Here is a 57,671-nt window from a genome sequence, read left to right on the forward strand (position 1 = left end):
GGTCTCGTTGCCGTCGTGCTGGCCGCGCTGTTCGCGGGCATCTGGTGGCAGCGCGCACGCGCGAAACGCGCGCGGAGGCAGCCCACGACGCATGCCCCCACGCACACGCCGCCGGGTGGCGATCACGACAATGTCTGACGGACCCGACGCCGCGGAGAGGGAAAATGCGGAGAGGGAAAATCAGGAACACGCCCTGCGACGCGGGTTCCATCTCCAGGCCTTCGAAGACGCACTGCAGATCGAGGAAGGCGCGTCGCCGCGCACGGTCGAAGCGTATCGCCGTGACGTGATCCGCTGCGCGGCCTACATGCGGGCGCAGGGCATTGGTCAGGCGCGGGACATCACACCGGCCGCGTTGCGGGAATTCGTCTATCACCTGAAAGATCTCGGGCTTGCCGGCAGTTCCATTCGTCGCAACATCTCGGCGTTGCGCACATGGTTCCGCGTGATGGTGGCCGAGGGATTGGTGACCGTCGATCCCACGGAGCGACTGGATACGCCGCAGCGGTGGCGGACACTGCCCGAAGTGCTCACGGTGGACGAAGTGACGCGTCTGCTCGCCGCCCCGGGACTCGATGAACGTCTGGCGTTCCGTGATCGTGCGATGCTCGAACTCGCGTACGGGGCGGGGCTGCGTGTGTCGGAGTGGATCGGCCTCGAGGTGAAGGACGTGCTGCTCGAGGAAAGTCTGGTGCGGGTGCTGGGCAAGGGGAGCAAGGAGCGTCTGGTACCGATCGGCCGCAATGCCATCGGCGCCGTGGCCGTGTATCTGCGCGAGCTGCGGCCCGTGCTGGAGCGTGGTGCGGGCAAGGGCATCCTGTTTCTGAACGGGCGCGGCGTGCCGCTCACCCGCATGGGCGCGTGGAAGATCCTGCGCAAATACGTGGAGATGGCGGGCATCGAAAAGCAGGTCTCTCCGCACACCCTGCGTCATTCGTTCGCCACCCATCTCCTCGAAGGCGGGGCCGACCTGCGGGCGGTGCAGGAGATGCTGGGTCACGCCGATATCGCGACCACGCAGATCTACACGCATGTGGATCGTGAGTATCTGCGCAGTGTGCACCGGCAGTTTCATCCGCGGTCCTGACAGCGGCCCCTGCGTCGCACCACCTTTCCCTAGGGGACTTCAGCGCGCGCCTGAGCGTCCAACGCTCCATAACCGCAGCGCTGGGTCACATCCCCATCGCGATAGGACTTGAAGTCGACGGCGATGCTATCGACATGTGTGCGGGCTTTGGCGTAGACTTTGGCGCAGTCCTCCGCGCCAGGCGCCCCATTGAATGGCGCCAGGGCGAGCTTGGTACTCAACGCCACGAGGGCGCCGAGCATGGCGATGCTCATCACTCTGCCTGCGATGCCTTCAGACATGACGCCTCCTGGTAGGATCGAGCGAATCCCGTCCCATCAAACTCGCGCCGACAGACGATGGTCACAAGTCGAGGTGGTGCGGCTTGTCAGACTGATCAGATCGCCGCCTTCACACCTGCGACCGCCTGTGCTGTGGGCTGAAAACGTACGCCGGGCCGGATCCCACTCAGTGACCCTTTTGATGATTCCGTTGTACTGCTGTATGAAGCCCCGACAACAGTGTCGCGACCCCTCACACCTGGAAGGACTGGCCGGCTCCGCCTGGACGATGCGTCGCCCCGTCTGACCTGAACTCCGATCCAGTCGGCGCATGGATCGATCCGGAACGTATATGCCGATATCGCATCTGATGGTCGCTAACGCGCTCAAACCGCAACTGGCTATCGCCCTGTGCATATCTCTCGTGCTGCTGGCCTCCTGCAGTGACGACCGGATTTTCGTATGCACGACAGAACTCACCGTGCGGGTCGAAAGCAGCCGACAAACCTTGCGCGTGGGGGAGACCACCACGGCCAGAGCGTCAGCCACCACGTGCGGAGGCACCAGGTCGGTCTCTTACGTGTGGCGATATGCGAGCAGTGACTCCGCGGTCGCCCGGGTGGACTCCGTGACGGGTGTCATACAGGGCGTGGCGCCCGGAAGCACAACGATCCGCGCGGAGGTCGATGCCTTTCCCCGAGGCTTCCTCCCAATCACCGTCACGCCATGAAGTACGGGAAGCAAAGTCGGGCCGGCGCAGGACAGGCCATCATGCGGAAACACCGGGGCGTACTCTCTCGCACTCCCATCGACTTCTTCCCGGGAATCCCGAGTATCTTTCAGTACGCACACCGTCCGCTGCGCCCGTATTTCCGACCGCAATCGCCCCCGTCATGCTGCTCGTCATCGACAACTACGATTCGTTCACCTACAACCTCGTGCAGTATTTCGGCGAGCTCGGTGAACAGCTCGAAGTGCATCGCAACGATGCGCTCACGGTGGAGCAGGTGGGGGATATGCGCCCCGACGCCATCGTGGTGTCCCCCGGGCCCTGTTCACCGCGGGAAGCGGGCATCTCGGTGGACGTGATCCGGCGATACGGCGGCGAAATCCCACTGCTGGGTGTGTGTCTCGGGCATCAGGCCATCGGCGAGGCCTACGGCGGTGACGTGGTGCGCGCCTCGCGGGTGATGCACGGCAAGATGTCGCAGATCGTGCACGACGGCACCGGATTGTTCGAGAACGTACCGTCGCCCTTCGGCGTGATGCGTTATCACTCGCTGGTGGTGAAGCGCGAGACGCTGCCAGACGAACTGCTGGTCACCGCCGTTGCCGCCGACGATCCCACCGAGATCCACGCCCTCCAGCATCGCACGCATCCGGTGTGGGGCGTGCAGTTTCATCCGGAGTCGATCCTTACGGAACACGGACGGACGCTGCTCATGAATTTTCTCGCGATGGCGAGAGGAGCGGTCGCGGGATAAAAGTTGCGACGTCGGGGACGAACAGCCAAGTTCGGGGCAGTAGGTCCCGGGACGCGTGCCTCGTCACCCGAAACCCGGTTGTTCACCCCCAAACCCAGAACACGGAACTCCAAACGCGCCTGGCTGTTCACCCCCAAACCCACCCGCCCCGAAACCCATGCCCCTCTTTCGTAAGCTCACGACTGCTGCGCTCGTCGCCCTTCTGCCCGTTGCCGCCCAAGCCCAGCTCCGTCCCAGCATCGACGTCGAAACGTTCGTGCAGTGGCCGAACATCAACGAGCGCTATATCAACCCCGGCATGCTGCACGCCGGTCTGGGCATCACCACACCGCTCGTCCGGGGAGAGTCCCTCTCCTGGGTGGCCAGTCTCCGGGTGATGGGAATGGTTTCTGGAAGTGGCGAGAATGCCGACTGTCTCGTGCTTCCTGGAAAGACCGGCTGCTGGGGCCACATGGACGTCACCCCGCGCGGAGCGTTGCTGACGGGCGGTGCCTATCGAAACGGCCCGGTGGTTCTGCAGGCGCAGGGCGGCGTCGCGCGGTTCGAGCGTGAATGGGGCGGAGCCAAGAACGCGCCGCAGGCGCGGGTCGATGCGGCGTTCATGTTTCATCGTCACATCGGGCTGACCTTGTCGGCCACGAGAGCCTGGCTTGGCGATCACCTGGATCAATCGCTGCAGATGTCGTCGGCAGGCCTGGGGCTTCGCTGGACTCCGTGAGGGGCGGCCAGGGCCGCCGTTCCGGGTTCCGAGGAGCCGGGTTTGGAGATGAACAACCGGGTTTCGGGTCGCGCGGCCAGTGACCCGTGACCCGGCTGTTCACCCCTAAACCCTGAACACAGAACCCACTACTCCTTCTTCGGAAACACCAACGACAGCACCACGCTCCCCAGCAGCACCACGGCCACCACGCCGAGCGACAGGCCGATGCCAAGCGGTCGGATCTCCGACAGCAGCATCTTCACCCCGACGAACGACAGCACCACGGCGAGCCCGTACTTGAGCAGGTGGAACTTCGTGATCACGTTGGCGAGCACGAAGTACATCGATCGCAGGCCGAGAATGGCGAACACGTTGGACGTGTACACGAGGAACGGATTCCGCGTCACGCCGAAGATGGCCGGAATGGAATCCACGGCGAACACGATGTCCGTGGTCTCCACCAGCACCAGCACCACGAACAGCGGCGTGGCCACCAGCCGCGCCGCGCCGCCCGGCTTGATCGGCTCGCGCACGAAAAAATGCTCACCGTGAAAACGCGTGGTGATCGGAATCACCCGCCGCACGAACCGGATCACCGGATTGGCTTCCGGTGAGATCTCCTCGTTGCTCCCCATGGCCATCCGGATGCCGGTGATCACGAGGAAGACGCCGAAGATGTAGATCACCCAATGGAACTGGGCGATCAGCACGGCGCCCGCGCCGATCATGGCGCCGCGCATCAGGAGCGCCCCCAGAATGCCCCAGAACAACACCCGATGCTGCAATTCGGGTGGAATCCGGAAGTAGCCGAAGACCAGGATGAACACGAACAGGTTGTCCACCGACAGGGCCTGTTCCACCAGATAGCCGGCGTAGAACTCCAGCATCGACTGGCGCCCCATCTCGTGGCCGATCCAGAGCCCGAACCCGATCGCCAGCGAGATCCAGACCACGCTCCAGCCGAGCGCCTCCTTCACCGACACCGCATGCGCCTTGCGGTTGAACACCCCGAGATCGAGTGCCAGGAGCACCAGCACCAGGGCGTTGAAGCCTATCCACCACGACGTTGTCGGCATGCCTGCGGGAAGGAAGGTGACAAGTCCGCCTCCGTTTGCCTTCGGGAGTCGAACGGCGTATCTTACTTGGCGTGAAATTTGCTGCAACTCCGCCCCGATCCATGGGCGCGCCCCGTCGTTTTCACGACCGGACGCGCCTCGGCTTGCGACTCCGTCAATGCGTGTCCCAATGCCTGTCCTCGCGGTGATTCCGGCGCGCCTGGGCGCGACCAGACTGCCCCGCAAGCCGCTGCGCCTCCTGGGAGGCGAGCCGATCGTGGTCCGGGTCTACCAGCGCGTCGTGCACCTCGGCGTGGCCGACCACTGCGTCGTCGCCACCGACCACCCCGAAGTCCATGAGGCCTGCACGCGCCGCGGGATTCCGGTGGTGATGACCCGTGACGATCACCCCAGCGGCACCGACCGGGTCGCCGAAGTCGCGACCCGTCCGGAATTTTCCAGTTTCGACGTGCTCCTCAATGTGCAAGGTGACGAGCCATTTGTCTCCGGGGAGGCCCTCGCCGGCGCGGTGCAGGTGGTCACCTCCGGGCTGGCCCCCATCGGCACCGCCGCGGTTCCCATCCCCCTCGAGGCGCAGGCTCGCCCCGACGTGGTGAAGGTGGTCTGCGCCGACGATCGTCGCGCTCTCTATTTTTCACGGGCGCCGATCCCCTGGCTCCGGGACCCCTCGGAGATGGCGATCCTGGCGCCCCTCGTCCGTCAGCATGTGGGGGTCTACGCCTACGCGCGGTATGCGCTGCAGCAGTGGGTGACCTGGCCTCCGCATGCCCTCGAGCTCATCGAACGGCTCGAGCAACTCCGTCCGCTCGCCCATGGGCTCCCGATCGGTGTGGTCACCGTTCAGGCCACCGAGGGCGGCATCGATACCGAGGACGACCTCGTGCGTGCCAACACGCACTGGGACGTCCTGCATGCTGCACCGGCTGTCCCTGCGAACACTCCGTCGGCTCATCGCACCGCATGATGCGGATCTGATGCGTCGACGTTCACGTTTTTCCGCGAGAACCCCCTGATGTCCACCACCCTCACCCCATCGGGTCAGGCCACTGCACCGAAGTACATCTTCGTGACCGGCGGCGTCGTCTCGTCTCTGGGCAAGGGGATCGCCGCCGCCTCGCTGGGTCGTCTGCTCGTCGAACGCGGCTTCCGCGTGACCATGATGAAGCTCGACCCGTACCTCAATGTCGACCCCGGCACCATGTCGCCGTTCCAGCACGGCGAGGTGTTCGTCACCGACGACGGCGCGGAAACCGACCTCGATCTCGGACACTACGAACGGTTTCTCGACCGTCCGCTGTCGCAGGCCAACAACATCACCACGGGACGCATCTACTCGAACGTGATCACCAAGGAACGCCGCGGCGAATACCTCGGCTCCACGGTGCAAGTCATTCCGCACATCACCGACGAGATCAAGAACGCCGTCAAGCGCATCGCGCCCGGCAACGATGTGGTGCTCGTGGAGATCGGAGGCACGGTGGGCGATATCGAATCGCTGCCGTTCCTCGAAGCCATCCGCCAGTTCCGTCGCGAAGTGGGCAAGGAGAACGCCCTCTTCGTGCATCTCACGCTGGTGCCGTACATCGCGGCCGCCGGTGAAGTGAAGACGAAGCCCACGCAGCACTCCGTGCGCGAGCTGATGGAAATCGGTATCCAGCCCGACTTCCTCATCTGCCGCAGCGAGAAGCCGCTGCAGGACGACGTCAAACGCAAGATCGGACTGTTCTGCAACGTCGACTTTGGCGCCGTCATCGAAAGCCCCGACGTACCCACCATCTACGAAATCCCGCTGGCTTTCGAACAGCAGGGATTTGCCGAACGGGTGATGGAGCGGCTCCGGCTCACCGCGCCCACGCCGGATCTCTCGGCGTGGCGCAGCATGGTGCAACGCGTGATCCATCCGCGCGAGCGCGTACGCATCTGCGTGGTGGGCAAGTACACCGACTACATCGACAGCTACAAGAGCGTGCAGGAAGCGCTCATTCACGGCGGCATCGCGAACGATGTCGGCGTGGAACTCGCCTGGACCTCCAGCGACAACTTCACCTCGCCGGAGAAGGCGCGTGAGATCCTGTCGCAGTATCACGGCCTGCTCGTGCCGGGCGGTTTTGGTGTGCGTGGCGTGGATGGCATGATCGAAGCCATCCGGGCCGCACGGGAAATGCAGTTGCCGTTCTTCGGTATCTGCCTCGGCATGCAGGTGGCCATCATCGAGTTCTCGCGGCACGTGCTCGGTCTCGACGACAGTCACTCGAGCGAGTTCGCTCCCGAGTGCAGCAATCCGGTGGTCTCACTCATGGACTCGCAGCGGGAAGTCACCGACAAGGGTGGCACCATGCGTCTCGGTGCGTATCCGTGCCGGCTGCAGCGGGGGTCGCGCGCCGCGGAGATCTACGGCCAGCCCGAAGTGAGTGAACGCCACCGTCATCGCTACGAAGTCTCCAATCGCTATCGCGAGAAGTTCATCGAGCACGGCCTGCGACTCAGCGGCCTCTCGCCCGACGAAACGCTCGTGGAGATGATCGAGCTTCCGTCGCACCCGTGGTTCATCGGATGTCAGTTCCACCCCGAGCTGCAGTCACGTCCGTTGCGTCCGCATCCGCTGTTTGCCGGCTTCATCGCCGCGGCGGAGCGTCGGCGGCGTGAAGAGCAGGGAGGGCACGACCGCGATCCGCAGACGGCTCCGGTCTCGGCCCCTGCGCTGGCCCACGTCAATCAGTGACCGGTCGATCCATGTCTCCGCTGTTCCCCGACGATCGCCTGTTTCTCATCGCCGGCCCCTGTCAGCTCGAAGACGACACGCTCAATCTGCGCGTTGGTGAGATGCTCGCCCGGCTCGCCGAGCATGTCCCGGGTGGCATCATCTACAAGGCGAGCTTCGACAAGGCCAACCGCTCCAATGTCGACGGCGTGCGCGGGCCCGGTCTCGAAGCCGGGCTGGCCGCGCTCGATCGTGTGCGTGCGGCCACGGGGCTGCCCATTCTCACCGATGTGCACGAAGCCTCGCAGTGTGCGGCCGCGGCACAGGTGGTGGACGTGTTGCAGATCCCCGCGTTTCTCTGCCGACAGACCGATCTGCTGCTCGCGGCCGGCGCCACCGGCAAAGCGGTGAACGTGAAGAAGGGTCAGTGGATGCATCCCGAAGGCATGCGGGGCGCGGTGCGGAAAGTCGAAGCCGGCGCCGCGCTCGCCGGACGTGAAAGTGGTGCACTGGCCGTCACCGAACGCGGCACCTTTTTCGGATACGGCGATCTGGTGGTGGACATGCGCACGTTCACGCGCATGCGCGAAGCCACCGGGGTGCCGGTCATTTTCGACGCCACGCACAGTGTGCAGCGCCCGGGGCAGGGCGCCGGCGGCACGAGTGGGGGCGCGCGGGAATTCATTCCGCCACTCACCTTCGCGGCCGTCGCCGCGGGCGCACAGGGACTCTTTCTCGAGACGCACCCCGATCCCGATCACGCGCCCAGCGATGGACCGAACATGATCCCGCTGGACAAGCTCGCCGATCTCATCGCGCGCACGGTGGACATCTGGGATCGCGTGCGCGCATGATGGACGGGAAGACCGACGTTGTGACGGACGACGCAACCGCCGATGTCCTGCCACCACTCGTGGTGCACCCGCCGCGCATCGATCCCGCGCTGGCGCGTCGCATCCGGCTGGTCTGCTTCGATGTGGATGGAGTGCTCACCGACGGCGGGGTCTACCTCGGTGCTTCCACCAACGACATCCGGACGCCGTTCGAACTGAAGCGCTACGACATCCAGGACGGCCTGGGCACGGTGCTGCTGCGTTCGTGCGGACTCGAACTCGCGATCATCACGGGACGGGTGTCGGACAGCGTGGCGCAACGGGCGCGCGAGTTGCGCATCGACATCTGCGTGCAGGACCCGCATGCCCGGAAACTGCCGGCGCTGCAGGCCCTCTGCGCCGAACGTGGTTTCGCGTTGGATGAAATCGCCTTCGTGGGTGACGATCTCCCCGATCTCGCAGTGATGCGCGTGGTGGGGCTGCCCGTGGCCGTGGGCAACGCCGTACCCGAAGTCCGTCGCGTGGCGCGGTTGCAGCTCACCCGTCATGGTGGACATGGCGCCGTGCGGGAGTTCACCGAAGCGCTGCTCGACGCGCGTGGCGAGTGGATCGATGCCGTCGAACGTTATGTCCGGAGTCGCAGCGAGCCTGTGAATTCCGCTTCCCCAACCGGCACGAGTGCATGAGCGCTGCATCGGATAGCACGACGGTCCCCCCACCGACGATCGCATCGAGGACCGCACCAACGTCCACATCGCCAGCTGCATCGATCGATGCGGCGCAGATCCTCGCGTGGGGCCGTCGTGTGCTGTCGCTCGAAGCCGACGCGCTGCGCACGTCGGAAACCGCGCTGGACGACACGTTCGTCCAGGCCGTGACGCTGCTGGCGGCCTGTCGCGGTCGGGTGATCGTGGCCGGTGTGGGCAAGTCGGGACTCGTCGGCCGCAAGATGGCCGCGACGTTCACGTCCACCGGCACACCGGCGATGTTCCTGCATCCGGTGGAGAGTGTGCATGGCGATCTCGGCATCGTCGGACCGGACGATGTGGCCATCCTCATCTCCAAGAGTGGCGAGAGTGAGGAGCTGCTGGGGCTCATCGAAGCGCTGGCCCGTCTGGGTGTGCACATGATCGCGATGACCGCGGTGCCGGGTTCCCGCCTCGCGCGGCACGCCGATGTCACGCTCGATCTCCTCGTGAAGGAAGAGGCCTGCCCGCACGATCTCGCGCCCACCACCAGCACCACGGTCACGCTGGCGCTGGGTGATGCGCTGGCGGTGGCCCTGCTGCAGCACAAAGGATTCCGCGCCGAGGACTTCGCCCGCTTTCATCCGGGCGGGGCACTGGGGCGCCGATTGCTCACCCGGGTGAGCGATGTGATGGAAACGGGCAATCTGCCCGTGCTCGATCGGCATGCTACCATGCGGGAAGCCGTGGTCCTGCTGGCCGGCCGCCGTGGACTGGCGGTCGTGGTGGAACAGGAACGCGTGTGCGGGGTCGTCACGGCAGGTGATCTCACACGCCTGCTGGAGCGACAGGAGCCGCGGGAACCGCAGGCGGATGTGCTGGCATTGCCGGTGACATCGGTGATGACCGCCACACCACGACTGGCGATGGATCATGAACTGGGGAGTGCGGTAGTGCATCGTATGGAGACATACGGCATCATGGCGATGCCGGTCATCGACGCCGCAGAACGTCTGGTGGGCGTGGTGCATCTGCACGATCTCATGCGGGCGGGTGCGGCGTGAGGCTGCGCACCCTGCTGCTGAGTGTCGTCGGCACGGCCATGCTGCTCGGCGCGGCCTGCCCACGAAAGGGCAAGACGGTTCCCAAGGCTGCACCGGCCAAGTCGGCCCTCCCCGATTCGGCCGATCAGATCGCCTTCGGCGCGCGGGTCATTCTCACCGACAAGGGCGTCAACAAGGGCGAACTGCTTGCCGACACCTCGCTCACCTACGACGACGGCACCCGCCTCGAACTGCGTCGCATCAATCTCACGTTCTACAACTCGCTCGGTCAGAAGGACGGCACCATGACGGCGCGGGCGGGCACGTACAACATGCGCCTGTCGCGCATCGAAGCCCGCGGTGATGTCGTGGTGGTGCGGGATGACGGCAAACGCCTGACCTCGCAGCAGGTCGTCTTCGACCAGGTGCGCAATCAGTTCTTCACCGATTCGGCGTTCGTGCTGAACGAACCCAACAAGGTGTTCACCGGTGTGGGTTTCGAGTCCGATCCCCGCCTGACGAACTTCCGGTGCCTCAAGGAGTGTAAGGGCACCGCACCGGTGCAGGTACCCACGCGGTGAAGCAATCCGCTCTGGTGGCTGCGTCGGTACGTCTGACCATCGTGGCCTTGCTCACGCTGGCCGCCGGTTGCGGTGTACTTGGACGGGGCAGCTCCCGCACGCCCACCACGCCCAAACCGGCGCCGGGGCAGACACCGCCGGGAGGGGTCGCGGTCATGCCGTCTCCCGCACGGCCCGACTCCGCTCGTACTGATGCGGCCCGTCCGGATTCGACGCCGCGCACGCCACCGGCCCGCACCGATTCCGCACTCCGCGTCGACTCGGCGCAGCGTGCGGACAGCGTCGCCCGGGCCACCGCCGAAGCCGCCCGTGTGCAGGCCATTCGTGACAGCACCGCCCGCGCCGATTCCATTGCCCGCGCTGCCGAAGCGAAGAAGAAGGCGCGCCCCGCCACGCGGCCCTGTGTGCTCGACTTTGCCGACTCGCCACCGGAAACACGATTGCTCTACAGCCGCGTGACCGATTCGATCTCCAACACCTTCATCGGTGGTGGATTCGTGGGACGCTGTCAGGGGGAGAACAACCGGATCCGCGCCGACAGTGCGGAGCAGTTCCAGGCGCCGGGCATCGTGAATCTGTATGGCAACGTGACGTACGAAGAACCGGGCAAGGTGCAGATCACCGCGTCGCACGCCACGTACTTCACGCGTGAAGGCCGTCTCTACGCCGATGGCAACGTGACGGCCACGCAGATCGGCACCGGCAGCAGCTTCTCCGGACCGAACATCGAGTACTATCGCGCCATGCCCGACCGGCCGGTCTCGCGCATGATCGCGCCGTCGCGCTCCACGGCCCGGGTGATCGAGAAGGACAGTCTCGGACGCATTGGTCCGCCCACCGTCATCGTGGCCAATCGTTTCGAAGATGCCGGCGATTCGCTGCTCATGGCATGGGGCGATGTCACCATCGACCGCGAGCAACTCAACGGCCGGGCGGACTCCTCGTCGTTCGACAAGATCGGCGAAAAGGCGCGGCTCGTGCGCGGCGCGCGCATCACCAACCGCGACACGGCCCAACGCTTCGTGCTGGTGGGCGACACCATCGACATGTACAGCACCAACCGGGAACTCGATCGGGTGGTGGCCATGCACAAGGCCTCCGCCACCAACGACGACATGGTGCTGGAATCCGAACGCATCGACATGCGTCTCGAAGACAAGGTGCTGAAGGAAGCCTTCGCATTTGGCGGCGGGCGGGCCAAGGCCCACACCTCGCAGCAGGATGTGGAAGCGGATTCGCTGCGCATCCTGCTCGCCGAGAAACGGGTGCGGGAGGTCCACGCCGTGGGCGGCGCCGTGGCCATCGGCACGCCAGACAGCCTGCGCATCAAGACCACCGAGAAGGACATCCTGCGCGGCGACCGGGTCTTTGCCTATTTCGACAGCACGCCACCTGTCGGAACCGATACGGTGCGCAAGACCCGCATCCAGGAAATCCGGGCCCTGGGCAATGCCAGTTCGCTGTTCCACATGGCCAACAGCAAAGGACGCAATGCGCCCCCCGGCATCAACTATGTGCGGGGCGCGCGGATCTTCGTCCATTTCGACACCGGTGCCGTGCGCACCGTGCGAGTAGATTCAGCAGCATCGGGTCTGTATCTCGAACCCGAGCCCGACAGTCTATCGGACAGCACCCGAAGGGCGCCGGCCTCCGGTCGCCGGTCGGGTGCGCCTCCCGACACCGCGGCGAAGGCGCCTCCCCGGCGACCTCCTCCGGGGCCGGGCAGACGCGATCCGATCGACACCCCTGTGCTTCCCGTTGCCTCCCGTTCGTTCCTGCCGCAGCGCCTCACCGATCCCCAGCGATATCCATGAGCGATTCACACTCCCCATCACCGTTCGCTCCGCCAGCCGACATCGCGTCGCTGGTGGACCGGGCCGTGCTTGGCGATCGCTCGCTGGCCGTTGCGCTCGAGGCGATCATCGAAGGTGCATCGGCGGAAGGCACGACCCCGCTGCATCACGTGGCCACGCGCTTCATCGAACGCCATGCGGAAACGCATCACGCCGAAGCCCAGCGTCTGGCTCCCGATGAAGTCCGGCAGCATCTGGCGTCGTCAGTGCTGCCACGCCTGGCAGGCGCGCAGGTCATCGAGCCGTGGGAACGAGGCACCGATCCAGAGGCGCACATCCGCATCCGGCCGGCCGTCTGGGTGGAACTGGCGCCCCGCCGCGAGGAGGTTGCGCGCCGGCTGCATCAGACCGGCGAACATCGGCGTCCCGTTCCGGCACCGGTCGCTCCGGTACACACGCCGCTGGCCAACGGATCGGTGCTCAGCGCCGAGGGGCTGGTGAAGATGTACCGCGGCCGCAAGGTGGTGAACGACGTCGCGTTGCGGGTGGCGCAGGGGGAGATTGTCGGTCTCCTGGGCCCCAACGGCGCCGGCAAGACCACCACGTTCTACATGCTGGTAGGCCTCATCGCCCCGCAGCTCGGCCGTATTCATCTCGACGGGAAAGACATCACCCGGATGCCCATGTATCAGCGGGCCCGTCAGGGGATCGGTTACCTCTCCCAGGAACCCTCCATCTTCCGCAAGCTCACCGTGGAAGAGAACATTCTGGCAATCCTGGAGACACTGCCTCTGTCCGGTGAGGACCGTACGAAACGCCTCGAATCGCTGCTCGATGAACTGAAAATCAAGCATCTCCGGAAGAGCCGTGCCTACCAGTTGTCGGGCGGTGAACGGCGGCGCCTCGAGATCACGCGCGCGCTCGTCACCGAACCCAAGTTCATGATGCTCGACGAACCGTTTGCCGGCGTCGATCCCATCGCGGTGCACGACATCCAGTCCATCGTGGCCGATCTGCGTACGCGAGGCATCGGGGTGCTGATCTCCGACCACAATGTCGAACAGACGCTCGATATCGTCGACCGCGCTTACATCATGTTCGAAGGCCAGGTGAAAGTCTCCGGCACTGTGCGGGAACTCGTCTTCGATGAAGCGGTGGCCAAGGACTATCTCGGTCCCACGCTGTCGGCGCGTCTGCGCTCGCGTTTCCTCGAAAGCGAATCGGCACGCCGGGTGGAGAGCAGGGAGGAGGCGCTCACCGCATGAGGACCGGCCTGCAGCAGACCACCGGACTCCGCCAGGAGCTCAAGGTCAATCCACGCCTCTACCAGGCGATGGATCTGCTGTACATGCCGCTGCTGGATCTGCAGCAGCACCTCAAGCAGGAGTTGCTCACCAATCCCTTCCTCGAACTCGTCGAACCCGAGGACGACGACGACGACGTGCCCGAAGCCGAGGAAGCCGCCGAACCGCAGGACCTCACCGAACCAGAAGCGCCCGCCGAACCGGAGCCGGAAAAGACCGGTGACGACGACGTGGACTGGGAAGCGGTGTTGCTCGACGGGTTCGAAACGGGCGGACAGCGCGAGGAACACGAACAGCGGGAATGGTACGAGCCCGTCACGGTCGATGCGCGTGATCTCGCGGACCATCTCACCGAACAGCTGTCGCTGCTCGATCTCTCGCCGCGCCAGGCGTTTCTCGCCGAGGAGTTCGTCGGCAACATCAACGACGACGGCTATCTCGCCTGCTCGCTCGAGGAAATCCGCACGAGCATCAACGACATGCTGCGGCGTGAGGCGGACGAACGGGAGATCGAAGACGTGCCCGGGTTCACCGAGGAAGAGATCGAAGGCATGCTCCAGATCATCCAGGAGCTCGATCCCCCCGGTGTGGGCGCGCGCACGCTGCAGGAGTGTCTGCTGTTGCAGCTCCGCGCCGCCGGTCAGCGCGAGTCGTTGCAGGGTCGCCTCGTGTCCGACGCGTTCGACGAACTGATCGCACGGCGCTGGGGCGAGATGGCCAAACGGTTCGGCATCAGCGCGCAGGCCGTGCAGGCGGCGGCCGACGAAATCGCCAAGCTCGATCCCAAACCCGGCCTCCGCTTCAGCGCGGGCAGCGACAACTACATCATCCCCGATCTCGTCGTCGAGAAGATCGATGGGCAGTATCACATCTTCCTCAACGACGGCAACCTGCCGCGCCTCAAGCTCTCGCGCACCTATCAGGAAATCGCGCGCGACAAGAAGCGGTTCGATACCGAAAGCAAGGACTTCATCGCCAGCAAGCTCAACTCCGCCAACTGGATGATCCAGGCCATCGAACAGCGGCGGCAGACCATGCTCAAGGTGATGCACTACATCGTCGACCGGCAGCGCGATTTCTTCGAGCGCGGCGTGCAGGGACTCAAGCCGCTCACGCTCCGTGAGGTGGCCGAGGCGGTGGGCATGCACGAATCCACGGTCAGTCGCGTGACCAACGAGAAGTTCGTGCAGACACCGCGTGGTGTGCTGCCGCTCAAGTTCTTCTTCTCCTCGGGGCTGTCCACCGCCGACGGCGACGATGTGTCCGCGCGTGGCATCAAGGATCAGATCGAGAAGCTCGTCTCGGGTGAAGATCCGAAGAGTCCGCTCACCGATCAGGCGATCGTCGAGATCCTGCTGGAGACCGGTGTGCAGATCGCGCGCCGCACGGTGGCCAAGTACCGTGATCAGTTGGGTGTGTTGCCGGCGCGCATGCGCAAGCGCGTCTGATGGGTTCGATGCGTCGCATCGGACGACCGCCTGTGGATGTCAGCGTGCTCGTGCCGGCCAAGGATGAAGCCGGCAATCTCGCGTTGTTCATCGAACTGTGCGACGCGATGATCCGCACGCAGACCGCGCGGTATGAAGTCATCGTCGTCGATGACGGATCCACCGATGGAAGCTGGGATCTGCTGCAGGAACTCCAGACGCGGTATCCGTTCCTGCATCCGGTGCGGCACCGCGCGCAGCGGGGCATCGCCGAGGCGTTGCGAACCGGATACCTGCATGCCGCGGGGCAGGTGCTCGTGTTCTATCCCGCCGATCTGCAGTTCAAGCCCGAGGATATCCCCAGCCTCGTGAATCCCATTCTGGCCGGTGAATCCGACATGGTCACCGGCTTCAAGCAGGGCAAGTACGAGAAGGCGTTCGTGTCGCGCATCTACAACGGATTGAGTCGTTCGCTCTTTCACATTCCGGTGCGCGATCTCAACAACGTGAAGGCGTACACGCGCGACATCATGGCCGCGCTGCCCATGCGTCCCGATTTCCATCGCTACATGATCGTGATGGCCGCGGCGCAGGGATTCACCGTCACCGAAGTGCCCATCCCGCTGTACGCGCGGCACTCGGGGCGTTCCAAGTTCGGTCTGTCGCGCATTCCGGTGGGCGTGCTCGACATGGTGGCCGTGTGGTTCGAACTGCGTTTCGGACAGAAGCCGCTGCTCGCCTTCGGTATGCTGGGGGCCGCACTCTTTGCGCTCGGGGTGTTGGCCGGACTGGGTGCGCTGGTGTGGCTGGTCATCACGGGGCACGGACAGCGCTGGGTATGGACCGTCATTCAGACCTGTCTCATTCTCGGTTCCGTGTTCTTCGCCACCGGACTGCTCGGTGAGCAGATCGCACAGCAGCGCGCGGAGCTGCGCGAATTGCGCCGTGAGCTCGACGACATGGGGACGGATCTGAACGGGCACAGGGCGGATGCGCGTCCGGATACCGCGCCGCACGTGAATGCGTCCCCGGATACGCCGTCGGTTCGCGGCGCATCGCTGCCATCCTGAATCCCCACACAGCGGTGTCCGCATCGCCGCGCATCCTCTTCGTCACTCACAACGTGCCACGCCATGCCGGTGACGCGGCCGGCTCGTTCGTGCTGCGACTGGCGGTCGCCCTGCAGGATCAGGGGGCGCGGGTCGACATTGTGGCGCCGGGCGGCCCCGGACTCGCCGAACAGGATCGCATCGAGGACGTCGCGATCACACGCGTGCGGTATGCCGACGACGCGCGCATGACGCTGGCGTACGAAGGCAACATGGCGGAGATCGTACGGACGTCGTGGAGTGGGAAACGCGCGCTGATGCAATTGCTGCTGGCGATGCGGCGCGCCACCGCACATGCCATCGAAACCGCGCGTCACGAAGGCGCTCCATACGAGATCGTGCACGCGCACTGGTGGTTCCCCTCGGCGCTGGCGATCTGGCATCTGCGCGCACGGCGTGCGAGCAGTCGCGTAAGCGGCATCCCGCTGGTGATCACCATGCACGGCTCCGATGTTCGTCTCGCTGCCGCCACACCCGCCGCACATCCCGTCATGCGACGGGTGCTCGGTGAGGCCGCCGTGCGTACCGCGGTGTCGTCCTGGCTGGCCGATACGGCGCAGCGCATCGTGCAGAGCCCGTCGCGACCGAAGAAGTTGATGCCCGTGCTCGTGTCCCCGATGCCGGTGGACATGCGTCTCTTTCGTGACGCCCCGTCGCCCGCCACCGAACGCCGGGACATTCTCTTCGTTGGACGGCTGAATGCCCAGAAAGGCATTGCCGACCTGATCGAAGCCCTGGCGCGTCCAGCACTCGCGGACGCGCCAACTCCCGTGGCATTGCACATCGTGGGTGATGGACCCGATCGCGCGGCTCTCGAAGCCCGCGCGCAGGCACTGGGGATCACCTCGCGCCTCGTCTGGCATCGTATACTCACACAGTCCGCGCTGGTCCCGCTGTACCGACAGGCGCAGGTGGTGGCCATGCCATCGCGCGGGGAAGGACTTGGCCTGGTGGCCGTCGAAGCCCAGCTGTGCGCCACGCCGGTGGTGGCGTACGCCGATGGTGGTCTGCTCGATGTGGTGCGCCCCGATTTTGGGGGCACCCTCATCACGCCGGGTGACATCGATGCCCTCGCCGACGGTCTGGCGCGCGTGCTCGCCGATCCGGAGCGCGCGCAGCGACAGGGCCTGCAGGCGCGGGCGGACATGCTCGACCGCTTCACGCCCGAAGCCGTGGCCACACGGTATCTCGAGCACTATCGCGACGCGATGGCCGAGGGGGATACCCGGTGAACCCGATGGGGAATTCCATCGGGCGCTGGTTGCGTCATCCCGGGGTGCGCGCCGTCCTGCTCACGATCACGTTCGCCTACATCGCCTGGGCGCTCGCCGGACAGTGGAGCGAGATGCGCGCGTCGGCCGCCAGTCTCTCCGTGGACTGGCGATGGATCGCGCTGGCGACGGGCATCGTGCTCCTGACCTACGCCGCCCTCATCCAGAGCTGGCGCCTGCTGCTGGCCGGCTGGGGTGGTGTCTTGCCCTATGGTTCGGCCGTGCGCATCTGGACCATCGCCAACCTGGGCCGCTGGATCCCGGGCAAAGTCTGGAGTGTCGGCGCCCTTGGTGTGCTGGCCGCGGAAGAAGGTGTCTCCGGTACCGCGGCAGCGGGCGCGGCACTGCTGGGTACCGCGCTCAACATCGGCGCCGGCTTCGCGGTGGTGGTGCTCTGTGGTGCCGGGGGACTCGATACCCTGGGGGCGGGCATGGAGACCATCGCCCGGATACTCGCCGTCCTGTTCGGGGTCGGCGTGGTCGCGCTGCCGTGGATCCTCTCGCCGTTGCTCGATCGCCTGGCGCGATGGCGCGGACTCCCGCCGGTGGACAGTCATGTCGGCGCGCGCACGCTCTGGCTGGCCACCGCGATCAACATGGTTTCCTGGATCGGGTATGGCTTGGCATTTGCTGCATTCGCCCGAGGGGTCACCCCTGCCGTCAGTAGCAATCCCGCGGTGTTCATCGCAGTTTTCTCGGCTTCCTATCTCATCGGTTACCTGGTGCTCTTCTCGCCGGGTGGCCTGGGATTCCGGGAGGTGGCGCTCGTGGCTCTGCTGGTGGCATTTGGTGCCGCCAGCAAAGGAGACGCGGTGATCCTCAGCGTCACCTCACGGGTATGGTTGACCATCCTTGAAGTGCTCCCCGGGGTCATCAGTCTCCTGGTGCTGTCTCCCGCGCAACGCGCCGGGCTCAGGCGCACCGGATGACCGTCGCCTGACCACCGCTGCCCGATCTTCCACAGGATTCATGGCCCGAACCGACGCCACACCACCCACCGGCGCTCCGCGACATCCATTTGCCGTTGCCGCGGCCGTCAGTGCCATCGCCACGCTGCTGCTGGCGTGGCCCGCGCTGGGTGGCGCCTTCCTGGTCAATTCGAATTCCGACCAGTACATCGCCGGCTACTCCTTCCGCGAGTTCGCCGCCCGTTCACTGCGCGACGGCCACGGATTCCCGCTCTGGAATCCGTTCCAGTTCGGTGGCATGCCGTATGTGGCCGCCATGCACGGCGACATCTTCTATCCCACCTTCCTGCTGCGCCTGTTCCTCCCGACTGACGTCGCGATGACATGGGGATTCATCATCCACATGGTGCTGGCCGGGATCTTCACGTTCGGGTTCCTCCGGGCAGCGGGTGTGCGTTTCCACGCCGCCACGATCGGTGCGGTGGCCTACCTGCTCAGCGGGGCCCTGGCGTCGTATGCCTCGCCGGGCCACGACGGCAAACTGTTCGTCAGCACGCTGCTGCCGGCGGCGCTCTGGGCGCTCACGCTGGGTATGCGGGACGGCCGGCGCGGCGCGTGGGGCGCGCTCGCCGTCATCGTGGGACTCGCCGTGCTCTCGCCCCACCCCCAACTGCTGCAATACCTGCTGCTCACCAGCGGGGCCTACGCCCTCTGGTTGGCCCTGCGTCCCCAGGCGGTCGTCACCGACCAGGGCCCGGTGCCGGCCACGGGCCGCTCGCCGCTCCCCCGTCTCGCGCTCGCGCTCGGCGCCGTCGTCCTCGGCGGCATCATGGGTGCCATCCAGTATCTGCCGGTGCGCGAATACGTGGCCTGGTCGCCTCGCGCCGGCGGCAAGGGATACGACTACGCCACCAGCTTCTCGTTCCCGCTGGAAGAAACCATCAACATGTACCTCCCCCAGTTCTCCGGGATTCTGGACAACTACTGGGGACGGAACGGCATCCACTTCCATAGTGAGTATGTGGGCGCCAGCGTGCTGGTCCTGGCGCTGTTTGCCTTTGGCGGCGGACTGATCAACCGGCACCGCGCCCACGCCTGGTTCTGGCTGGGAACGCTGGTGGTCTCGCTGTTCTGGGCCTGGGGCGGCAACACTCCGTTCTATCATCTCGTGTACGCCGTCGTGCCGGGCTCGAAATTCTTCCGCGCGCCCAGCAACATCCTGTACGTGAGCGCGTTTTCCTTCGCCGTGCTGGCCGCGTTCGGCGCCGAACGGGTGTTGGCAGGGAAGGGGACCGTGCGGTATGCCATCGGCTGGACCGTGTTTGCCCTGGCCGTTGCCCTGCTCGCCTCCGCCGGTGGCCTCACCAACCTCGCCATGTCGCTCTTGGGTGAGGCCCGCGGGGATCTGATCGAAGCCAACCACACCAATGTGGTGCTCGGCGCCTGGCGGTCGGCGGCGGCCGTGATCGCCACGCTGGCGCTCATGCTGGCCATCGCCCGCAACAAGCTGTCGCCCTCGCTGAGTGGATGGTTGCTCGCCGCGCTGGTCGCGCTCGACCTCTGGAGCATCGAACGCCGTTACTGGCAGTTCTCGGCGCCGGCCAGTCAGCTCTATGCGGAAGACGACATCATCCGCTACCTCCAGAAGCTGGATCAGCCGGGCCGGGTGATCGCGCTGCCGCTGGGCGACAACATGGCGCCGCACGATCCTTTCCTGATGGGCGATGCCCTCATGCACCACGGCATCCGCGGGGTTCTGGGATACCACGGTAACGAGCTCGGCCGTTTCCAGGAGCTGTACGCCAAAAACGAAGGCTATCAATCGGTGGCCAATCCCAACTTCTGGTCACTCACCAACGCCCGGTTCTTCTATACGAACGCCCCCGGGCTGCCCTTCCAGGGATCCCGGCTCGTGGCCGGACCGGTGCGAAACGCGGCGGGCACGATGACCTATCTGTACGAGCTGCCGGGTGATCATCCCGCGGCCTGGGTCACGCCCATGAAGGTCAAGCTCGACGATCCCACCACCAAGGCCACGCTGCTCAATCCCAACTTCGACGTGCGCCGCGTGGCGATTTTCGACAGCGCGGCCGCGGTCGACGTGCAGCCGGTGAACTCGCCGCTCCCCGAACCGGTGACATTCGGCGTGCAGGTCGATCGCTACGAGGCCGGCGCCATCGACCTCACACTCGAGGGACCGGCACCCGCGGGCAGCGCCCTCATCGTCTCCGAGAATTTCTATCCGGGGTGGAAAGCCACCGTCGACGGTCAGCCGGCCACGACCAGCCGAGCCGACTTCACGTTGATCGGCGTGGAGCTGCCGTCTGGAGCGAAGAAGGTGCAACTGCGGTTCGACAGCACTCCATATCACACCGGTCAAATCCTTACATTGCTAGCACTTGGCATCGGTTTGTTGTGGTGGATCATCGGTGCCGTGTATGATCGACGAGGGCAGGCATGACACGAATGAAGACCCCGGCACGGGGGGCGCTGCGTGGTGAGGAACGTGGCGTCGTGATCGTACCGACCTACAATGAAAGCGAGAACGTCACCCGCATCGTGCCACGCATCCTGGATCAGGATCCGCGGCTGGAGGTGCTGGTGGTGGACGACAATTCGCCCGACGGGACCGGCGAGCTGGCGGATGAGCTCGCCGCAGAGAATCCCCGGGTGCACGTGTTGCACCGTCCGGGGAAAGAAGGGCTGGGGAGGGCCTATCTCGCGGGATTCGCCTGGGCCCTGGCGCGCGACTATGCGTTCGTCTTCGAGATGGACGCCGACTTTTCGCACGATCCGATGCATCTGCCGGAGTTTCTGGCGGCCATCCGGGACGCCGACCTGGTGCTGGGTTCGCGATATCGGGACGGGAAGGTGACCGTGGTGAACTGGCCGATGACACGCCTGATGCTGTCCTACGGCGCGAACATCTATGCCCGGGCGGTCACCGGCCTCCGGCTGGGTGATGGCACGGGCGGCTTCAAGTGCTTCCGCCGCGAAGTGCTGCAGGCCATTCCACTCGATCAGGTTCGCTCCAACGGATATGCCTTCCAGATCGAGATGAGTTTCCGGGCCTGGAAGAAGGGGTTCCGGATCGCCGAGATCCCCATCGTGTTCCATGACCGGACGGAAGGGGAGTCGAAGATGTCCAAGCGCATCGTACGGGAAGCCATCTGGATGGTGTGGCGCCTGCGTTGGTGGGCGATCACGGGGTGGGTCTGAACGACCATGAGGCAGGTATGACCGACTCCGGCGCGGCCGACACGGCCGGCCCGACCACCGGATCGACCGCATCCTTGCGCGGATTGCCGTTCGTGAAGATGACCGGCTCGGGCAACGACTTCGTGTTTTTCGACGGGAGATCGGTACCGATCGAGCTTGTCACACAACCTGAGGCGATCAAATCTATCTGCAACAGGTACAATGGCATAGGAGCGGACGGCATCGTCGTTCTCGAGCCGCTCTCCGGTGACGCTGACGTCCATATTCACTACTACAACAGTGATGGTACCGCAGCCGATCTCTGCGGGAACGCCACGTTGTGTTCCACTGCGTTGAGCGTGGAGCTGGGTCTTGCCCAGGCCAGTGGCATGCGTCTGTCCACCGGAGCCGGGCTCATCAATAGCCGACTCGAGCATCTTCCGGCCATCGCCTTGCAGCCGGTGACCGACATCCGTCCGGATATGCCGATCGACCTGGCGGCGGTGGGTGACGCGGCGACCGGCAGTCGCGCGGGCAGCCGCATCGGATTCGCGGTGGCGGGCATTCCGCACCTGGTGATCCTGTGCGAGGACGCCGACGCCATCGACGTGGCTGGCCTCGGGCCCGCGCTGCGCCGCCACCCGGCCAGCGGCCCGGCGGGCGCCAATGTGAACTGGGTTTCCGCCCGACCCGATGGCAGCTGGCGCTACCGCACGTTCGAGCGCGGGGTGGAAGGCGAGACGCTGGCCTGCGGAACCGGTGCGGTGGCCACGGCGGTGCTCCTGGCCACGTGGGGTTTGGCCGACCGGACCGTCGTCATCCGGACCAGCTCCGGCCGGGACGTGGAGGTGCTGCTGGCGCCGCTTCCCGGCGATTCGGAAGGTGCCCGCAGCGGCTTCGCGCCGACATTGCGGGGAGAGGGTCGGATCGTGTTTCGCGGGAAAATCGCCGACATCTGAGGTCATCGGAGAGTACCGAAGGGTACCGGCGAGAGCGCCATGACAGCCTCATACGACGATTGGCAGGCGGTCAGACGCGGCCACGACGAGCGTGCATCAAGGCTTTGAAAGCCTTTCAGAAGGCGCCAAGGCCACCCGTTCAGGCATCCCCAGAGCCCGTTCAGAGCCCGCACTGAGCCGGCCCAGAACCCGTTCACAATCCCGGAAAGAACCGGGCCGGAAGAGCGAAGACGTGATCCCAGAACACGGTGGTCACGTCTTTGATTTTCCACACCAAATGCAAGGTATCACAGTACTCAAAAATCACGTGGAAAATGTGGACAGGTGGAGAGTTTTGACGGCCCATGAGACCCAGGGGAGCGACCAGTTCAACAGAAGTATTGCAAGTTGTTGCTGTTGAACGACTTGATCTTTCCATCCACACCTGAGGTGGATTTCCACTTGGGGATTTCCCACAGTTATCCACCATGAATAGTTTACATAACATATATTATATGCATAAATGCAGATCGCCTACGAACGATAACTGTACCAATACTGGCTGCATGGAGACCTGAAAATGTCGACTTCCCCGCAAACAGAAAGAGGCGATCCGGAAAACCCGGATCGCCTCCAAAATGTGACCGCCAATTGCTGGTACGTCTCCGACCGTCCTGCCCGCTACGGCATTACTTCTTGGCCGCGAGTTCGCCCAGGCGGATGTTCGCTTCCTGCTGGACCGGCTCACCGTCCAACTGCGCCAGCGACTCCCACAGCGTTTTGGCTTCGTCGTTCTTACCCGCCGCCATCAGGCTCCGGGCCTGCGACGCCTCGTAGGCGTGCTTCTCGGCCGGGAACGGCGTGGCAGCGGCCGCCTTCGCGTAGTGGTCGGCCGCCTTGCTCATGTCACCCTTCATCTCGTAGCCGCCGGCAATCAGCGACTCCATGCTCGCCTTGAACTCCGTGGTCGAGCTCCCCAGCGCCTTCTCCAGCACCTTGATCCCGTCGTCGTACTTCTTCTGCTCGTAATGCACCTGAGCCAGGAGAATCGCCGCCTGCTGGCCGGACGAGGTGCTGGCATACCGGTCCGTCACCTTCTCCAGCGCCTTCTGGGCGTCGTCGAACTTGCCCTGGGCGAAGGGAGCCTGCGCCTCGTACAGCGCAGCCGACGCCTTCTCACGCTTGGTTTCGGCCGTGCTCCGGTACACGAAGACCGCCGCCGCCACCACCGCCGCCGCACCAACGGCATACACGATGGGCTTGGCATTGGCCTGGAGCCAGTGCGCGACGTTCTCCATGGGATCGTCGCTGATGTGCGCTGTGGATGAGGAGCGGGTCGCCTGGGCCATGCGAATGCCAACGGTGAAAGGAACGGAAACCGACGGAGCTGGATCACATCCCCAGCTCGTATGATGCAAAACCGGGATAGTCTGGGAAGATAGCTGAATCCCGGGCCGCAAGACAGGTTGATTGCCAACGCCAACGAGTGCCGACATCGGGAGATCGCGGGTCCGGCTCCGGAGGAGCAACAGCCGATGGGGCCCTACCCCGCCGCGCCATCGAACGCATCACGGATGCGGCTGCCATCCCTCCCGCCGGGAGGCAGTCCCATCCCACGGCCAACTGTCGTGGTCCTACAAGGCCGCCTTCAGATAGGGCGCCGTCAGGCTGACCGTTGCTTCGGCGACTTCGCGTGGAACGCCGCTGGCGATGATCCGACCACCCTCCTCGCCAGCCCCAGGCCCCAGATCGATGACCCAATCCACCTGGGCGATCGCGCGCATGTCATGCTCGACGACCACGACCGTATTGCCGACATCGACAAGGCCCTGCAGGTGCCGCATCAGCCGATCCGCGTCGGACGGGTGGAGGCCCGACGTCGGCTCGTCGAGAATGTAGATGGTGTTACCACGCTGCGCGCGCTGCAGCTCGGTCGCGAGCTTGATCCGCTGCGCCTCGCCGCCCGACAACTCCGTCGCCGGCTGACCGAGCCGGAGATAGCCGAGGCCGATCTCCCGTAACACATCGAGTGAGCGCATGACGGGCGCCTCTCCGGCGAAGACGTCGCACGCCTCGTCCACCGTCAGTTCGAGCACCTGGGCGATGGTGCGACCGTTCCATTCGACCTCGAGCGTTTGCGGGTTATAGCGGCTGCCATGACAGGTCGAGCAGGGCGCGTACACACTGGGCAGGAACAGGAGCTCCACCATGACAGAACCCTCGCCCTCGCATACCGGGCAGCGCCCTTCCGCGACATTGAACGAGAACCTGCCGGCGCTGTAACGGCGCCGCCGAGCCAGGGGTGTGTCGGCGAAGATCTTGCGCACATGATCGAACAGGCCGCTGTAGGTGGCGAGGTTCGAGCGCGGGGTGCGGCCGATCGGCTTCTGGTCGACCCGCACGATCCGCCGGATATGATCCATGCCATCGACGATGCGGCCTTGGGTCGCCTCCTGCGCGACGTCCAGCAGCGGATCGACGTCATCCTCTTCGACCGCGGGGGCGCCGCCGAGATGCTCCGTGACAAGCTCCGGCAGCGCCTGGCTTACCAGGCTGGATTTGCCCGATCCCGAGACGCCGGTGACGGCCGTGAAGCAGCCGATCGGGAACGCGACATCGAGGCCATGCAGATTGTTGCGAGTCACACCTTCGAGGCGAAGCCATGATTGGGCTTCGCGTGGCGTCCGGTCGTTGGCCGCGGGCTCTGCGAAGAGATAGCGGCGCGTCATCGATTCCTCGACGTCGGCGAGACCCGCGATCGGGCCGCTGTAGATGACCCTGCCGCCTTTCTCGCCGGCGCCCGGTCCGACATCGACCAGCCATTCGGCATGACGGATCACGTCGAGGTCATGCTCGACGACGAACAGCGAATTGCCCGCCGCCTTCAGCCGTTCGAGGATCGAGAGCAAGGCTTCGCCGTCGGCCGGGTGCAAGCCCGCCGAGGGCTCGTCGAGCACATACACCACGCCGAAGAGCTGCGACGACAACTGGGTGGCAAGACGCAGGCGCTGAAGCTCCCCGGACGAAAGTGTGGGTGTGCTCCGGTCGAGCGAGATATAGCCGAGACCGAGATCGATCAGCGGATCGAGCCGTTCGAGCAGTTCCGACGCCAGGCGCTGCGCCGCGACCCGCTTCTCATCGGAGAGATTGGGTGTCCGGCGCACGTCGGGCGCGCTCTTGTGGGCAGAACCGCCGGCCGCCACCCGGCGTTCGACCGCCGCATCGCGGGCCGCTTTGCCCAGAACATGACCTTTCGCGGTCGCCGCGGCATCGCCATTCCCGCCATACTCGCCGTGCGCGACCGGCGTCAGAAGGTCTCGCAGGTTCAGCAAGGAGAGGTCGCCGAACGCGGCGATGTCGAGCCCGGCGAATTTCACGGACAGCGCCTCGCACTTCAGCCGCTTGCCGTGACAGGTGGGGCAAGCGCGGCCGATGATATATTGCGAGACGCGCTTCTTCATCAGCGCGCTCTTGGTGTTGGCAAAAGTCTCCAGCACATAGCGGCGCGCGCCGGTGAAGGTGCCCTGGTAGCTCGGTTCCATGCGGCGCTTGAGGGCAACGCGGGTCTGTTTGGGCGTCAGGCCCGCATAGACAGGTACCGTCGGTGTTTCGTCGGTGAAGAGGATCCAGTCGCGATCCTTCTTCGGCAGGTCGCGCCACGGCGTATCGACATCATAGCCGAGCGAGACGAGGATATCGCGCAGATTCTGGCCATGCCACGCTGGCGGCCAGGCGGCGATCGCCCGTTCGCGAATGGTGAGGCTGTCGTCGGGCACCATCGTCTCTTCGGTCGCGTCGTAAACGCGGCCGATCCCGTGACAGGTCGGACAGGCCCCGGCCACCGTGTTGGGCGAAAAATCCTCCGCGAAGAGCATCGGCTGGTTGCGCGGATATTCGCCGACGCGCGAATAGAGCATCCGCACGAGACTGGAGAGCGTGGTGATGCTGCCGACCGAGGAGCGCGCGTTGGACGACCCACGCTGCTGTTGCAGGGCGACCGCCGGCGGCAGCCCGTCGATCGCATCGACCTCCGGCACGCCCGCCTGGTCGATCAAACGGCGGGCATAAGGCGCAACCGATTCCAGATAGCGGCGCTGGGCCTCCGCGTAGAGGGTGCCGAAGGCAAGGCTCGACTTGCCCGAGCCGGATATGCCGGTGAACACCACAAAAGCATCGCGGGGCACGTCGACATCGACATTCTTGAGGTTGTTTTGCCGCGCGCCACGGACCCGTACGCAAGATGGCGCAGCCTGTCTGGAGCGGGTTGCTGTGGCAGCGATATCCCTCGTCTTCATTTCAATAGTCCCGCACCATCCGCTCCACCGCCGGAGATAACTGGAGTCGTCATGCGGAATCTCCTTGGGGTAAAGCGTCGGTGCGGCACCCCCCGGTATGCGTCACCCTGATGAACACCTAGGGAGTCTGAATCAATATACTCCTGAATACTCCTGACCTATCGAATTCTGCTGGCCGACTCTGGTGTGCGTCGGGGATGCTTGTCGGCAGACGGAGGACGTCAGCGTCTGCAAAGACCTGCCGTTCGACGCGTCACAGGGGAACATCAGGAATGTCCCCACACACTGACATTCAGGGGCCTGACGAGCGTCGAGATCCGCCACGAACGCTACGCCAATTCCGCATCTCGCCGCCGCTGGCCACCGTCGCTGCGATTGGGAAGTGGTGCCCCCGAGAGGATTCGAACCTCCGACCAACAGTTTAGGAAACTGCTGCTCTATCCAACTGAGCTACGGGGGCGAACGACTTCACCACGGTACGCCGCGTTCACAATGTAGCACCTGCCGCCGGGCCATCGCGCCCGCCGGACATGGGACACTCCACGTCCGGTTGGCGAACGGCATGCCGCCCAATCTATTGTGCGACCGATTTCATTGCACCACGCCGACCCGAACCGGCTGCGCCTGGAAACCCCGATGACCGTTGCCCAGCGCGCCGGCAGTGGGAGCGCCCCGATTGCCGCTCGTCCGACCTCGAGATTCTCCAGTGTCATTCATGCCACGATGAACGATCCACCACGGCCGCGCCCCGTCCGTTCAGTACCTCAGCAGAGACCGTACCGTCCTGCCAGACAATGCGTCCCGTCCGTGCAGAAATCCGAGTTCGAGGACCACCGACACGGCGACCACCTCACCTCCGAGGCGTTCCACGAGACGACAGGTCGCGGCAGCCGTGCCTCCGGTGGCGAGCACGTCGTCCACGACCGCGACGCGAGGCGGCTCACCATGACCGCCATGAAACACGTCCACGTGCATCTCGAGCACGTCCTCGCGATACTCGAGCGCGTAGGCTTCGCGTTCAGTGGTCCACGGCAGCTTGCCAGGCTTCCGGGCCGGTGCAAAGGGCACACCCAGCCTCATGGCGATGGGAACGCCGAAAAGAAATCCTCGGCTCTCCACTCCCACCACGTGCGTGACTCCCAACTCCGCCAGCGACGAAGCCATGGCGGTAACGGCTTCGGAAAGCAACGCCGGCTGCGCAAGGATCGGCGTGATGTCCTTGAACAGGATCCCGGGTGCCGGGAAATCGGGGACATCACGAACGGTGCGGGCGAGACGGTCGGCGAGGGTCATGCGGCCAACTTACCATGTGCGTCCACTCCACGCGTCTCGACGGCGGTCGATTGGCGACCCGCGCCGTCCGCCTCACGTGCCCGGAGAGCGCTCAGCGCTCCACCACAAAAGGCGCCGGCAACACACGCGTATCCAGGACGGAGGGTGACTCCGTGACCACCCGGTCCACCCGGCTGCCGTCGGGTCCTCGCGCGATGGCCTCCTCCAATGCCTGTATGGCCTCGGCACTGCCGGCAAATTCCGTGAGGACGTCACCATTCGGTTCGTTGCGAACCCAGCCGCGCACTCCGTGCGCCCTCGCCACCTGCCGTACGAACCACCGGAACCCCACGCCCTGCACCCGACCGGTCACGCGCAGGCGACGCACGCCCCACGATCCCTGCTCTTCCGCGGACTCCGGCACGGTTCCGACGTCTCAGCCGAGCTTCACACCCAGCAGCGCGGCCAACGCGGCCACCAGGGCAGCCGCATCACCCATGCGGGGTTCGTATCCCGGCAACGGCAGTTCTCCCGTTCTGACCCGACGCGCCAGCAGCTCCAGCGCATGGGCCGCCGCCTCCGCGCTGCCATCCCGGTCGGCAGCCTGGGCACCCAATGCCGCCGGCTGACTCCGCGGTGTGAACAGCGGCTGCCGGACCGGCATGATGTCCACCATGTCGTCATCGCTCCACACCGGCAGTGGTTCCGGCGTGTGGGGTTCGGCGAACAGCGCTGCCGGTTCGGTGGACGGCGGCGGCGCGAACGCCTCGAGCCGGTGCGCCAGCAGGTCGAGTTCGGAGGCGGCTTCTTCGAGCGGCCACTCGTCGACCGGCGCGGACGGTGCATTCATTGCCTCGACCGCGGGGCTCGGCCCCACCGCATCGCTCGCGCCGGGCTCCTCGCTCCGCCCTACCACATCACTCGGCTCCCCCGCATCGGTCAGCTCCTGCAGACCTTCGGACTCGATACCGACCTCGGCGAAGGCCGCGAATGTCGCGGCTTCCGCTTCGACACCCACATCGACGGCGGAATCAGCCTCGACATCAGCCTCGATATCAGCCGTGACATCGCTTGCAAAATCCCTTGTGAAATCGCCCGCAAAATCGGCTGCGAAGCTGGTGTCAAAATTGGCGTCCAAATCGGCGTCGAAATCGACGATCGACTCCGCTTCCGCCGTCTCCCTCACTGCTTCCGCCAGATCCGGAATCGCGTCCATCGAAGCCGCCGGCGTGGTAGCCAGGAACGCATCGATCCATGGCAACGAATCGTCGGGCGCGTCACCGGCGGCCTCGACGACCGTCTCATCGGCCACCTCACCAGTCGCCTCTTCCACCGCCGCGTCGACGACATCTGCGTCAACGACTCCGCGCCCGGCGGCACTCTCCAGCTCCGCCACCGCCAATACCTCCGGCACCTCCATCACCGGTTCCCGTCGCACCCGCCAGGCGGCCGGCACATACGGGCCAGGCCCCCGTCCACGCCCGCTCGCCGACGGCGGCCCGCCGTGGGCAACCGGCGTGGCATACGGCGGCAATCCCGCGCGCTCGAACGACGGCGCGTGGTCCCCTGTTTCGGGCATCAGCGAATGGTGCGGGAGGGACATGGCAAACTCGGCAGTGGCACGAGATGACGCGGAATGAAGCGGAATGACGCGAGGCAACACGGAGCGGGACCGGAGTGCCGGTCAGCCCGGCCATCCTCCCGCCCCAATCAAGGGGACGAAGCGGACCGGGGTGATGTCACGCCGCTCCAGTCGGCCGCCCCGTTTGGTGAACACGGTCAGCATCTGCTCTTCCTTGCTTCCGATCGGAATCAGCAGCCGGCCGCCCTCCGCCAACTGTTCTTCCAGCGCCGGCGGCACATGCGGCGCCCCCGCGCTCACCACGATCGCGTCGTACGGGGCATACTCCCGCCAGCCCAGTGTGCCGTCACCCAGCGACAACGACACGTTGCGCACCCCGGCCTGCTGCAGAATGGGACGCGCCCGATCGAGCAGTTCGCGATACCGCTCCACCGAAAACACCTGCGCCGCCAGTTCGGAAAGCAGCGCCGTCTGATATCCCGAGCCGGTGCCGATCTCGAGCGCCCGTTCGGTGCCGGTGAGCAGCAACTGCTCCACCGACCGCGCATGCACCCAGGGTTGCGAGATGGTCTGCCCATTCCCGATGGGCAGCGCCGAATCTTCGTACGCCCGATGCCGCACCGTGGACGGCACGAACAGGTGACGCGGAATCGTATCCACGGCACGAAGCAGGGCGAGATCCTTGATCCCCTTGTCCTGCAGCGCTTCCACGAGACGACGACGCGCCCCGCGGAATTCGGGCTCTATGGCTCCCGCCACCATTCGGTCGCCGAGTTGAGCACATCCCGATGCGTGAGATCGAGGTGCAAGGGAGTGACGGAGATGTATCCGTCGTGCACGGCGCGGAAATCCGAATCGGGCGCCCCGCTCCACTCCACCGAACCGCCGCCGATCCAGAGGATGTCGCGGCCCCACGGATCCTTCATCCGCGCAATGGAATCGCTGAACACCCGGCGTCCGAGGCGTGTGAGACGCACCCCGCGGATGTCGTCACCGGGAACGGCCGGCAGATTCACGTTGAGCAGCGTATGCGGCGGAAACGCGGGCAGCGTCGTGAGATGATGCAGCAACGCGCGGATGGCGCCCACCTGCGTGTCCAGCAACGCATCCGCACGCAGCACATTGCCGCCGAACGACAACGCGATGGACGGAATGCCGAGCGCCAGCCCTTCCATGGCCGCGGCCACCGTGCCGCTGTACAGCACGTCCTCGCCCATGTTGGGGCCGTGATTGATGCCGCTCAGCACGAAGTCGGGACGCACGTCGAGCAGCGCTTCGCAGGCCAGCATCACACAGTCGGTGGGGGTGCCGTCCACCTGCCAGCGCCGCTCACCCAACCGCACCGGCCGCAACGGATGATGCAGTGTCAGCGAGTGACTCGTCGCGCTCTGTTCGCGATCGGGTGCGACCACATACAACTCGCCCAGCGACTCGGCCGCGCGTTCCAGCACGCCCAGTCCCTTGGCCAGAATCCCATCATCGTTGCTGAGAAGAATCCGCATCGGACCTCGAGAGTTCAGTTCGGGTGCGGCGCGCCATCGTCAAGCAGCGCCTGCAGTTCCGCGAGTTCACGTTCGATGCTCTCGAGTGCTTCCACTTCGAGGGCGGCACGGGCGGCGGGTCGCAATGTGCCACCTTTGCGGTATTCGTCGAGCTTCTGACGCGCACCGTCGATCGTGTACTTCTCGGTATAGAGAAGATGCTTCACGAGCAGGATGAGCTCCACCTCACGGCGTGAATACACACGATTGCCGCTGCGATTCTTGGCCGGGTTGAGCAGTTTGAACTGGCTTTCCCAGTACCGCAGCACATGCGGTTTGAGCTCCGTCAGCGTGCACACGTCACCGATGGAGTAGAACTCCTGCACCAGCTCGCCGCGCGTTCCCCCCATGTCAGTCCCGCTCCGCGCGCAGTTCCCTGGCCATCAGCTCGGAGATGGCGGCCCGCGGCGCCCGTCCTTCGAACAGGATGCGATACGTGGCATCGATGATGGGCAGCTCCACGCCCACCCGATCGGCCAGTGCCTTGGCGCTCTGCGTGTTGAGCACCCCTTCGGCGACACTCTCCTTGCCGGCCAGCGCTTCCTCGAGCGTCTGCCCTTCCCCGATGGCCACGCCCACCGCGCGATTGCGCGACAACGCGCCGGTGCACGTGAGCACGAGATCGCCCAGACCGGCGAGTCCGGCGAATGTTTCCGCGCGCGCTCCCAGCGCCACGCCCAGACGCGTCATCTCCGCGAGGCCGCGTGTCATGAGCGCCGCGCGCGGATTGTAGCCCATACCCAGACCGTCGAGAATGCCCGTAGCCAGCGCCATCACGTTCTTGAGTGCGCCACCGAGTTCCACACCCGTGACATCGTCGCTGGTGTAGACGCGGAATTCCGGTGCGCTCATGGCACTCTGCACCAGCGTGGCCGCATCGGCATCGGCACAGGCGGCCACCACCGCGGTGGGCTGACCGGCCGCCACTTCCACCGCGAAGCTCGGGCCACTCACCGCCACCACCGGGTGTCCGGGCGCTGCACTGGCCACCACGTCGGTCATGAGCGCCATGGTCTCGCGTTCGATGCCCTTGGTGGCCACGGACAACACCGCATGGGCCGGAAGGAACGACGCCCCGCTCGCCACCACCGGGCGCAGCACATGCGACGGCGCGGCATACACCACCAGCCCCACCCCGTCGAGCGCGTCCGCCATGTCCGACGAGGCGCGCAATGCGGGCGTGAGTGCGGCACCGGCCAGAAACCGCGGGTTTTCATGACGCGTGTTCACCGCCTCCACCACATCGGCTTCGCGCGCCCACAGCGTTGTCGTGTGTCCATTCCGCGCCAGACGATCGGCGATCGCGGTCCCCCACGCGCCTCCACCGATCACCGCGCAGCGTTGTGTCGACATCAGACGGCTCCCTTGGACGGAGAAGGCCCACCGAGGCGCCGCTCTTCGCCGCGCATCAGTCGCTTCACGTTTTCCCGATGAGTCCAGAACACGAAGGCGGCAATGCAGAAACCCACCACCACCAACGGCGTGAGCACCGCGCCCGCCTGCCACAGCAGAATCAACGCGAGGCTGAGCGCCGCAACCAATGATCCGAGCGACACATACCTCGAAATCGCCACCACCGCGATGAAGGTCGCGATGGCGCCGAGTGTGGCCGCGGGTGCAAGCGCCATGAACACACCACTCGCGGTGGCGACTCCTTTGCCACCGCCCTTCCCCATCAGGAAGACCGGCTTCACATGGCCCGCAATGGCGGCGACGCCGATGGCCACACCCCACGGCCAACCCTGGGCCAGGCCAAACGCGCCCGGCAGCAGCAGCGTGGGCAACCACCCTTTCAGAAAATCCACCACATACACCAGCAGTCCCCATCGCCAGCCCAGCGTGCGCTGCACGTTGGTCGCACCGAGATTCCCCGAACCGACTGTGCGCAGGTCGACTCCGTTGATCCGGCCAACCAGGTAGGCCGTGGGAAAGGAGCCGGCCACGTACGCCAGGACGAGGGCAAGCGCGATCATCACGTGTTCATCACCTGATCGTGGCCGGCGATGGGGTCACGAGTTTTTCCTCCGGAGCAGGATGCGCAGCGGCGCACCCGTGAACCCCCAGCGTTCCCGGAATCCATTGTGCAGGAAGCGCACGTAGTGCTCGGGAATGGCTTCGGGATTGTTGCCAAAGACGGCGATGGTGGGCGGCTCGATCTCCACCTGCGTGGCATAGTTGAGCTTCACTTCACGCCCTGCAGCCTGCGGTGGCTGACGACGGGCAATGAGATCGCCCAGCGCGTCGTTCACTTCGGAAGTGCTGATGCGACGGGTGCGCTGTGCCTGCACCTCCAGTACCAGATCGAGCGCCTTCGTCACGCGCTGGCCGGTCACGGCGGACGTGAACAGAAACGGCACGAAGTTGAGATAGGGCGCCTTTTCCACAGCCTCCTTTCTGAACTTGTCCGCGCTCTTGTCGGTCTTGTCGGGATAGAGATCCCACTTGTTGATCACGAGGATCAGACCGCGCCCGGCCTCCCAGGCCATGGTCGCGATCTTGAGATCCTGATTCTGCAGCCCTTCGGTCGCATCGATCATCAGGATGCACACATCCGACGAATCGATCGCGCGTCGTGTTCGCAGCGCCGAATAGAACTCCACGCCGTCATCGATTCTGGACTGGCGACGCAGGCCGGCCGTGTCCACGAAGATGAGGTCCGTATCGTGGTAGCGCATGGGCGCATCGATCGCGTCGCGCGTGGTGCCCGATTCGTCGCTCACCACCAGCCGGTCTTCACCGAGCAGCCGATTCACGAACGACGACTTGCCCACATTGGGGCGACCGATGACGGCCACCCGGATGGCCTCCGGACGCTCCTCGTCGATTTCCGGGATGTGCTCCACCACCGCATCGAGCAGATCGCCCGATCCCTTGCCGTTCGCGGCCGAGACCGGATACACGTCGGTCACGCCCAGTCGGTAGAACTCGTAGAAGTCGGTGCTCGCCGGATCGTCCACCTTGTTGGCTACGAGCATCCACGGTTTGCGCGCATTGCGCAGCAGATCGACGATGCGCGCGTCGCTGGGATGCACGCCCACCTTGGCGTCCACCACGAACAGCATGAGGTCCGCTTCTTCGATGGCCTGCATCACCTGTCGACGGATGGCGGTGTCCATGAGCAGATCGGAGTCTTCCACCAATCCGCCGGTATCCACCAGCCAGAAGTGCCGCCCCGCCCACTCGGCTTCACCAAAGTGCCGATCACGCGTGGTGCCCGCCTCGTCACTGACGATGGCGGCGGCCTCGCCGATCACACGATTGAACAACTGCGATTTGCCCACATTGGGGCGCCCGACCACGGCAACAACGGGAAGACTCATCGGAACTCTGAAGTTCAGGCGGCGGATCGCACCGCCGCATCCCCGTCGGATACCCCTTCGGGGACGAGTGCGTCGATGAAATCGTAGGAAGGATAGACCGGCATCGGCAGCGACTCGCGCACGGCGATGAACGACTCTTCATCGAGGAAGAGACCGTTGTCGTTGATGCATTCGGCAGGAATCAGGGCGAGATCGAGATCCACACGCCCATCGAGCACACGCCGGATATCGGCGCCCACGAGCAGACCGGCCGTGGTGGTGGTGGGTCCGAACAGCGAGTTCTCCGCCACGATGAGATCGAACGTGGCGCCGGTGACCTGGGTGAGTTGCTCGAGCAACGGCGGCATCAGAGCGCCCATGGACACGCCCGTCACCACGCCGATTCGGCGTCCATCGAGGCGCGGCAGCTGCGACAGGCCATCGTGCACGCGGGCCCGCAGGGTCGTCACCGCCCCCACGCCGTTCTCGATCTGCGCGAACTCGCCGTAGTGCTCGACATCGGGGAGTGGCACACCGGCCAGCAGATACAGCTCGTCCGATCCGTACACCCAGCGGTCGCCACGCTCTTCGAGTGCGCGTTCCTCCCACCGGTGCACGGCGTCCAGCAGCTTCGACGCATTCTCGGCGTCCATCGGTTTGCCGGTGTAGAGATGCGAGAACTGCGTGACCCCCACGGGCACGATGGCCACCGACAGCACCGCATCCCCCAGATTCCAGAGATCGGTGAGCGACTGCTCCAGCACGTCGCCGTCGTTGAGGCCGGGTACGAGCACCATCTGGCCGTGGAACTGGATGCCGCCGTCCGCCAGTCGCGTGAGCTGTTCGAGGATGTTGGGCACACGCGGGTTGTTGAGCAGCACCTTGCGGGCTTCCCATGGCGTGGCGTGCACCGACACATACAGCGGCGACAGGCGATATTCGAGAATGCGCGCGATGTCGCGCTCTTTCACGTTGGACAGCGTCGCGAAGTTGCCGTAGGCGAACGACAGACGGTAGTCGTCGTCGCGAATGTAGAGACCTTTGCGCAGGCCTTTGGGCAGTCCTTCGATGAAGCAGAACTCGCAGCGGTTGGCGCAGCGCCGGACCGTGGGCGGCGCCAGCTCCACCCCCATGGACTCCCCATCGACCCGTTCGATGTCGTATTCGACGGTCTCGCCATCGGGGAGGCGTGCCGCGACCACGAACGCGTCATCGGCCGTCAGAAACTCCCAGTCGAGGAAGTCATCCAACGGCCGTCCGTTGACGGACAGCAGTTCGGTGTCCGGAACGATGCCGAGTTCGTCGGCAATGCTTCCGGGGTCTACTCGCGTGACGCGAACCATACCTGAGACGAAAACGGGGGCCGAGGCCTGACGAGGCCCTCCCCCGGGAATCGGCTGGGCGGCCGCCGTGCGCGACCACCCACTTGAGACAACTTAGGAGGCGCGTGGATCGAAGTCAATAAATACCATGGACTTCGGCCCACACATCAGGCGCGGTACGAGGCCCCGCTTCCGGTGTTGAACAGCACCACTTCCGCGTCCCCGGCGATCTGGCCGTCCGCCACCGCGTCGCGCAGCACCGACAGCCCGCAACCGCCCTCCGGCGCCGCGTCCACACCCGTGCCCACGGCCAGCGTGCGTGTCCAGCTCCTGATGGCCTCTTCGGTGGCCGTGCCCGCAAACCCATCCGTTTCCCGCATCACTCGCAGCAGCAGTCGGTCGCCCAATGGCGATGGCACCCGCAGACCGGCGGCGTGAGTCACCGGATCCACCCAGGGATCGGCCTTCTCCGCCCCGGCGGCAAACGCACGCGCGATGGGCGCACACCCCGCCGCCTGCGCCACCAGGTAGCGCGGTTGGCGGGTTTCACCCGGCAGCCATCCACTGGCCACCAATTCGTTGATGGCCTTCCAGATCCCCACCGTGCCCTCGCCACCGCCGGTGGGATACACCACCACGTCCGGCACCCGCCATCCGAGCTGCTCCACGATTTCGAAACCCATCGTCTTCATCCCTTCCACCCGATAGGGCTCGCGCAGCGTGGAGATCGCGAAATACCCCGACTCGGCGGCAAAGGCGTTGGCCATCCTGCCCGCGTCGCCGATATGCCCATCGATACGGATGAGTTCGGCGCCCATCGCCTCGATGGTATCGAGAATGGGACGCGGTGTGGTGGCAGGCGCATAGACCCGCACGGGCACACCGGCCGCCGCTCCATAGGCCGCCAGCGCCGCCCCGGCGTTGCCGGCCGTGGGCACCACGATGCCGGGCACACCCGCCGCACGCGCCCGCGTCACCGCGGCGCTCATCCCACGCGCTTTGAACGAACCGGTGGGGTTCTGCGACTCATCCTTGATCCACAAACGCCGCACCCCCACCTGCGCCGCCAGAGCCGGCGCTTCGATGAGTGGCGTGAGCCCCTCGCCCAGACTCACCGGCGTCTCGTCGGCCGCGAGCGGCAGGAAGGGCGCATACCGCCACATGTCCCATCGCCCAGCGAGCGCCGTACCCGCCGGCACCGGTTCATACGTGGCGAACAGCGGCTGATGACACGACGGACAGACCGACGCACCTTCGAGCGCGGCTGGCGCATGGCACGACGAACAGCGCAGAGACCACGGAGAAACGCTCATGGACATGCTCAGGACGTGGAAGTGGAGGGAGGGACTTCCGTAGAGGATGCCTCGGTGGGAGGTACCTCTGGTGGAGGTGTTTCGTCGGACGACGTATCGGCAGGACCAGCGTCTGCCACGGACTCCGGCACGGACTCCGGCACGGGTTCCAGCACCGATTCCCGCACCGGTTCCTGTACAGACACGCCCAGCGCCTCGAGCAACCGCCGCGCCGAGGCCGCACTGAATCCGGGAATCTCGGCAATACGTTCGACGCTGGCGTCCCGCACACCCTGCACGCTGCCCAAAGCATGCAGCAGCGCCCGGCGTTTCGTGGGGCCGACGCCGGGAATCTTGAGCAACTCCGACGTGATGGTGCGCGCCGCCCGCTTCTGTCGCTGGAACGTGATGGCAAACCGATGCGCCTCGTCACGCGCCTGCTGCAACATGCGCAACGCCGGCGATCGACGCGGCAGTCGCACCGGGTCCGACCGGCCGGGCAGGAAGATTTCCTCATCACGCTTCGCGAGACTGATCAGACCGATCTGCACGACACCGAGTTCGTCGAGTGCGGCGCGGGCCGCCCCGAGTTGCCCCTTGCCACCGTCGATGACAGCCAGATCCGGCAACGGTTTGTCTTCGTCCATGCGCCGACGGAAGTAACGCGTGACGACTTCGTGCATGGAACGGAAATCGTCGTTGCCTTCATGGATCTTGATCTTGAACTTCCGGTATTCGGCACGGCGGGGACGCGCGTTTTCGAACCACACCGCACTCGCCACGACATCCGTGCCCTGCGCGTGCGAGATGTCGAAACACACCAGCGAGCGCGGCAGACGGGCGAGTCCGAGCTCCCGCTGCAGTTCGTACACGGGATCGGCCGCCCGTTCATCCGCTTCCAGGGCGGCCAGCTTGAACTCCTCCAGCAGATGGCGCGCATTCTGATCGGCGAGATCCACCAGCGCACGCCGGGGCCCGCGCTGCGGCACACGGACATGCGTGCCTTCCAGCGAGGCTTCCAGCGATTCACGATCCTCGAAGTCGAACGGCACCAGCAGTTCCGCCGCGCGCGCTTCGGCCGTGCGATACCACTGCGCGAGACACGCGCCCAACACCGCGCCGTCATCTTCATCCTCGGCATGCTCCAGCAGGCGATGGTCACGCGCCAGCAGTTTGCCCCCACGGATGCGCATCACCACCACGCAGGCGTCCTCTCCATCGCGCGCATATCCCACGACGTCGCGGTCGCCGCCTTCCACCTCGAGCACCACCGTGGGTTCTTCCATCTTCTCGAGATGCATGAGCGCATCCCGCAGTTCCGCGGCCCGCTCGAAATCCAGCCGTTCGGACGCCTCCATCATGCGACTGCGCACGTGGCGGATCACGTCGCTGGTCCGTCCTTCGAGGAACCACACCACCTCGTCGATCATCGCGCGGTAGTCGTCCTGCGACTGGTAGCCCACGCACGGCGCCTTGCATCGCTTGATGAAATAGTCGAGGCACGGACGCTCGGGCGCTTCGCGTGGCAGTGCATAGTGGCACGACCGGACCGTGAAGATGCGCTTCACCACATTGAGCGCGCGTCGCATCGATCCCACGTCGGTGTAGGGACCGAAATAGCGGGCCCCGTCGTCGAGCAACCGGCGCGTCACCAGAACACGGGGAAACGGTTCGCCCACGGTGACCTTGATGTACGGATACGACTTGTCGTCGCGCAACGCGATGTTGAAGCGCGGGCGGTACTCCTTGATCAGCGTGGCTTCGAGAATGAGCGCATGCGCCTCGCTCGGCACCACGATGGTTTCGAGATCGCGGACCTTGCGCACCATGGCCCGCGTCTTCGGGCTGCTCACATGATCCTGCGCCCAGTAGCTGCGTACGCGTGAACGCAGGCGCTTGGCCTTGCCCACATACAGCACCTGCCCGTCGACATCCTTCCAGAGATACACACCGGGCGATTCCGGCAGATGCGGCAGCTTCTGCGCCACCGGCACGGGCATGCCGTGCTCGAGGGCACGCCGTGTCCACTCGTCGTCGGCGATGGGCAGTGCGTGCCCGCCCGTTTCGTCAGGAGGCACGATGACGCACCCCCCGACGCAGCCACCGGGCGGCCTCGGCCGAGCCCATCCACCACGCCGTGGTCAGATACACCACGCCGAACACCGCGAGCACGGGAATGCCGGCCAGGCGCGGGTGCAACGTGGGCAGCCAGTACATGTGGGCCCATCGTGCCACGAAACTCACCGCGGTGGCCAGCAACGATGCCACGACGATGCGTCGGGTGCCCATCCACATGGCCGGCGTATACAACGGACCGAGTCGCTGGCGCAGACCGCCCAGCAGCACCGTGAGATTGACATACGATCCGAGCGCCGACCCCAGTGCGATGCCGGCCGTGGCGAGCGGTGAGTGACGCAGCGGTACGGCAATGGCAATGGACGCCACCGCCGACACCACGATGCTGATCATCGATGCCCGCAGCGGCGTGCGATAGTCCTGCAACGCATAGTACGCCGACGCCATGAGTTTCACCGAGCCGAAACTCACGAGTCCCACGGCAAAGGCGGCGAGAATCCAGTGCACCACCTGCTGCTCGGCGGCGCCGAAACGACCGGCCCGATACAGGATGCCCACGCAGTAGTCGCCCAACGCGATGAACACCACCGCGCTCGGCACGATGTAGAACAGGATGCGTTGCCATCCGCTGCGCAGCCGTTCCCGCAATACATCGGTCGCGTCCGCGCCCGAATCGCGCGCGAGTTCCGGGAGCGCCGCCGCGGCCACCGACACCCCGAACAACGACACGGGCAACAACGCCAGCGTGTTCGCGTAGTTCATGTTCGTCGTTGCGCCTTCGGGCAGGAACGATGCGATCTGCAGATCGATGAACGACGAGATCTGCACCACACCCAGCGCCGTCACCACGGGCACGACGTTGCGCAGCGTTTGCAGCAGTCCCTCGGCGCCACGATCGAGCGTGGGGCGCAATGGACCGGTGAGCCTGAGCACCTCGGGCATCTGCGCGCCCACCTGCAGCAGGGCACCGGCCAGTGTGGCCCAGGCCAGCCAGACCGCCAGCGTGGTCGCACTGTCGGCACGCGGGCCTCCCACGAGCAGCAGGGCAATCTGCGCCACCGACCAGAGTGCGGCGCTCGCATACGACCAGAAGAACCGGCGATGCGAGTTCTGGATGCCAAGACACCAGCCACTCAGCACCATCACCCCGGTCATCGGAAACAGGATGCGTGTGAGCCGCGTGGTGAGGTCACGCGTGGCTCCGTCGAATCCCGGGGCCAGCACGGTGGTCAGCCATGGCGCCAGCAGAATGCCCAGCAGCGTGAGCACCGACACCGCGGCGAGCAGCATGCCCAGCATGGCATTCGCGAGTGCGCGCGCGGCGCGCGGGTCTTCGCGTTCGAGCAGTCGGCTGTACACCGGCACGAACGACGCCGAGAGCGTGCCTTCGCCCAGCAGATTGCGGACCGCGTTGGGAATCTTGAACGCCGCGTTGTACGCATCAGAGGCCGCACCGGCGCCGAAAAAATACGCGAACGCCGTATTCCGCAGGACACCAACCAGACGACTGATCAGGATCCCTGCCCCGACGACGAACGCTGCGCGTCCGCCCGTCCGGTCGTTCATGCCTGCTCCGCGTGACCCGTCACGAGAAGTCGGGCGTGACCCATGGCCTCTTCGCGCATGCGATCGAGCAGCCCAGGTCCGTACCGCACCAACAGCGGCACCAGATTGAGCACCCGCTCCGGCGACTGTCCCAGCGGACGCAACGCCGCGCGCACCGCGGCCACATCCTGCATCGCACCGATCTCCCGGCGTTTCACACCGGCCAGCACGCGACGCTCGAACCGATCGAGCCGATGCGTGATGTCGCGCGCCAGTCCGTCCACCACCGACGGAGCCACCAGCGCGGCCTCCTGCTCCTCGTCATCCGGCACACGCAGCGCGTCACCCAGTGTACGGAGTTGCGTTTCCAGCGTGATGCGCAGGCGCTCCAGCGCATCGGCCACCGATTCGTCGAGCTGCGCGCGGGCGATCGCCTGCTCCGCCGCGTGGGGATCATGCAATTGCTCGTCGGTGATACCGAGCCGTGCCTGCAGATCGCAGGCGTCGGCCTCCAGCACTTCGGCCGCCCATCGCGGGGCCACGACCGGCACGGCCGCACCGAGCGCCTCCGCCACCGGCGCCACCTGGGCGAAGTACGCGAACTCGCCCGGTCCGGCCAGATAACACACCGTAGGCAGCAACGCCCGTTCGAGCACGGGACGCAACAGCACGTTCGCCCCCAACGCTCCCACTTCCGCTTCGTTCGCAACAGCCGACGCTTCGGCGACCGGCACACGTGCCCGCGCCCCACTGTTGCCGTTCGCGTTGCCTTCCGAGCCTCCGGTGCGGAACACCAGCGAGAGCCCATCCACGATTTCCACCTGGGGCGTGTACCCACTGGCCACGATGGCCTCCGCGCGATGCCGCAACGCATCCTGCACCCGCGGGGCGGCATGCAGCGCCGCGCGCAGGAACGCATCGGCTGCCGCGCGGGTGGCCGGATGCGCCGCATCGAGTACGGCCATGCCCAACGGTTCGAGCAACGCCCGCATGAGAAAGACATACGCCGCACCGATGGTCGCGTGCGGCGTATATGCCTGACGTACAGTCTCCAGCACCGAAGCATGGGCCCCCGATCCACAGGCACGGACGAGCTGCGCCAGCGCGCTCTGCAGGTCGCCGAGCGGCACGTCGTTCATGGACACACCATCGGTGGCCGGGCCGGCCAGGGCCACCCGCTCCAACCCCGTCGGCGTGGCCAGATACGTCACGGCCGCTTCCATCCAGTCGGCATCGTCGGTTGCCGCCCAGAACACCGGCGCGACCGGGATGCCCAGCTCCGCTTCCAGTGTGTCGGCCGCGGCCAGGGCACTCATCGCCTTGCTCCACGTGTACGTGGGGCCGCCGAACAATCCCGGTTGCTGCCCGGTGGTGATGACCACACCTTCGCGTGCCGCACGCGCGAGACGTTCCGCCGCTGCACCCGAGGCACCGAATGCCGGCGCCAGCGGCGCGAGCCAGTCGCGCCCTGCGAAGGACGCCCGCGTGGCCAGCGCATGCGCGCGCCAGGCATTCACATCGCGCGGCCTGGGCGCGTACCACATGGCACCCACCTGGTTTCCCACTTCGCCGCGCTGGATCGCACGCGAAAGCGCACTGCCGCCAAGCGGCGCCGTACGAACCACGACGTCCTCTGTCACTCCGATCAACCCACCTGCAGACTTGTCCACGTGTTCACGCGTGTTCGCTGGGATTCACTTGTGATACGGCTCGCCGCGCACGATGGTCCCCGCCCGGTACAACTGTTCGGCGAGCACCATGCGTGCAACCTCGTGCGGGAGCGTCCACGGCGCCAGTGAGAGACGCCGATTGGCGCGCTGTCGGACGGCCGGCCCCAGGCCATGCGCGCCCCCGATGACGAAGGCCACACTGCGCGCCGCTTCGCGCTGCTCCTGCAACCATCGGGCAAAGGGCTCCGACTCCATGCTCGCCCCGCCCGGATCGCAGGCCGTCACGACCGCATCGGCCGGAATCCGGGCCACCAGCCGCTCGGCCTCGCGCTCGCGCACCACATCGGCGGACAAGCCACGGCCGGGCTCTTCCTTCACCTCGATCACCTCGAGCGGCCAGTAGTGCGCCGCCCGGCTTTCATAGTCCCGAATGGCATCGGCCAGCCCCGCGTGGCGAGGCCGGCCGATGACGAGCAACGAGATCCGCATCGTGAGGAACGGGACCGGGAAACGTCGACGATGTCGCCGGCACCCGACGGGGCGCCGGCGACGACTGCGTCAGGCGTAGATGCCGCGCAGACGATGCACGGTGGCCACACGGCTGATCGACAGCATGTAGGCCGCGGTACGCATGTTCACGCGATGCTGCTTGGAGAGCTGCAGCACGTCCTGGAAACTGCGGGTCATGATCTCGGCCAGCCGCTCGATCACGGTCGCTTCGTTCCAGAAATAGCCCATGCGGTCCTGCACCCACTCGAAGTACGACACGGTCACACCGCCGGCGTTGGCGAGGATGTCGGGGATCACGAAGATGCCCTTCTCCTCGAGGATCGGATCGGCGGCAGCCGTGGTCGGACCGTTGGCGCCTTCGCAGATCACCTTGGCGCGGATCTTCGACGCGTTCTTCGCGGTGATGACGTTCTCGAGCGCGGCGGGCACGAGCACGTCCACGTCGAGCGTCAGCAGTTCTTCGGCGTCGATCAGATCGCCACCCGTGAACCCTTCGAGCGAACGATGCTGCTTGACGTATTCCAACGCGGCGGCGATGTCGATGCCGTTCTTGTTGTGGAAGGCCGCGTACCGATCGCTGATGCCGACGATCTTGCACCCTTGATCGGCCATCAGCTTGGCCGCAATGGAACCGACGTTGCCGAAGCCCTGCACGGCCACGGTGGCGCCCTGCATCGGCATGCCGAGATGTTCCAGCGCTTCCCTGGTCACGAGCATGCAGCCACGGCCCGTAGCTTCGCGACGGCCCAGCGAACCGCCCATCTCCACCGGCTTCCCCGTGACGACGGCATTCTCGGTGCGGCCGACGTTCATGGAGTACGTGTCCATCACCCACGCCATGACACGCTCGTTCGTGTTGACGTCGGGCGCCGGCACGTCGGTGTCGGGACCGAGCAGCGAGATGATGCCCTTGGTATAGCGACGCGTGACGCGCTCGAGCTCACCCACGCTCATCTGCAGCGGATCGCAGATCACGCCGCCCTTCGCACCACCGAACGGCAGATTCACGACGGCACACTTCCACGTCATCCACGCGGCGAGTGCCTTCACTTCTTCCAGCGTGACGTTCATGTCGAAACGGATGCCGCCCTTGGCGGGACCGCGCGACGTGTTGTAAAGCACGCGATATCCCTGGAAGACTTCCACGTCGCCGTTGTCCATCATGACGGGCACGGAGACGATGAGCTGCTTCTCGGGATTGCGGAGGATCTTGTAGATGCCGGGCTCGAGGTCGAGCAGTTCGGCGGCGCGGTCGAAGCGGGACATCATCGCTTCGAACGGGTTCTCTTCGTTGAGGAACCGATCCTTGTCCGGGCGAACGATGCTGTCCGTCGGAAGTCGGAGTAGGTCGATGGCCATGAGGCTTCAGATTGTGATTGGGCCGGGCTCAGCCGGCGGTGGGAACCGTGGTCCGCCGCGCGGCCAGTACCCGGTCGCATTGCTCTTCCAGGACTTCCGCGCCTCGATCGACCACGACTGTCTGTGAAAGATACCAAAGGGGCGGCCCGAAGCGAGGCCAAAGCGGTCCCAGCTTGACGGCGTCCTTCAACGTACAGACGACGCCATCCCCCCCCTGGGCAACGGTCACGGCTTTCGAGACCTCCTCGGCCGTGAACCGATGATGGTCGGGAAAACGCAGGTGACCCCGGACGGTGAGCCCCGACGCCTCGAGCTGCCGTTCGAACGCCTGCGGGTCGGCGATCGCCGAAACGAGCGTGGCTGTCAGTCCCTGGAGCGCGGGGCCGTCACCCTGCGACCAGCCCCGCAATCCGCCGGGCAAGAGGCGCACCAAGGCGATCCGTTCGGCTGGCACCATCCGGCTCAGGGCTGCCAGTACCGCCGCGGTTTTTTCCGCAGATGCCGCCTTCACGGTGACCACGACCGCCGAGGCGCGGCCCAGCGCCACGAAGCCTTCCCGATAGGGGCCGGCCGGCAGCAATCGCACCTCGGGGTGCCATTGATCGGCGCTGACCAGCACCACGTCGCTCACGCGCCGCGCACGCCGATGTTGGAAGGCATCGTCCAGGACCACGCAGTCCGCGCCCCGCGACACGGCCGTGTGCGCGCCGCGCACCCGATCCGCATCGGTGATCACGGGTGCTTCCGGGGTGAGCATGAGATGCACCCGCCATTCATCGTCGCCATATCCGCGCAGAACGAGCGCCGGATGGGCGCCCCGCGCGAGGAGACGGGACAAGAACCATGAAGCCACGGGAGTCTTACCCGTGCCGCCTACCGTGAGGTTGCCGATCGAGATCGCGGGAAGCGGCATGGCGGGCAGCGCATCGGGTCCGAAAGCCTCGGCCAGCCGGTCGAAGCGTGCATTGCGCCGCGCCACCGCCCAGCCGAACACATGGGAGAGCGGCGTCAGCATGGCGCGGGTTACCGCCGCGCCAGCAGCATCCGAGTGCCACACCCAGTCGGCGAGGGCACTCATCGCCCCTCTTCCGCCAACCGCGCGACGGTTTCGAGCTTCACCAGCATGTCGGCGCCGAATTCGTCGGCATGTGCGGCGGCCTCCCGCACGTCTTCACCGTCCACCCGCTTCGGCTCACCGTACAACACCGTCACCCGCGCGAACGGTTTGGGAATCTCGAAACGGTCCCACGATTTCAGACGCCAGCAGCGATCGGCGTGCGCGGTGATGGTCACGATGGGCACCTGCGCCCGGTGCGCGAGAATCAGCGGTCCCGGTGCATAACTGTGCAACGGACCGCGCGGACCATCAGGGGTGAACACCATGTCCGTGCCGTCCCGCACCTGCTTCACCGCTTCCAGCAGCGCCCGCGTGCCTCCGCGCGAACTCGATCCCCGCACCGCGAAGTGCCCGAACATCTCCACGATGCGCGCGATGATCTCGCCGTCGCGGTGTTCGCTGATGAGGATGCCGCAGCGCATGCCATGCGCGTACAGAATGGGCAGCATCTGGCCATGCCAGAGCGTGAAGACCACCGGATCGGTGCCGGCAGGCCGCACGAAGAGGCGATCCCTTCCGATGATTCTCACGCGCCACGTCATGCCCAGCAGCTTGAGAAAACGGCCGCCCACGGCAATGGCGGCGCGCACCTTCCACGGCAGGACCGGCGCCGTCTCCGTCATGCCTGCGCATCCCGTGTCATCGACGTTCTCGTCATCGACAGGATCATGTCGGCCACCCGCGACGACGCACCGGGCGTGCCCAGTTGCGCCCGCACCCGTGCCAATCCCGCCTCGGCCAGCACGCGCGCCTCGCTGTGCACGTCGAGCAGCGGCATCAGGGCATCCGCCACCGCCGAGGGCACGAACGCATCCTGCACGAATTCCGGCGAGACCGCTTCACCCGCCACCACGTTCACCAGGCCGATGTGCGGAATCTTCACCACGCGACGCGCGATGGCGTACGTGATCGCGCTCGTCCGGTATCCGATCACATGCGGCAAGCCCGCCACCGCCGCTTCCAGCGTGTTCGTACCGCTCTTGAGCAATCCGGCCGTGGCCGCTCGCTGCACCACGAACGACGCACCCTGCACGAGGGGGAATGGACTGTCGCTGGCCGCGATGCGCACCGTGGGGGCCACACTCACCACCACCTGTACGTCGGGCCGGCGACGCTGCACTTCGAGCGCCGCCTCGGTGAAGGGCCCCAGATGCCGCGCGATCTCCGCGCGCCGGCTGCCCGGAAACACCGCCAGCACCGGCGCATCGGGCGACAAGCCGAGTTGCGCGCGCGCTTCCATCTGTGACGGCAACGACTGCGCACGATCGAGCAACGGGTGCCCAACGAACGTGGCATCGATACCGTGCTCACGCAGCAGCGCTTCTTCGAACGGCAGGATGGACGCGGCCTTCGTGACCACACGCGCGAGCGTGGGCAGACGGTCCGCTCCCCACGCCCACACCTGCGGCGTGATGTAATACAACACCGGCACACCCGCACGATGCGCCGCGTTGGCGACCTTGAGATTGAACCCCGGATAGTCGAGCAGCACCACGAGTCCCACCCGACCGCTCTCGATACGGGCGCGCAACCGGCGCAGCAACGCCCAGTGTTTGGGCACGTGCTGCAGCACCTCCACAAAACCCATCACGGCGAGACGCTCGACATCCTCGAGAATCTCCACCCCCGCCGCGCGCATGTGACCGCCCCCCACACCCACCATCGGCAGGTCCGGCACACGCGCACGCAACGCCTCGGCCACCTTTCCCGCATGCAGGTCGCCGGAGGCCTCTCCGACGACAAACAGCACTTCACGCACGCGAAGCCCCTGGGGCCGCTGCCCCAGCCAGCAATCCCGCCTGTGCCACATCGATGGCGGACACGATGCGCAGCGCGGCCTCGAGCGCATCCCGGCCCTCGGCGCCCGTCACGGCGATGGGATTGTGTCCCATCACCGCACCCAGGAACTGCGACAGTTCCAGCACCAGCGGCTCAGCATCCGGGGCGTCGAGCGGGATGCGTTCCACGAAATCCTCGAGCGCCCGCGGGGCACGCGCGAGCTGCATCGGATCGAAATCCCCACGCAACCTGAAGAACTCTCCCGTGCCGGCGGCGAGATCCAGCGACAGATAGCCGCTGCGCTGAAACAGCCGGAGCTTCCGCAACCGCTCACGCGACACGCGGCTGGCAGTGATGTTCGCCACCGCCCCATTGGCGAAGGTCAGTCGCGCATTGGCGATATCCACCTGCGGCGTGAGCACCGGAATGCCCATGGCCTGCACGTCGACCACACGCGTGCCCACCAGGGTGTGCACGAGATCGAGATCGTGGATCATGAGATCGAGCACCACGGCCACATCGGCGCCCCGCGGACTGAACGGCGCCAACCGGTCGCTCTCGATGAACCGCGGGCCGTCCACGAACGGCATGGCCGCGCGCACGGCGCGGTTGAAGCGCTCCACGTGCCCCACCTGCAGCACGACACCGGCCGCGGCCGCCTTGCCCAGCAGATCGTCGGCTTCCTCGAGCGTCACCGTGAACGGCTTCTCCACGAAGACATGTTTGCCCAGTGCGAGCGCCTGGGCGGCCACCGCATGATGCGAACGGGTGGGCACCACGATGGACACGGCGTCGACGTCCTGCAGCAACCGATCGAGGGATGCCACGGCCGGCACGCCGTATTGCGAGGCCACCTCGGCGGCCCGTGCGGGATTCTCGTCGACGAACCCCATGAATCGTTCGCCGCACAGATCACGGAGAATGCGCACGTGATGCGTGCCCAGACCGCCGGCGCCCACCACACCCACGCGTGGCGCCTCGTTTCCACAAAACTGCGCCCGCTGCTGCCCTGCCTGCATGTACGACTCCGATCAGAACCCGTCAGAACCCGACGCCGCGGCGACTCGCCTCGATGAACTCCAGAAACTGCTGCACTTCGGGAACCAGTTCCACTTCCGCCCGCGCCTGCTCCACACCCTGCGACAAATTGAGATCGGAGCGGAAACAGAACCGATACGCGCGCTTGAGTTCACGCAGCACGTTCTCGTCGAATCCGCTGCGCTGCAGGCCGACGGAGTTGAGCCCGAACAACTTGAGCGGATTGCCCACCGCGCGCACGAACGGCGGCACGTCCTGCGGCACACGCGACGCCCCGCCAATGAACGAATGCCGCCCGATGCGCACGAACTGATGGATCGCGCACAACCCCGAGATGATGGCGTGATCGTCCACGTGCACGTGACCCGCGAGCTGCGTGCCGTTGGAGATCATCACATGATCGGCCAGCTCGCAGTCGTGCGCGAGATGCACGTAACTCATGATGAAGCAGTGTCGGCCCACCTTCGTGGTGACCGAGTGCGCCGTAGCACGATTGATGGTCGCGTATTCGCGGATGACGGTGTCGTCCCCGATGTCCACCCACGTTTCCTCACCGCGGTACTTGAGATCCTGCGGATCCCCGCCGAGCACGGCACCGATCCCCACCTGCACGCGCTGCCCGAGGCGCACATTGCGCTCGAGGGTCGCCCGTGCGGCGATCCGGCAGCCATCGCCGATCGTCACCTGCGGACCGATCACCGCCCACGGGCCGATCTCCACATCCTGCCCGATCCGGGCATCGGGATCGATCAGTGCGCTGGGATGAATGCCCTGCGTGGTCGCCATGTTCATCACCATGCTCATCGATCGCGGACCATTGCCGCCATTTCCGCCTCGGTGACGACCTGGCCATCCACATAGGCCACACCGCGCATCTTGCACATCGTGCCCCGCATCTGCAGCACTTCCATCTCGAATCGCAACTGATCACCGGGCTTCACCGGCCGGCGGAACTTCACGTTGTCGAGCGACATGAAGTACACCACCTTGCTGCTCGGATCGGTCACCGTCCGCATGAGCAGCATGCCGCCCACCTGCGCCATCGCCTCGATGATGAGCACACCGGGCATGATGGGATGTCCAGGAAAATGGCCCTGGAAGAACGGCTCGTTAATCGTCACGTTCTTGAGCCCGACGATACGCTTCCCCTCTTCCAGCTCGAGAATGCGATCGACGAGCAGGAAGGGATAACGATGCGGCAGGACCTGCAGAATGTCTTCGACGGTGTACACAGCGGGCTCCCGGACTGCGTGTTGCACGAGCGCACGTACCAGGGCAACCGTGCCCCGATGACTCGGTTTGTGAGCGACGATGCGCGCCCGAACGCGCGCACCGGCCAGCACCAGATCGCCGACACAGTCGAGCGCCTTGTGCCGGACGAATTCGTCGGACCAGCGGAGAGTGGTATCCACGACCCCCGTGGCGTCGAGCACGACCGCGTTCGCCGTCGATGCCCCCTGAATCAATCCCTTCGCGCGAAGGGCGTCCACCTCGTGAACGAAACCGAAGGTGCGCGCTCCGGCCAGTTCACCGCGGAAATGCTCCGGCGTCACCCGGTACCGGCCACGCTGGTGGCCGATGATCGCGTGCGGAAAGTCGATGTCGACATCGAGCGACAGATCGAACGCCGGATGGGCCTCGTACACGGACTCTCCATCCACCACCCGGATGGATTTCCGCAGCACGAGCCAGTCCTGTCGTCCACCATTCGTGACGATGCCGGCTTCGTCGAGCGCCGTCAGAAACGCGGCGGCACTGCCGTCCATGATGGGCGGCTCGGGGCCATCCATGTCGATGAAGAGATCATCGATGCCCAGTCCGCCCACGGCCGCCAGCACATGCTCCACCGTGTGCAGTGCCCCCTCGCCCGTGCCGAGCTGGGTGCGGCGCTCGGCTTCCACCGCCACATCCACCCGGGCGGGAATGGCCGCCGTGCCGGGCAGGTCCAGCCGCCGGAACACGATACCGGTACCCGTGGGTGCCGGCCGGAACACCAGCGTGCAGGGCTGGCCAAGATGGAGCCCCACGCCCTGCACCGTGGCTTCACCGGCCACGGTACGACGTTCGCCGCTGAGCGAGGTGGCGGAGGCCGATGACGGGGTTGGCGAGTTCGCCGGCCGCGTGTTGCCCCGTTCCACCGGGGGCGCATTCTCCGCGGACTTCGACGGCCCTGAGCCGTCCGCACGTGCGATCACGAGTCCTGCTCCTTGCGCAACAACTGTTCGAGGGGGCGGATGAGGCGGGCCAGGCGGGCCAGTGCGGCCTGTGCCCGCAACTGTTCCTTGTGCGGCCGCGCGGGGTACCCCGACCACACTTCGCCGGCCGGCACGTCTCCGAACACGCCGGCCTGCCCGGCCACGGTGGCCCGGGCACCCACCGTGAGATGCCCACCGATACCCGCCTGTCCACCAAGCTGCACGCCATCTTCGATGCGCGCGGAACCGGCCACACCCACCTGCGCCGCGCAGACGCACATCCGCCCCATGCGCACGTTGTGTCCGATCTGCACGAGATTGTCGATCTTCGTGCCGGCCCCGATGATCGTATCGTCGACGCTGCCGCGATCGACACAGCTGTTGGCGCCGATCTCCACATCGTGCTCGAGCACACAGCGGCCGGCGTGCGGAATGCGCACCAGGCCCGCGGCCTGCGGCACGAATCCGAATCCTTCGCGTCCCACGCGTGCCCCGCTGTGCAACACCACCCGGTCTCCCAGTTCGGTGAAGGGATAGACGGTGGCATTGGCGTGCAGCCGCACATCGCGCCCCAGCGTGCTGCCGGCCCCCACGGTGGCATTGGCACCGATCCAGCAGCCATCGCCGATCACGACGTCCTCGCCGATGACGGCATGGGGGTCGATGGTCACACCAGCGCCGATGGTAGCCGTATCGGCCACCACCGCGGTCGGATGCACGCCTGTCGCACGCGGTTCGTGGCGGTGAAAACGGACCAGCAGCGACACCATCGCATCCATCGGCTTGTCCACGATGATGCGGGTGCGCGGGGCACCGTCCGCGGTTTCGAATTGTGGTCCCATCACGACCGCGCCCGCTCGCGACGTCACGAACCACGACGCGTAACGCGCGTGCGACAGAAAGCTCAGTTGCGTCGCGTCGGCCCGATCGAGTGCCGCCACACCCCGCAGCACGACCGTGCCGTCACCGAGCAGTCGGCCCCCAACCAGCGCCGCTACGTCAGCGGCGGTGACAGGCGTCTGCCCGTCACCGCCGCCTGCCGTTCGTTGCCCGGCGTGTGTGCCAGATGAAGGATCTGTCACCGGACTCACGCCGTCCGCACTCAGAACGGCGGCTTCTTCGTCGTCACGCCAGCCGGCGACGAGGCCGGGCCCGCCGCGGGCGGCTTGGACGCCGCCGGTGCCGCAGTGCCTGCCGCGCGGGGCGCCGCCAGCCGCAGCTTCGCCAGCACACGATCCGTCACGTCGAGATTCTTGTCGGCCGCGACGATGTACGGCATCTGCACCGCCACGTCGAAGATGAACGCGTAACCACCTTCCGTACGCACATCCTCGAGCGCCTTGCGCAGCGTCTCCATGATGGGCGCCATGAGCGCTTCCTGACGGTCCTGCGCCTGATCCTGCAGCTTCTGCGCCTGGGCCTGGAAGCCCGCTTCCTTCTCGCGCATCGCCTTCAGCTTCGTTTCCTTCGCAGCCGACGCAAGCGTCGCCTCTTCCTTGGCGAACGCTTCGTTCATGGCGTTGACCGAATCCTGCAGTTTCTGCAACTGCGCCCGGACCGTGGTCATCTCCTTGTCGAACGTCGCCTCCGCCTCGGCGCGGCCGGGCGCGCTCTGCATGAGCTGGGCCGAGTTCACGTAGGCGATCTTCTGCCCGCCCTGGGCCGACGCCACGACAGGCGCGACGACGAACAGCGCGCAGGTACCGATGAGTGAACGAAAACGCATGAGGAGAGATCCTGTGTTAGATCTTGTTTAGAAGAGCTGGCCAAGCCGGAAATGGAACTGCCACTTCGGGTCCTTCACGATACGACCGGTCGTGGCCTCGATCTTCGTCCGGTCGAAACCATAGGCGAGGTCGAGCCCCAGTGGTCCCAACGGTGTTACGGTAGATACCCCGAATCCGGCAGAACGGAAGAGGCGACCGGGGTTGATCTGCCGGGCCGCGGCCCAGTTGTTCCCTGCGTCGGAAAACACGTTGACATAGAACATCTGGTTCAGGCGAAGACCCACTTCGCCGGTCACCGTCATGAAGGCATTGCCGAACGACGTCACCTGGGAACTGTACTGGTCGGTGGACGGGTCGAAGCCGGCCGGCGTGATGGAGAATTCGGGGTAGCCGCGCAACTGCTGCCCGTACATCACACCACCCACCGCAAACTGCTGCTGGAAGAAGAACGGTCCGGAATTGCCGAACAACGCGCCGGCACGGGCCGTCACACCCATCGTGAGCTTGACCGGCTGCGATCCCGGGTTGCTGCCGCCGAACTGCCCCAGCAGCGAGTAGGCGCGCATTTCCGTGGTCACGCGCTGGAAGTTCACCGTCCCGCCCAGCGGACCGCCGCTGAAGTCCGCCGTGACGGTCTTCATGGTGCCCTGCGTCGCGAAGGGCAGATCGATGCGCGTGTCGGACGTGTACTCCAGTCCCACATTCGAACGGAAACAGTTCCGCGTGCAGCCGTTCTGGACGGTGCCCGACGTGAATGTCGCCGACTCTCCGTTGTACGACATCGCGAACGTCGAGAAGAGCGACCAGGGCACCGGCATGCCGAGACGGAACTGGCCGCCCGTGCGGATGTTCTGGCCGAGGTTGCCGACGATGAAACGCGACTGCGTGCGATAGGCGCTCACCGCACCCGACAGACGCGATCCGCGCAGCGCGGGATCGGTGTAGGTGGCCGTGAAGTCGTTGAAGTAGCGCCCGTACTGCCAGTTGAGGCGTCCCGACTTGCAGAGGCCGAACAGATTGGGCTGCTCGACGCCGATGAAGCCACCGAAACCGACACCGCCCTGCCCCATCGAGGCGCCGAAATTGAAGTTGCCGGTGCGCTTCTCCTTCACGCGGAACACGATGTCCACGTCCCCCTGCTCGTTGATCGGACGGTAGTCCGGGAACGGCATCGGGGACTCGAAGAAGTTCATGTTGCTGATGCTCTGATAGCTCCGGATGAGCGCGGCCTGATTGAAGGGCCCACCGGGCACCAGGAAGATCTGGCGACGGATGCAATCGTCCGCCGTATAGTCGTTCCCCACGATCTCGACCCGGTTGACGATGGCGGGATTCCGCTCGTCGATTTCCCAGCGGAGGTTCACCGTGGGTACCGAGTCGGCGCCTTCCATGCGACGATCCATCACCGGACGGATCTGCGCGTAGAGGTAGCCGTTGTTGCGATACTCGTTGTTCACCTTCTCGAGCGCATCGTCCCACTTGTGCTGATCGAACACGCCCTCGGGCGCCGCGGCCTCCCGCTTGATCAGCCCCTTGATGCGCTGCGACAGCGTGGGATCGTTGCCTTCGAACGGATAGAACCGGCGCAACGCATCCGTCGGGAAACGCCGGTTGCCGGCGATCTCGAACGAGCCGATACGATAGCGCGGGCCTTCGTCGATGCCGATCTGCAGCATGCCTTTGCCACGATCGCGGTCGACGAGCAGCGTGTCCTTCGTGATGCGCATGTCGATATAGCCGAGCCGCGAATACAGATCGGGGATACGCTCGCCCAGATCGCCGACGAATTTGTCCTCGTCGAACTCACCCTTGCGGAAGAACCAGAACCCTTCCGGCTTGGTCTTCATCGCGCGTGCGACCCGCTTCTCGCTCACCGCTCCCTGGCTCTCGATATCGATGCCGGAGATGGCCAGGCGCCGTCCTTCGTCGATGTCGTACGTGAGCGCGATGCGACCGTCATCCATCCGGGTGGAATCGATGCGGATCTCGGCCAGATAGTAGCCGGCCGCCTCGTACACCGAGTCGATCCGGGCCCGCGCCCGCGCCACCTGCAGCGGATCGATGGGGCGCCCGATCAGCAGATCGATCTTGTCCTTCACCGACCGCTCGGAAACGGCGCTGGGTCCGACGACTTTCAGATCGCCGAGAATGGGGCGCTCCTGGACATGCAGCACCGAGAGCACCTTGCCCGGCACGGCATCGAGATCGCACAACACCCGCACGTCGTCGAATTCCCCCAGCTGATAGAGCGCCTTGAGCACCCGCTGGAGGGAGGGGAAGTTGAGCGGCGCGCCCGGCTGCAGACCGGCCTCGATCCGGATGCGCGCGTCGGCGACCCGCGAGTTTCCCCGCACGGCGATGGAGTCCGGTGTCATGCAGCGGCCCGCCGCCTCCTGCTGCGCCAGGGTGAGGCGCGGCGAAAGGCCCACCACCAGGGCGACCAGGCCGACCAACTTTTGGGGAATGCGTTTGAGCATAGCCTCGGAATATAAACGAACCCCGGGGAAGGACCGACCCCACCGGACCCGATGGGGGTGCCCTTTCCCATGTACCCTCGATGACGGCAAACGGCCGGACCCGAGGGTCCGGCCGTTCGACACCTGTCGCGCCTCCACCGTTGCCTGAGACCGTCCCGGATTCCTCCGGGGGTCCCAGGCCCCACTCACGACGCCTGGGGCGTCGGCGTGAGCACGCGGAACTCCAGCTTCTCCTTCTCCGCAGGAGAGACCCCCACTTCGATCTCGTCCCCACGGGAGAATTCGCCCGTCAGGATCTTCTCGGAGAGCGGATCCTCGACATACCGCTGGATGGCCCGCTTGAGCGGACGGGCACCGAAATGCTCGTCATGCCCATGGTCCACCAGGAACTCCGTCGCCTCCGGGGTCAGCCGGATCGTGAGCTCTTCCTCCGCCAGACGCTTCTGCACGTCGGCGAACAGGATCGACACGATCTGGGCGATGTGTTCCTTGCCCAGCGGGTGAAACACGATCACATCGTCGAGCCGGTTCAGGAACTCCGGGTTGAACACCCGGCCCATCTCGTCCTTCACCTTCTCGGCGATCCGCTCGAAATCGCCACGGGAATCGTTCGTGGCGAAGCCCAGCGACTTGCCCTTCGTGATGTCCTTGGCTCCCACGTTCGAGGTCATGATGACCACGGTGTTCTTGAAGTCGATCACGCGGCCGTAGTTGTCCGTGAGATGGCCTTCGTCGAGCACCTGCAGCAGGATGTTGAACACATCCGGATGCGCCTTCTCGATCTCGTCGAGCAGCACCACGCTGTACGGCTTGCGCCGCACTGCCTTGGTCAACGTGCCAGAGTCCTCGTACCCCACGTAGCCCGGGGGCGCGCCGATGAGCCGCGACACGGAGAACTTCTCCATGTACTCGCTCATGTCCACCCGGATGAGCGCCGAGGCGTCCGCGAAGAGGAACTTGGCCAGCGACCGGGCCAGCTCCGTCTTGCCCACGCCCGTGGGACCCGAGAAGATGAACGACCCGATGGGACGGCGGGGGTCCTTGAGCCCCGCGCGGCTCCGGCGGATGGAGCGCGCCAGCGCCCTGATGGCCTCGTCCTGGCCCACCACGGTCTGGTGCATCTCGTCTTCCATGCGCAACAGACGCGACGTCTCCGCCTCCTGCAAACGCGTGACGGGGATGCCCGTCCAGCGACTCACGATGAAGGCGATCTCCTCTTCACCCAGCGTGGGGCGGAACGACTGACGCCGCTGCTCCCACTCTTCCTGCTTGCGACGAATCTCGGCCTGCAGTTCGCGCTCGTTGTCGCGCAGCGACGCCGCCCGTTCGAAGTTCTGATCGCGCACCGCCGCTTCCTTCTCGGCGTTGATCTTCTCGAGCTGCTCCTTGAGCTCCGCCACTTCGCTCGGCGCGACCTGCGCCGCCAGACGCGCCCGCGCGCCGGCTTCGTCGATCACGTCGATGGCCTTGTCCGGCAGGAACCGGTCGGTGATGTACCGCTCCGACAGCTTGGCCGCGGCCAGCAGCGTCTCGTCGGGGATGTTCACCCGATGGTGATCCTCGTACTTCTTGCGAAGTCCCTGCAGGATCTGCACGGTCTCCTCGATCGACGGTGGATCGACCACGACCGTCTGGAACCGCCGCTCGAGCGCCCCGTCCTTCTCGATGTACTTGCGGTACTCGTTGAGCGTGGACGCACCGACACACTGCAGCTCCCCGCGCGCGAGCGCGGGCTTGAGCATGTTGCTGGCATCGATCGCGCCTTCGGCCGCGCCTGCCCCCACGAGCGTGTGCAGCTCGTCGATGAACAGGATGACCTGCTTGTTCTGCGCGATCTCGTTCATGACCGCCTTGAGGCGCTCCTCGAACTGTCCGCGATACTTGGTGCCCGCGATGACGGCCGCCATGTCCAGCGACAGCACGCGGTTGTCGCGCAACGAATCGGGGCAGTCGCCATTGGCGATGAGCTGCGCCAGCCCTTCGACGATGGCCGTCTTGCCCACACCCGGCTCGCCGATGAGCACCGGATTGTTCTTCTTGCGCCGCGTGAGGACTTCCATGACGCGCTCGATTTCCTTGGCCCGACCGATGGTCGGGTCGAGCTGGCCTTCGGCCGCCAACTGCGTGAGATCGCGGCAGAAGTGGTCGAGCGCCGGCGTCTTGGACTTCTTGTCGCCCTTGGCAGGAGCCGCGGCCGGCGGCGCCGTGCCGGCCTTCTCGGCCTGCGGCTTCTCACCCGTCTGCGGCATCTCCGTGCCCAGCAGACGCAGCGTCTCCGCCCGTGCGGCCTCGAGGTTCACGCCGGCATCGGTCAGCACCTGCGCGGCGATGCCCTTCTCCTCGCGCAACAGCCCGAGCAACAGATGTTCCGTGCCCACATAGCTGTGGTTCAGATCGCGCGCCTCGGCCATCGCCAGTTCGAGCACTTTCTTGGCGCGCGACGTGTACGGCAGATCGGGGCCGGTGGCCTGCGCCGCCTTCCCCTTCTTGACCGTCTCCTCGATCTTGAGCGTCACGTCGTCGAGATCGACGTTGAGGTTCTGCAGCACCGCCGCCGCGACCCCCTCACCCTCCTTGATGAGGCCGAGCAGGATGTGCTCGGTGCCCACATACTCGTGGTGCAGGCGCGCAGCCTCTTCGCGAGCCATCGCGAGAACCTTCCGCACCCGTTCGGTGAAGTTGTAGCCGTTCATCGTCCCCTCAGGGTCGTTGGGAAGCGGATCATTCGACGCCGCCGCCTTCGCTCGTGAGCACCTGCCGCACGTACTTCGCGCGCGCCAGGTTCGTCTCGGTATCCGTCAGCGCCCGCCCTTCCAGATACGACAGGTGCGCCGACTGGGCAAAGATCAGGAGCTTGTTGAGTGTGTATACACTGAGCCCGGTGACCAGTTTCAGACCGACCGCCAGTCGCACCCCGCTCAGGAAGTTCATGGCTTCGTCGAACGTGAGACTGCGGGCATATCGCAGCGTCCCGTACGCGCGCCACAACTTGTCCTCGATAATATACCCCGCATCGCGCACCAGGACACGACGCGCTTCCTCCTCCCGTTCGATCACATGACGAACGACGCGTACGAGGAGATCCTGCAACTCCTCCTCCGATCGTCCCAGCGTCGTCTGGTTGGACAGCTGGAAGAAGTTCCCCACCACCTCGCTCCCCTCGCCGTACAGACCGC

Annotated in this window: 50 protein-coding genes and 1 tRNA gene (2 of these 51 only partly in view); 19 read left to right on the forward strand and 32 right to left on the reverse strand. The window is 65.7% G+C overall.

Annotated elements, in window-relative coordinates:
- Together WG208_RS07285 and xerD are read left to right on the forward strand one after the other, a co-directional pair.
- Positions 1-138: the end of a DedA family protein gene (locus tag WG208_RS07285; protein WP_337170676.1), read on the forward strand. Its footprint begins 534 nt before the window's first position; the window shows 138 of its 672 coding nt (coding positions 535-672); its start codon lies beyond the left edge, outside the window; the stop codon is at positions 136-138.
- Entirely contained in the window at positions 131-1,087 is a 957-nt protein-coding gene (xerD, locus tag WG208_RS07290; RefSeq protein ID WP_337170677.1) for a site-specific tyrosine recombinase XerD, read from the forward strand. The genes WG208_RS07285 and xerD overlap by 8 nt, the downstream gene beginning before the upstream one ends.
- Before the next feature lie 29 nt (positions 1,088-1,116).
- Here the strand turns inward: xerD and WG208_RS07295 are convergent, their stop codons facing one another.
- A complete protein-coding gene (locus WG208_RS07295; RefSeq protein WP_337170678.1) occupies positions 1,117-1,341 on the reverse strand; it encodes a hypothetical protein in 225 nt (74 codons plus the stop codon).
- An 899-nt stretch (positions 1,342-2,240) separates the two neighbouring features.
- Between WG208_RS07295 and WG208_RS07300 the strand changes: the two genes are divergently transcribed.
- Both WG208_RS07300 and WG208_RS07305 read left to right on the forward strand, forming a co-directional pair.
- Complete coding sequence (locus WG208_RS07300) at positions 2,241-2,831, forward strand: aminodeoxychorismate/anthranilate synthase component II (RefSeq protein ID WP_337170679.1); 591 nt, start codon at positions 2,241-2,243, stop codon at positions 2,829-2,831.
- A 157-nt stretch (positions 2,832-2,988) separates the two neighbouring features.
- Entirely contained in the window at positions 2,989-3,549 is a 561-nt protein-coding gene (locus WG208_RS07305; RefSeq protein ID WP_337170680.1) for a hypothetical protein, read from the forward strand.
- Positions 3,550-3,677: 128 nt separating this feature from the next.
- Here WG208_RS07305 and WG208_RS07310 read toward each other — a convergent pair whose 3' ends face one another.
- Positions 3,678-4,607 carry a TerC family protein gene (locus WG208_RS07310; RefSeq protein ID WP_337170681.1) on the reverse strand — a complete coding sequence of 310 codons (930 nt, stop codon included), beginning with the start codon at positions 4,605-4,607 and terminating at the stop codon, positions 3,678-3,680.
- A gap of 169 nt (positions 4,608-4,776) precedes the next feature.
- On the opposite strand from WG208_RS07310, the gene kdsB reads away from it, so the two are divergent.
- The 15 genes from kdsB (at position 4,777) to dapF (ending at position 22,420) form a co-directional block, all read left to right on the forward strand.
- On the forward strand, positions 4,777-5,571 hold the full coding sequence (kdsB, locus tag WG208_RS07315) for a 3-deoxy-manno-octulosonate cytidylyltransferase (protein ID WP_337170682.1): 795 nt from the start codon (positions 4,777-4,779) through the stop codon (positions 5,569-5,571).
- Positions 5,572-5,619: 48 nt separating this feature from the next.
- Positions 5,620-7,329 (forward strand): CTP synthase, encoded by a 1,710-nt coding sequence (locus tag WG208_RS07320; protein WP_337170683.1) that lies wholly within the window; start codon positions 5,620-5,622, stop codon positions 7,327-7,329.
- An 11-nt stretch (positions 7,330-7,340) separates the two neighbouring features.
- Positions 7,341-8,162 (forward strand): 3-deoxy-8-phosphooctulonate synthase, encoded by an 822-nt coding sequence (kdsA, locus tag WG208_RS07325; RefSeq protein ID WP_337170684.1) that lies wholly within the window; start codon positions 7,341-7,343, stop codon positions 8,160-8,162.
- A 20-nt stretch (positions 8,163-8,182) separates the two neighbouring features.
- Positions 8,183-8,827 (forward strand): HAD hydrolase family protein, encoded by a 645-nt coding sequence (locus WG208_RS07330; protein ID WP_337170685.1) that lies wholly within the window; start codon positions 8,183-8,185, stop codon positions 8,825-8,827.
- A complete protein-coding gene (locus tag WG208_RS07335; protein ID WP_337170686.1) occupies positions 8,824-9,891 on the forward strand; it encodes a KpsF/GutQ family sugar-phosphate isomerase in 1,068 nt (355 codons plus the stop codon). The genes WG208_RS07330 and WG208_RS07335 overlap by 4 nt, the downstream gene beginning before the upstream one ends.
- Complete coding sequence (gene lptC / locus WG208_RS07340; protein ID WP_337170687.1) at positions 9,888-10,451, forward strand: LPS export ABC transporter periplasmic protein LptC; 564 nt, start codon at positions 9,888-9,890, stop codon at positions 10,449-10,451. Before WG208_RS07335 ends, lptC begins: the two co-directional genes overlap by 4 nt.
- A complete protein-coding gene (locus WG208_RS07345) occupies positions 10,448-12,265 on the forward strand; it encodes a hypothetical protein (RefSeq protein ID WP_337170688.1) in 1,818 nt (605 codons plus the stop codon). Before lptC ends, WG208_RS07345 begins: the two co-directional genes overlap by 4 nt.
- 440 nt (positions 12,266-12,705) lie before the next feature.
- Positions 12,706-13,509, forward strand: a complete 804-nt coding sequence (gene lptB / locus WG208_RS18760; RefSeq protein WP_345786972.1) for an LPS export ABC transporter ATP-binding protein — start codon at positions 12,706-12,708, stop codon at positions 13,507-13,509.
- Positions 13,506-14,996: an RNA polymerase factor sigma-54 gene (gene rpoN / locus WG208_RS07355; protein WP_337170690.1), complete on the forward strand. Its 1,491-nt coding sequence runs from the start codon at positions 13,506-13,508 to the stop codon at positions 14,994-14,996. Before lptB ends, rpoN begins: the two co-directional genes overlap by 4 nt.
- An 8-nt stretch (positions 14,997-15,004) precedes the next feature.
- The gene (locus WG208_RS07360) at positions 15,005-16,045 is read left to right on the forward strand and encodes a glycosyltransferase family 2 protein (protein WP_337170691.1); all 1,041 of its coding nucleotides are present in this window, start codon (positions 15,005-15,007) and stop codon (positions 16,043-16,045) included.
- 14 nt (positions 16,046-16,059) lie between these two features.
- Positions 16,060-17,316 (forward strand): glycosyltransferase, encoded by a 1,257-nt coding sequence (locus WG208_RS07365; RefSeq protein ID WP_337170692.1) that lies wholly within the window; start codon positions 16,060-16,062, stop codon positions 17,314-17,316.
- Between the two features lie 5 nt (positions 17,317-17,321).
- Positions 17,322-18,284: a lysylphosphatidylglycerol synthase domain-containing protein gene (locus tag WG208_RS07370; protein WP_337170693.1), complete on the forward strand. Its 963-nt coding sequence runs from the start codon at positions 17,322-17,324 to the stop codon at positions 18,282-18,284.
- Between the two features lie 40 nt (positions 18,285-18,324).
- Positions 18,325-20,724 carry a hypothetical protein gene (locus tag WG208_RS07375; protein WP_337170694.1) on the forward strand — a complete coding sequence of 800 codons (2,400 nt, stop codon included), beginning with the start codon at positions 18,325-18,327 and terminating at the stop codon, positions 20,722-20,724.
- A 5-nt stretch (positions 20,725-20,729) separates the two neighbouring features.
- Positions 20,730-21,482 carry a polyprenol monophosphomannose synthase gene (locus tag WG208_RS07380; protein WP_345786973.1) on the forward strand — a complete coding sequence of 251 codons (753 nt, stop codon included), beginning with the start codon at positions 20,730-20,732 and terminating at the stop codon, positions 21,480-21,482.
- Positions 21,483-21,499: 17 nt separating this feature from the next.
- Complete coding sequence (gene dapF, locus WG208_RS07385; protein WP_337170696.1) at positions 21,500-22,420, forward strand: diaminopimelate epimerase; 921 nt, start codon at positions 21,500-21,502, stop codon at positions 22,418-22,420.
- Positions 22,421-23,088: 668 nt separating this feature from the next.
- Here dapF and WG208_RS07390 read toward each other — a convergent pair.
- The 30 genes from WG208_RS07390 to WG208_RS07535 form a co-directional block, all read right to left on the reverse strand.
- Positions 23,089-23,748 carry a CDC27 family protein gene (locus tag WG208_RS07390; protein WP_337170697.1) on the reverse strand — a complete coding sequence of 220 codons (660 nt, stop codon included), beginning with the start codon at positions 23,746-23,748 and terminating at the stop codon, positions 23,089-23,091.
- A 285-nt stretch (positions 23,749-24,033) separates the two neighbouring features.
- Positions 24,034-26,694 (reverse strand): excinuclease ABC subunit UvrA, encoded by a 2,661-nt coding sequence (locus WG208_RS07395; RefSeq protein WP_337170698.1) that lies wholly within the window; start codon positions 26,692-26,694, stop codon positions 24,034-24,036.
- 383 nt (positions 26,695-27,077) lie between these two features.
- A tRNA-Arg gene (locus tag WG208_RS07400) sits at positions 27,078-27,154 on the reverse strand.
- Positions 27,155-27,450: 296 nt separating this feature from the next.
- On the reverse strand, positions 27,451-27,987 hold the full coding sequence (locus WG208_RS07405; protein WP_337170699.1) for an adenine phosphoribosyltransferase: 537 nt from the start codon (positions 27,985-27,987) through the stop codon (positions 27,451-27,453).
- A 91-nt stretch (positions 27,988-28,078) separates the two neighbouring features.
- Positions 28,079-28,390: an acylphosphatase gene (locus WG208_RS07410; RefSeq protein ID WP_337170700.1), complete on the reverse strand. Its 312-nt coding sequence runs from the start codon at positions 28,388-28,390 to the stop codon at positions 28,079-28,081.
- A 12-nt stretch (positions 28,391-28,402) separates the two neighbouring features.
- Positions 28,403-29,569 (reverse strand): hypothetical protein, encoded by a 1,167-nt coding sequence (locus WG208_RS07415; protein WP_337170701.1) that lies wholly within the window; start codon positions 29,567-29,569, stop codon positions 28,403-28,405.
- An 81-nt stretch (positions 29,570-29,650) separates the two neighbouring features.
- On the reverse strand, positions 29,651-30,310 hold the full coding sequence (locus WG208_RS07420) for a protein-L-isoaspartate(D-aspartate) O-methyltransferase (RefSeq protein ID WP_337170702.1): 660 nt from the start codon (positions 30,308-30,310) through the stop codon (positions 29,651-29,653).
- On the reverse strand, positions 30,292-31,050 hold the full coding sequence (surE, locus tag WG208_RS07425) for a 5'/3'-nucleotidase SurE (RefSeq protein WP_337170703.1): 759 nt from the start codon (positions 31,048-31,050) through the stop codon (positions 30,292-30,294). The genes WG208_RS07420 and surE overlap by 19 nt, the downstream gene beginning before the upstream one ends.
- Positions 31,051-31,064: 14 nt before the next feature.
- Entirely contained in the window at positions 31,065-31,439 is a 375-nt protein-coding gene (locus WG208_RS07430; protein ID WP_337170704.1) for a MerR family transcriptional regulator, read from the reverse strand.
- 1 nt (position 31,440) lies between these two features.
- A complete protein-coding gene (locus tag WG208_RS07435) occupies positions 31,441-32,442 on the reverse strand; it encodes an NAD(P)H-dependent glycerol-3-phosphate dehydrogenase (RefSeq protein ID WP_337170705.1) in 1,002 nt (333 codons plus the stop codon).
- Positions 32,442-33,065, reverse strand: a complete 624-nt coding sequence (plsY, locus tag WG208_RS07440) for a glycerol-3-phosphate 1-O-acyltransferase PlsY (protein ID WP_345786965.1) — start codon at positions 33,063-33,065, stop codon at positions 32,442-32,444. The genes WG208_RS07435 and plsY overlap by 1 nt, the downstream gene beginning before the upstream one ends.
- Before the next feature lie 33 nt (positions 33,066-33,098).
- Complete coding sequence (gene der / locus WG208_RS07445) at positions 33,099-34,409, reverse strand: ribosome biogenesis GTPase Der (protein ID WP_337170707.1); 1,311 nt, start codon at positions 34,407-34,409, stop codon at positions 33,099-33,101.
- 14 nt (positions 34,410-34,423) lie between these two features.
- The gene (locus tag WG208_RS07450) at positions 34,424-35,731 is read right to left on the reverse strand and encodes a DUF512 domain-containing protein (protein WP_337170708.1); all 1,308 of its coding nucleotides are present in this window, start codon (positions 35,729-35,731) and stop codon (positions 34,424-34,426) included.
- A gap of 146 nt (positions 35,732-35,877) precedes the next feature.
- Positions 35,878-37,023: a threonine synthase gene (locus tag WG208_RS07455; RefSeq protein ID WP_337170709.1), complete on the reverse strand. Its 1,146-nt coding sequence runs from the start codon at positions 37,021-37,023 to the stop codon at positions 35,878-35,880.
- 8 nt (positions 37,024-37,031) lie between these two features.
- The gene (gene uvrC, locus WG208_RS07460; RefSeq protein WP_337170710.1) at positions 37,032-39,080 is read right to left on the reverse strand and encodes an excinuclease ABC subunit UvrC; all 2,049 of its coding nucleotides are present in this window, start codon (positions 39,078-39,080) and stop codon (positions 37,032-37,034) included.
- A complete protein-coding gene (gene murJ / locus WG208_RS07465) occupies positions 39,070-40,644 on the reverse strand; it encodes a murein biosynthesis integral membrane protein MurJ (protein WP_337170711.1) in 1,575 nt (524 codons plus the stop codon). Before murJ ends, uvrC begins: the two co-directional genes overlap by 11 nt.
- Entirely contained in the window at positions 40,641-42,248 is a 1,608-nt protein-coding gene (gene bshC, locus WG208_RS07470; RefSeq protein WP_337170712.1) for a bacillithiol biosynthesis BshC, read from the reverse strand. Before bshC ends, murJ begins: the two co-directional genes overlap by 4 nt.
- 69 nt (positions 42,249-42,317) lie before the next feature.
- Positions 42,318-42,782 (reverse strand): 23S rRNA (pseudouridine(1915)-N(3))-methyltransferase RlmH, encoded by a 465-nt coding sequence (locus WG208_RS07475; protein WP_337170713.1) that lies wholly within the window; start codon positions 42,780-42,782, stop codon positions 42,318-42,320.
- A gap of 69 nt (positions 42,783-42,851) precedes the next feature.
- Complete coding sequence (locus WG208_RS07480) at positions 42,852-44,162, reverse strand: Glu/Leu/Phe/Val dehydrogenase (protein WP_337170714.1); 1,311 nt, start codon at positions 44,160-44,162, stop codon at positions 42,852-42,854.
- A 28-nt stretch (positions 44,163-44,190) separates the two neighbouring features.
- Complete coding sequence (locus WG208_RS07485; protein ID WP_337170715.1) at positions 44,191-45,240, reverse strand: tetraacyldisaccharide 4'-kinase; 1,050 nt, start codon at positions 45,238-45,240, stop codon at positions 44,191-44,193.
- Positions 45,237-45,902 (reverse strand): lysophospholipid acyltransferase family protein, encoded by a 666-nt coding sequence (locus WG208_RS07490; protein WP_337170716.1) that lies wholly within the window; start codon positions 45,900-45,902, stop codon positions 45,237-45,239. The genes WG208_RS07485 and WG208_RS07490 overlap by 4 nt, the downstream gene beginning before the upstream one ends.
- Positions 45,899-47,038, reverse strand: coding sequence for a lipid-A-disaccharide synthase (gene lpxB, locus WG208_RS07495; protein WP_337170717.1), 1,140 nt, complete (start codon positions 47,036-47,038; stop codon positions 45,899-45,901). Before lpxB ends, WG208_RS07490 begins: the two co-directional genes overlap by 4 nt.
- Positions 47,031-48,077, reverse strand: coding sequence for a Gfo/Idh/MocA family oxidoreductase (locus WG208_RS07500; RefSeq protein ID WP_337170718.1), 1,047 nt, complete (start codon positions 48,075-48,077; stop codon positions 47,031-47,033). The genes lpxB and WG208_RS07500 overlap by 8 nt, the downstream gene beginning before the upstream one ends.
- A gap of 22 nt (positions 48,078-48,099) precedes the next feature.
- The gene (lpxA, locus tag WG208_RS07505; protein WP_337170719.1) at positions 48,100-48,900 is read right to left on the reverse strand and encodes an acyl-ACP--UDP-N-acetylglucosamine O-acyltransferase; all 801 of its coding nucleotides are present in this window, start codon (positions 48,898-48,900) and stop codon (positions 48,100-48,102) included.
- The gene (locus WG208_RS07510) at positions 48,897-50,291 is read right to left on the reverse strand and encodes a bifunctional UDP-3-O-[3-hydroxymyristoyl] N-acetylglucosamine deacetylase/3-hydroxyacyl-ACP dehydratase (RefSeq protein WP_337170720.1); all 1,395 of its coding nucleotides are present in this window, start codon (positions 50,289-50,291) and stop codon (positions 48,897-48,899) included. Before WG208_RS07510 ends, lpxA begins: the two co-directional genes overlap by 4 nt.
- Positions 50,288-51,382: a UDP-3-O-(3-hydroxymyristoyl)glucosamine N-acyltransferase gene (lpxD, locus tag WG208_RS07515; protein ID WP_337170721.1), complete on the reverse strand. Its 1,095-nt coding sequence runs from the start codon at positions 51,380-51,382 to the stop codon at positions 50,288-50,290. Before lpxD ends, WG208_RS07510 begins: the two co-directional genes overlap by 4 nt.
- 11 nt (positions 51,383-51,393) lie before the next feature.
- Positions 51,394-52,017, reverse strand: coding sequence for an OmpH family outer membrane protein (locus tag WG208_RS07520; protein WP_337170722.1), 624 nt, complete (start codon positions 52,015-52,017; stop codon positions 51,394-51,396).
- Positions 52,018-52,044: 27 nt separating this feature from the next.
- On the reverse strand, positions 52,045-54,471 hold the full coding sequence (bamA, locus tag WG208_RS07525) for an outer membrane protein assembly factor BamA (protein WP_337170723.1): 2,427 nt from the start codon (positions 54,469-54,471) through the stop codon (positions 52,045-52,047).
- Between the two features lie 209 nt (positions 54,472-54,680).
- A complete protein-coding gene (locus tag WG208_RS07530; RefSeq protein WP_337170724.1) occupies positions 54,681-57,188 on the reverse strand; it encodes an ATP-dependent Clp protease ATP-binding subunit in 2,508 nt (835 codons plus the stop codon).
- A 28-nt stretch (positions 57,189-57,216) separates the two neighbouring features.
- Positions 57,217-57,671, reverse strand: the end of a protein-coding gene (locus WG208_RS07535; RefSeq protein ID WP_337170725.1) for a protein arginine kinase. 673 nt of this gene lie beyond the right edge of the window; the window shows 455 of its 1,128 coding nt (coding positions 674-1,128); its start codon lies off the right edge, out of view; its stop codon occupies positions 57,217-57,219.

The sequence above is a fragment of the Gemmatimonas aurantiaca genome (assembly GCF_037190085.1).
GTDB lineage: Bacteria > Gemmatimonadota > Gemmatimonadetes > Gemmatimonadales > Gemmatimonadaceae > Gemmatimonas > Gemmatimonas aurantiaca_A.

Coding starts and splice junctions, on each gene's coding strand:
- xerD (WP_337170677.1), top strand. CDS start 131: ATGTCTGACGGACCCGACGCCGCGGAGAGGGAAAATGCGGAGAGGGAA.
- WG208_RS07295 (WP_337170678.1), bottom strand. CDS start 1,341: ATGAGCATCGCCATGCTCGGCGCCCTCGTGGCGTTGAGTACCAAGCTC.
- WG208_RS07300 (WP_337170679.1), top strand. CDS start 2,241: ATGCTGCTCGTCATCGACAACTACGATTCGTTCACCTACAACCTCGTG.
- WG208_RS07305 (WP_337170680.1), top strand. CDS start 2,989: ATGCCCCTCTTTCGTAAGCTCACGACTGCTGCGCTCGTCGCCCTTCTG.
- WG208_RS07310 (WP_337170681.1), bottom strand. CDS start 4,607: ATGCCGACAACGTCGTGGTGGATAGGCTTCAACGCCCTGGTGCTGGTG.
- kdsB (WP_337170682.1), top strand. CDS start 4,777: ATGCCTGTCCTCGCGGTGATTCCGGCGCGCCTGGGCGCGACCAGACTG.
- WG208_RS07320 (WP_337170683.1), top strand. CDS start 5,620: ATGTCCACCACCCTCACCCCATCGGGTCAGGCCACTGCACCGAAGTAC.
- kdsA (WP_337170684.1), top strand. CDS start 7,341: ATGTCTCCGCTGTTCCCCGACGATCGCCTGTTTCTCATCGCCGGCCCC.
- WG208_RS07335 (WP_337170686.1), top strand. CDS start 8,824: ATGAGCGCTGCATCGGATAGCACGACGGTCCCCCCACCGACGATCGCA.
- rpoN (WP_337170690.1), top strand. CDS start 13,506: ATGAGGACCGGCCTGCAGCAGACCACCGGACTCCGCCAGGAGCTCAAG.
- WG208_RS07360 (WP_337170691.1), top strand. CDS start 15,005: ATGCGTCGCATCGGACGACCGCCTGTGGATGTCAGCGTGCTCGTGCCG.
- WG208_RS07370 (WP_337170693.1), top strand. CDS start 17,322: ATGGGGAATTCCATCGGGCGCTGGTTGCGTCATCCCGGGGTGCGCGCC.
- WG208_RS07375 (WP_337170694.1), top strand. CDS start 18,325: ATGGCCCGAACCGACGCCACACCACCCACCGGCGCTCCGCGACATCCA.
- WG208_RS07380 (WP_345786973.1), top strand. CDS start 20,730: ATGAAGACCCCGGCACGGGGGGCGCTGCGTGGTGAGGAACGTGGCGTC.
- dapF (WP_337170696.1), top strand. CDS start 21,500: ATGACCGACTCCGGCGCGGCCGACACGGCCGGCCCGACCACCGGATCG.
- WG208_RS07390 (WP_337170697.1), bottom strand. CDS start 23,748: ATGGCCCAGGCGACCCGCTCCTCATCCACAGCGCACATCAGCGACGAT.
- WG208_RS07395 (WP_337170698.1), bottom strand. CDS start 26,694: ATGAAGACGAGGGATATCGCTGCCACAGCAACCCGCTCCAGACAGGCT.
- WG208_RS07405 (WP_337170699.1), bottom strand. CDS start 27,987: ATGACCCTCGCCGACCGTCTCGCCCGCACCGTTCGTGATGTCCCCGAT.
- WG208_RS07415 (WP_337170701.1), bottom strand. CDS start 29,569: ATGTCCCTCCCGCACCATTCGCTGATGCCCGAAACAGGGGACCACGCG.
- WG208_RS07420 (WP_337170702.1), bottom strand. CDS start 30,310: ATGGTGGCGGGAGCCATAGAGCCCGAATTCCGCGGGGCGCGTCGTCGT.
- surE (WP_337170703.1), bottom strand. CDS start 31,050: ATGCGGATTCTTCTCAGCAACGATGATGGGATTCTGGCCAAGGGACTG.
- WG208_RS07430 (WP_337170704.1), bottom strand. CDS start 31,439: ATGGGGGGAACGCGCGGCGAGCTGGTGCAGGAGTTCTACTCCATCGGT.
- WG208_RS07435 (WP_337170705.1), bottom strand. CDS start 32,442: ATGTCGACACAACGCTGCGCGGTGATCGGTGGAGGCGCGTGGGGGACC.
- der (WP_337170707.1), bottom strand. CDS start 34,409: ATGAGTCTTCCCGTTGTTGCCGTGGTCGGGCGCCCCAATGTGGGCAAA.
- WG208_RS07450 (WP_337170708.1), bottom strand. CDS start 35,731: ATGGTTCGCGTCACGCGAGTAGACCCCGGAAGCATTGCCGACGAACTC.
- WG208_RS07455 (WP_337170709.1), bottom strand. CDS start 37,023: ATGAGCGTTTCTCCGTGGTCTCTGCGCTGTTCGTCGTGCCATGCGCCA.
- murJ (WP_337170711.1), bottom strand. CDS start 40,644: ATGAACGACCGGACGGGCGGACGCGCAGCGTTCGTCGTCGGGGCAGGG.
- WG208_RS07475 (WP_337170713.1), bottom strand. CDS start 42,782: ATGCGGATCTCGTTGCTCGTCATCGGCCGGCCTCGCCACGCGGGGCTG.
- WG208_RS07480 (WP_337170714.1), bottom strand. CDS start 44,162: ATGGCCATCGACCTACTCCGACTTCCGACGGACAGCATCGTTCGCCCG.
- WG208_RS07485 (WP_337170715.1), bottom strand. CDS start 45,240: ATGAGTGCCCTCGCCGACTGGGTGTGGCACTCGGATGCTGCTGGCGCG.
- WG208_RS07490 (WP_337170716.1), bottom strand. CDS start 45,902: ATGACGGAGACGGCGCCGGTCCTGCCGTGGAAGGTGCGCGCCGCCATT.
- WG208_RS07500 (WP_337170718.1), bottom strand. CDS start 48,077: ATGCAGGCAGGGCAGCAGCGGGCGCAGTTTTGTGGAAACGAGGCGCCA.
- lpxA (WP_337170719.1), bottom strand. CDS start 48,900: ATGAGCATGGTGATGAACATGGCGACCACGCAGGGCATTCATCCCAGC.
- WG208_RS07520 (WP_337170722.1), bottom strand. CDS start 52,017: ATGCGTTTTCGTTCACTCATCGGTACCTGCGCGCTGTTCGTCGTCGCG.
- WG208_RS07530 (WP_337170724.1), bottom strand. CDS start 57,188: ATGAACGGCTACAACTTCACCGAACGGGTGCGGAAGGTTCTCGCGATG.